This window comes from Enterocloster aldenensis, from assembly GCF_003434055.1.
In the GTDB taxonomy this organism is placed as follows: domain Bacteria; phylum Bacillota; class Clostridia; order Lachnospirales; family Lachnospiraceae; genus Enterocloster; species Enterocloster aldenensis.
In genome coordinates this window covers 1-57,671 of record NZ_QVEX01000018.1, presented here as the reverse complement: position 1 = coordinate 57,671, position 57,671 = coordinate 1, and the positions used below count along the sequence as shown (strand labels likewise).

37 protein-coding genes (1 of these 37 running past the window's edge) are annotated in these 57,671 nt (G+C 49.5%); 30 read left to right on the top strand and 7 right to left on the bottom strand.

Annotation, left to right across the window (positions count from 1 at the left end; translation table 11 throughout):
- The 3 genes in view from DWX59_RS24120 to DWX59_RS24110 are tightly spaced (at most 18 nt apart) and all read left to right on the top strand, a layout consistent with a single transcriptional unit that may run on beyond the window.
- On the top strand, positions 1-1,037 hold the end of the coding sequence (locus DWX59_RS24120) for a PD-(D/E)XK nuclease family protein (protein WP_117562346.1). Its footprint begins 2,554 nt before the window's first position; 1,037 of the gene's 3,591 nt are visible here — the last part of the coding sequence; its start codon lies off the left edge, out of view; the stop codon is at positions 1,035-1,037.
- Positions 1,018-4,869 carry a helicase-exonuclease AddAB subunit AddA gene (addA, locus tag DWX59_RS24115; RefSeq protein ID WP_117562344.1) on the top strand — a complete coding sequence of 1,284 codons (3,852 nt, stop codon included), beginning with the start codon at positions 1,018-1,020 and terminating at the stop codon, positions 4,867-4,869. The genes DWX59_RS24120 and addA overlap by 20 nt, the downstream gene beginning before the upstream one ends.
- An 18-nt stretch (positions 4,870-4,887) precedes the next feature.
- Positions 4,888-5,832 (top strand): ketopantoate reductase family protein, encoded by a 945-nt coding sequence (locus DWX59_RS24110; protein ID WP_117562341.1) that lies wholly within the window; start codon positions 4,888-4,890, stop codon positions 5,830-5,832.
- Positions 5,833-6,008: 176 nt separating this feature from the next.
- On the opposite strand, the gene thyA is transcribed toward DWX59_RS24110, so the two are convergent.
- Positions 6,009-6,839: a thymidylate synthase gene (thyA, locus tag DWX59_RS24105; RefSeq protein WP_117562339.1), complete on the bottom strand. Its 831-nt coding sequence runs from the start codon at positions 6,837-6,839 to the stop codon at positions 6,009-6,011.
- 195 nt (positions 6,840-7,034) lie between these two features.
- Between thyA and DWX59_RS24100 the strand changes: the two genes are divergently transcribed.
- From DWX59_RS24100 to DWX59_RS24050, 12 genes are all read left to right on the top strand, one after another.
- A complete protein-coding gene (locus DWX59_RS24100; protein WP_117562337.1) occupies positions 7,035-7,532 on the top strand; it encodes a dihydrofolate reductase in 498 nt (165 codons plus the stop codon).
- On the top strand, positions 7,529-8,020 hold the full coding sequence (locus DWX59_RS24095) for a dihydrofolate reductase (protein ID WP_117562334.1): 492 nt from the start codon (positions 7,529-7,531) through the stop codon (positions 8,018-8,020). The genes DWX59_RS24100 and DWX59_RS24095 overlap by 4 nt, the downstream gene beginning before the upstream one ends.
- A gap of 139 nt (positions 8,021-8,159) precedes the next feature.
- Positions 8,160-9,074, top strand: a complete 915-nt coding sequence (locus DWX59_RS24090) for an aldose 1-epimerase family protein (protein WP_117562332.1) — start codon at positions 8,160-8,162, stop codon at positions 9,072-9,074.
- Positions 9,075-9,109: 35 nt separating this feature from the next.
- Complete coding sequence (locus DWX59_RS24085) at positions 9,110-10,000, top strand: sulfide/dihydroorotate dehydrogenase-like FAD/NAD-binding protein (protein ID WP_117562330.1); 891 nt, start codon at positions 9,110-9,112, stop codon at positions 9,998-10,000.
- Positions 10,000-11,385, top strand: a complete 1,386-nt coding sequence (gene gltA, locus DWX59_RS24080) for an NADPH-dependent glutamate synthase (RefSeq protein WP_117562327.1) — start codon at positions 10,000-10,002, stop codon at positions 11,383-11,385. Before DWX59_RS24085 ends, gltA begins: the two co-directional genes overlap by 1 nt.
- A gap of 647 nt (positions 11,386-12,032) precedes the next feature.
- Positions 12,033-12,863 carry a CAP domain-containing protein gene (locus tag DWX59_RS24075; RefSeq protein WP_117562325.1) on the top strand — a complete coding sequence of 277 codons (831 nt, stop codon included), beginning with the start codon at positions 12,033-12,035 and terminating at the stop codon, positions 12,861-12,863.
- A gap of 87 nt (positions 12,864-12,950) precedes the next feature.
- Positions 12,951-25,565: a SpaA isopeptide-forming pilin-related protein gene (locus DWX59_RS24070; protein ID WP_117562323.1), complete on the top strand. Its 12,615-nt coding sequence runs from the start codon at positions 12,951-12,953 to the stop codon at positions 25,563-25,565.
- Positions 25,566-25,620: 55 nt separating this feature from the next.
- On the top strand, positions 25,621-25,794 hold the full coding sequence (locus DWX59_RS28910) for a hypothetical protein (protein ID WP_166460294.1): 174 nt from the start codon (positions 25,621-25,623) through the stop codon (positions 25,792-25,794).
- A gap of 152 nt (positions 25,795-25,946) precedes the next feature.
- On the top strand, positions 25,947-27,305 hold the full coding sequence (locus tag DWX59_RS24065; protein WP_117562321.1) for an MATE family efflux transporter: 1,359 nt from the start codon (positions 25,947-25,949) through the stop codon (positions 27,303-27,305).
- A 117-nt stretch (positions 27,306-27,422) separates the two neighbouring features.
- Positions 27,423-28,115 carry an iron-sulfur cluster assembly scaffold protein gene (locus tag DWX59_RS24060; protein ID WP_117562319.1) on the top strand — a complete coding sequence of 231 codons (693 nt, stop codon included), beginning with the start codon at positions 27,423-27,425 and terminating at the stop codon, positions 28,113-28,115.
- A gap of 27 nt (positions 28,116-28,142) precedes the next feature.
- Positions 28,143-29,153, top strand: a complete 1,011-nt coding sequence (locus DWX59_RS24055; protein WP_117562317.1) for a GGGtGRT protein — start codon at positions 28,143-28,145, stop codon at positions 29,151-29,153.
- A 1,665-nt stretch (positions 29,154-30,818) separates the two neighbouring features.
- The gene (locus DWX59_RS24050; protein WP_117562314.1) at positions 30,819-31,544 is read left to right on the top strand and encodes a DUF434 domain-containing protein; all 726 of its coding nucleotides are present in this window, start codon (positions 30,819-30,821) and stop codon (positions 31,542-31,544) included.
- Between the two features lie 120 nt (positions 31,545-31,664).
- On the opposite strand, the gene DWX59_RS24045 is transcribed toward DWX59_RS24050, so the two are convergent.
- Positions 31,665-32,198 carry a PadR family transcriptional regulator gene (locus tag DWX59_RS24045; protein WP_117562312.1) on the bottom strand — a complete coding sequence of 178 codons (534 nt, stop codon included), beginning with the start codon at positions 32,196-32,198 and terminating at the stop codon, positions 31,665-31,667.
- A 125-nt stretch (positions 32,199-32,323) separates the two neighbouring features.
- Between DWX59_RS24045 and DWX59_RS24040 the strand changes: the two genes are divergently transcribed.
- Complete coding sequence (locus tag DWX59_RS24040) at positions 32,324-33,730, top strand: MATE family efflux transporter (RefSeq protein WP_117562310.1); 1,407 nt, start codon at positions 32,324-32,326, stop codon at positions 33,728-33,730.
- Between the two features lie 17 nt (positions 33,731-33,747).
- Here DWX59_RS24040 and DWX59_RS24035 read toward each other — a convergent pair whose 3' ends face one another.
- Positions 33,748-34,308: a TetR/AcrR family transcriptional regulator gene (locus DWX59_RS24035; protein WP_117562308.1), complete on the bottom strand. Its 561-nt coding sequence runs from the start codon at positions 34,306-34,308 to the stop codon at positions 33,748-33,750.
- 258 nt (positions 34,309-34,566) lie between these two features.
- Here DWX59_RS24035 and DWX59_RS24030 point away from each other — a divergent pair, with 258 nt between their 5' ends.
- On the top strand, positions 34,567-35,271 hold the full coding sequence (locus DWX59_RS24030; RefSeq protein WP_117562306.1) for an alpha/beta hydrolase: 705 nt from the start codon (positions 34,567-34,569) through the stop codon (positions 35,269-35,271).
- 81 nt (positions 35,272-35,352) lie between these two features.
- Here DWX59_RS24030 and DWX59_RS24025 read toward each other — a convergent pair whose 3' ends face one another.
- Entirely contained in the window at positions 35,353-36,057 is a 705-nt protein-coding gene (locus DWX59_RS24025) for a GntR family transcriptional regulator (RefSeq protein ID WP_165642986.1), read from the bottom strand.
- An 86-nt stretch (positions 36,058-36,143) separates the two neighbouring features.
- Positions 36,144-37,541, bottom strand: coding sequence for an SLC13 family permease (locus DWX59_RS24020; RefSeq protein WP_117562304.1), 1,398 nt, complete (start codon positions 37,539-37,541; stop codon positions 36,144-36,146).
- A 357-nt stretch (positions 37,542-37,898) separates the two neighbouring features.
- On the opposite strand from DWX59_RS24020, the gene DWX59_RS24015 reads away from it, so the two are divergent.
- From DWX59_RS24015 to DWX59_RS23980, 8 genes are all read left to right on the top strand, one after another.
- Positions 37,899-38,564: a nucleotide-binding protein gene (locus DWX59_RS24015; RefSeq protein ID WP_117562303.1), complete on the top strand. Its 666-nt coding sequence runs from the start codon at positions 37,899-37,901 to the stop codon at positions 38,562-38,564.
- Positions 38,565-38,661: 97 nt separating this feature from the next.
- Complete coding sequence (locus DWX59_RS24010) at positions 38,662-38,865, top strand: 4Fe-4S dicluster domain-containing protein (protein WP_173906238.1); 204 nt, start codon at positions 38,662-38,664, stop codon at positions 38,863-38,865.
- Positions 38,866-38,923: 58 nt separating this feature from the next.
- Entirely contained in the window at positions 38,924-39,985 is a 1,062-nt protein-coding gene (vorB, locus tag DWX59_RS24005) for a 3-methyl-2-oxobutanoate dehydrogenase subunit VorB (RefSeq protein ID WP_117562299.1), read from the top strand.
- Between the two features lie 4 nt (positions 39,986-39,989).
- Complete coding sequence (locus tag DWX59_RS24000; RefSeq protein WP_117562297.1) at positions 39,990-40,739, top strand: thiamine pyrophosphate-dependent enzyme; 750 nt, start codon at positions 39,990-39,992, stop codon at positions 40,737-40,739.
- Positions 40,736-41,299 carry a 2-oxoacid:ferredoxin oxidoreductase subunit gamma family protein gene (locus DWX59_RS23995; protein ID WP_117562295.1) on the top strand — a complete coding sequence of 188 codons (564 nt, stop codon included), beginning with the start codon at positions 40,736-40,738 and terminating at the stop codon, positions 41,297-41,299. Before DWX59_RS24000 ends, DWX59_RS23995 begins: the two co-directional genes overlap by 4 nt.
- Complete coding sequence (locus DWX59_RS23990) at positions 41,296-42,615, top strand: acetyl-CoA hydrolase/transferase family protein (protein ID WP_173906242.1); 1,320 nt, start codon at positions 41,296-41,298, stop codon at positions 42,613-42,615. Before DWX59_RS23995 ends, DWX59_RS23990 begins: the two co-directional genes overlap by 4 nt.
- A 255-nt stretch (positions 42,616-42,870) precedes the next feature.
- On the top strand, positions 42,871-45,129 hold the full coding sequence (locus tag DWX59_RS23985) for a hypothetical protein (RefSeq protein ID WP_117562290.1): 2,259 nt from the start codon (positions 42,871-42,873) through the stop codon (positions 45,127-45,129).
- A 203-nt stretch (positions 45,130-45,332) separates the two neighbouring features.
- The gene (locus tag DWX59_RS23980) at positions 45,333-46,301 is read left to right on the top strand and encodes a tRNA dihydrouridine synthase (RefSeq protein ID WP_117562412.1); all 969 of its coding nucleotides are present in this window, start codon (positions 45,333-45,335) and stop codon (positions 46,299-46,301) included.
- A gap of 80 nt (positions 46,302-46,381) precedes the next feature.
- Here DWX59_RS23980 and DWX59_RS23975 read toward each other — a convergent pair whose 3' ends face one another.
- Complete coding sequence (locus DWX59_RS23975) at positions 46,382-46,888, bottom strand: superoxide dismutase family protein (RefSeq protein WP_117562288.1); 507 nt, start codon at positions 46,886-46,888, stop codon at positions 46,382-46,384.
- Positions 46,889-47,189: 301 nt separating this feature from the next.
- On the opposite strand from DWX59_RS23975, the gene DWX59_RS23970 reads away from it, so the two are divergent.
- From DWX59_RS23970 to DWX59_RS23955, 4 genes are all read left to right on the top strand, one after another.
- Entirely contained in the window at positions 47,190-48,308 is a 1,119-nt protein-coding gene (locus DWX59_RS23970) for a hypothetical protein (RefSeq protein ID WP_117562286.1), read from the top strand.
- Between the two features lie 84 nt (positions 48,309-48,392).
- Positions 48,393-48,896 carry a transcription elongation factor GreA gene (greA, locus tag DWX59_RS23965; RefSeq protein WP_117562284.1) on the top strand — a complete coding sequence of 168 codons (504 nt, stop codon included), beginning with the start codon at positions 48,393-48,395 and terminating at the stop codon, positions 48,894-48,896.
- Between the two features lie 49 nt (positions 48,897-48,945).
- A complete protein-coding gene (locus tag DWX59_RS23960; protein ID WP_117562282.1) occupies positions 48,946-50,277 on the top strand; it encodes an MATE family efflux transporter in 1,332 nt (443 codons plus the stop codon).
- A gap of 96 nt (positions 50,278-50,373) precedes the next feature.
- The gene (locus DWX59_RS23955; protein ID WP_117562280.1) at positions 50,374-51,591 is read left to right on the top strand and encodes an AfsR/SARP family transcriptional regulator; all 1,218 of its coding nucleotides are present in this window, start codon (positions 50,374-50,376) and stop codon (positions 51,589-51,591) included.
- Between the two features lie 13 nt (positions 51,592-51,604).
- Here DWX59_RS23955 and DWX59_RS23950 read toward each other — a convergent pair whose 3' ends face one another.
- A complete protein-coding gene (locus DWX59_RS23950) occupies positions 51,605-52,798 on the bottom strand; it encodes an AAA family ATPase (RefSeq protein ID WP_117562278.1) in 1,194 nt (397 codons plus the stop codon).
- A 419-nt stretch (positions 52,799-53,217) separates the two neighbouring features.
- Between DWX59_RS23950 and DWX59_RS23945 the strand changes: the two genes are divergently transcribed.
- Positions 53,218-57,671, top strand: a 4,454-nt coding sequence (locus DWX59_RS23945; protein WP_207660465.1) for an InlB B-repeat-containing protein, incomplete at its 3' end; no start/stop codon positions are given.

The window sequence follows — 57,671 nt, the reverse complement described above, 5'->3', positions numbered from 1 at the left end:
TGGGCAACCTGTTCCACCAGTCCATTGACAGGTGCTTTGCAGTGATGAAGGAGAGGAAACAGGACTGGCGCGGCCTGACCGAGGAAGGCCGGAAACAGCTGGTAAAGGAATGCGTTGCCCGGGTCACAAAAGAGTACGGCAATACCATCATGGCCAGTTCGGCGCGCAACGCCTACCTGGCTGGCAGGGTGGAACGGATTACGGACAGGACCATATGGGCATTGGCCGAGCAGGTGAAGAAGGGTGATTTTGAGCCCACGGGATTTGAGGTCTCCTTTTCAGCCATTGATAACCTGAAGGCCATGCGCATCCGTCTTTCCGAGGATGAGGAACTTATGCTTCGGGGGCGGATTGACCGGATGGATCTGTGTGAGGACGGGGAACACGTATATGTGAAAATCATTGATTACAAATCAGGCACCACTGCTTTTGACCTGGCCGCCCTGTACTATGGACTGCAGCTGCAGCTGGTGGTCTATATGGATGCTGCCGTGGAGATGGAAGAGAGGAACCATCCGGATAAGGAAGTGGTCCCTGCCGGCATTTTCTATTATCATATCAACGACCCTCTGGCCGACAGGCAGGAGGGGATGACGGTGGAGGAGATTGAGAAGCAGATCCTGCGCCAGCTGAGGATGGACGGGCTGGTGAACAGCGAACTGGATATTATCAGCCATCTGGACAAGGATATCCAGAAAGAGTCGGATGTGATACCCGTGGCTATCAAGGATGGATATGTCCAGGAGAGCCGCTCCAGCGTTGCCAGTACCAGGAGGTTTGAGGACCTGCGCAGGTTTGTCAATCATAAGCTTAGGGAAGCCGGGCAGGATATATTGAAGGGGAATATTGACCTGAAGCCTTATAAGCAGACGGCCAGGACAGCCTGTGACTACTGTCCGTACCACGCTGTATGCGGTTTTGACACCAAGACAGCCGGTTATGGCTACCGCAGGCTGGCCGGGCTTAAGCCTGAGGATATCTGGGCGCAAATATCCCCGGTGGAGGAAGAGGAGAACGATGGCAGTAAAATGGACTGAAAAACAACAGCAGGTAATTGACAGCAGGAACCGGAACCTTCTGGTGTCCGCTGCAGCCGGCAGCGGCAAGACCGCGGTCCTGGTGGAGCGTATCATCCAGATGATAAGCGAGGGTGACCATCCATTGGATATTGACCAGCTGCTGGTAATGACCTTTACCAATGCGGCTGCGGCTGAGATGCGTGAACGGATTGGGGCGGCTGTGGAGAAAAAGCTTAAGGAGCATCCTGAGGATGAGCATCTGTGGCTTCAGGCAGCCCTGATACCCCAGGCCATGATTACCACCATTGACAGCTTCTGCCTGAATATCATCCGAAGCCATTTTAACAGCCTGGACATAGACCCCTCCTTCCGTATCGGGGATGAAGGGGAGTTATCCCTCTTAAGGGGGGATGTGATGGGGGAAATGCTGGAAACCTGTTATGAGGAAGGCGATGAGGCATTTACCGGTTTCGTGGAACACTTTGGCCGCGGGAAGTCCGACAAGGGAATCGAGGATGTGATACTTCAGGCATGGCAGTTCTCCCAGAGCCATCCATGGCCTTTCCTTTGGCTTAAAGAATGCAGGCAGGAGCTGGATGAAGAGAATCTAGAGGAGATGGAGAAAAGCCCCTGGATGAGGTTCCTGTTTCAGGATACGGCCCGGCAGATGGAAGAACTTGGCGGGCAGCTGGATAGGGCCCTTGAGGTGTGCAGGGAGGAAAACGGACCACTGGCATACGAGCCCATGCTTATGGGTGACAGGATGAAAATCCAGGCAATCGGGGCCGCTGCCCGTGAAGGCCGGTATGAACAGCTGTACCAGGGTCTTATTAATATGAGTTTTGACCGTCTGGCTTCCATCCGCAGTAAGGAGATTGACGGGGACAAGAAATCCTTTGTCACGGCCTGCCGCGACCGGGTCAAGAAGGCCCTGGGCAGATGCAGGGAGCTTTACGGTTCCCAGAGCCCCCATGAGGTGGTGGAAAGCATCCGGGGGACCAGGGTGGTGATACACAAGCTGCTGGAGCTGACAGAACGGTTTGATAATGAATACAGGGCGGCAAAAAAGGAACGGAACGTGCTGGATTTTAATGATTTGGAGCATCTGGCCCTGGAAGTGCTTTTAGAGAAGGATCCGGACTGGAAAGAAGGGGAGGACCCGGCTGCTGCCCGGCGTCCGTCCCCGGTGGCGGATGAACTGAGCCGTCAGTATGAAGAAATCCTGGTGGACGAGTACCAGGACAGCAACTATGTCCAGGAAGCCCTGATAACCAGCATTTCCAGGGAACGGTACGGGCATCCCAATGTGTTCATGGTAGGGGATGTGAAGCAGAGCATCTACCGGTTCCGCCTGGCCCGCCCTGAATTATTCATGGAAAAATATGAATCCTATGCATCTGCGGACAGCCAGTACCAGATGATTGAGCTTCAGCAGAATTTCCGCAGCAGGGAGTCGGTGCTCACCAGTATCAATGATGTATTTTACCAGATAATGACAAAGAATCTGGGCGGAATCACATATACAAAGGATACGGCCCTGTATCCGGGGGCCGTATTCAAGGACGCGGGGCCGGATACGGTCATTGGAATGGACTGGGAAAAGGGAGGCAGCGCCCTGTCCGCAGGTACTCCTTCGGAACTGCTGCTGGCGGATACCGGGTCCGGGTCACTGAAACAGCTGGATGAGGACGCCATGGATTACACTGCAAGGGAATTGGAAGCCAGGATGACGGCCAGGCGTATCCGGGAACTGGTCAGCAGTGACAAGGGACTGCTGGTATGGGACAAGGAAAAAGAGGCATACCGCAGGGCCAGGCTGGGGGATATCGTAATCCTCCTGCGCAGCATGACCGGATGGTCGGAAGTCTTTGTCAATGTGCTTATGAACGAGGGAATCCCTGCCAGCGCCCAGACCAGGACCGGGTATTTTAACACCGTGGAGGTGGAGACCATATTGAGCCTGCTGTCAGTGATTGATAATCCCATGCAGGACATTCCACTGGCAGCCGTGATGCGCTCTCCCATAGTGGGCATGAGTGATGAGGAAATGGCCTGGATGGTGGCTGCGTTTAAGAAAAACAGTAAAAAAGGACAGGACAGGGGTGTGTACGGGGCCTGGTCCATGTGGATGGAGCCTGATTCTGAAACGGTTCAAAAGGTGCCCGAAGAAGCAGCTGCATCCATCAGGAAAAAGCTGTCCTGCCTGTCCGGGCTTTTAGAAACGCTGCGCAGGGAAGCCGGATACCTTCCAATTCATGAGCTGCTGTACCGTGTATACAGGGACAGCGGGTATTATGATTATGTTTCTGCCCTGCCTGCAGGCGAGACCAGAAGGGGTAACCTTGATATGCTGGTGGAAAAGGCGGCTGCCTATGAGGCCACCAGCTATAAGGGCCTGTTTCATTTTGTACGCTACATTGAGAGGCTTAAAAAGTTTGATACGGATTTCGGGGAGGCGGCCACGGCAGGCGAACAGGATAATACGGTCCGCATCATGAGTATCCATAAGAGCAAAGGCCTGGAGTTCCCGGTGGTATTCCTGTCCGGTATGGGGAAACGTTTTAATAAGCAGGACGCCTATGGCCGGATACTGTTGGATGCGGACCTGGGGGTGGCGGCTGATTACCTGGACCTGGATCTGAGGGTGAAAGCACCCACACTTAAGAAACAGGCGCTGAAGCGGCGTATGGAGCTTGAGACCATGGGCGAGGAGCTGCGCGTGCTGTATGTTGCCATGACCCGTGCCAAGGAAAAGCTGATCATGACTGCCACGGACCGCTCCCTGGAGGCCAAGCTGGCAAAATGGCAGGACAGCCTGGCAGTGGACGGCCAGATTCCCTATACAATCCTGTCGTCGGCAGGCTCCTGCCTGGACTGGCTTCTGATGGCCAGACCAGCTGTCCCGGACAGCCATTTGCAGCTGCAATGTGTTCAGGTCAGGGATCTGGTAGGGGAGGAAGTGGGACGCCAGATAGTGAGGCAGATGACAAAGGAGGATCTGCTGTCCGTGGACAAAGACCAGGTCTATGACAGGGAATTTGGAAAACGGCTGGAAGCAGCAGTGAATTACAGGTATCCCCATATGGATGATACGGGACTGTATGCCATGGTATCTGTTTCAGAACTTAAGAAACAAAGCCAGATCGGACGGTCTGAGGAGGCAATCGGAACCGGGGATGTGGGGACGGAGGGCGCGGTGCCGGAATTCCTGGAGCAGCCGGACCGTGGAACAGGGTACCTGGGTGCAGGGCCGGAAAAGAGGCCTGGGCCAAAAGGACAGGCAGGTCCGGATTCCGGCCAGGACCAGCCGGGAACACCCAGCCGCGGCGCACTGAGGGGAACTGCCTACCACGCTGCGCTGGAACACATATCCTTCCAGGATATCAAAAGTCCGGAGGAAACAGAGGCGGCCCTTGATGCGCTGGTGGAACAGGGATATCTGAACCAGGAAACCAGAGGGTTCATCCGCGCCGGGGATATATGGGCGTTTCTTGAAAGCCCCCTTGGCAGGCGCATGGCCAGGGCCCAGGCAGAGGGGCGTATCCACAAAGAACAGCAGTTTATCATCGGCATACCGGCCAGGGATATGGGGCGCGGGGATTCCGATGAACTGGTTTTAATCCAGGGAATCATTGACGCCTATCTGGAAGAGCCGGACGGCCTGGTACTCATTGATTATAAGACAGACCATGTGCCAAAGGGAAACAGGGAGCAGGGGGCGGCCATGCTGGCCCGGCGTTACCGGGTCCAGCTGGATTATTATGAGCGGGCCCTGACCCAGCTTACGGGCAAAAAGGTGAAGGAGCGTGTGATTTATTCACTGGCCCTTCAGCAGGGCATTGAAGTGTAATAGAAAGGGGATGGGGTCATGACTGATTATAAACCAATCAAAACAGTTTCCATCATAGGGCTGGGGGCAATCGGAAGCTTTTTTGCCTTCCAGCTTAAGGAGGTTCTGGGAGACAGGCTGCGTATCATTGCAGGAGGGGAAAGAAAGGATAGGCTGGAAAGGGAGGGAGTCACGGTTAATGGTGTGAATCATCATTTCCATATCGTTCCCCCGGACCAGGACTGCGGTGGGGATTATCCGGATCTGGCCATTATCATCACAAAATTCCCGGCCCTTTCCCAGGCAATCAAGGATATGAAGAACCAGATCGGCCCGGATACCCTTATCATGGCTCCGCTAAATGGAGTGGAGGCAGAGGACATGGTGGCGTCCGTCTATGGCTGGGACAACCTTTTATATTCCCTGGCCAAGGTCAGCGTTGTCATGAAGGACGGGCAGGCCTCCTTTAAGCCTGACGCTGCCCGGATTGAATTCGGGGAAAAGAGGAACCGGATAATCACGCCGCGGGTACGGGTTTTGAAGGAACTGTTTGAGTCGGCAGGTATCCGCTGTGTGGTTCCGGAGGACATGGAGCGGGCCATCTGGTTTAAGTATATGTGCAATGTCAGTGAAAACCAGAGCGCGGCCGTGCTGGGCATTTCCTATGGTGCATGGCGCGTCAGCGGGGATGCCAACTTTATCCGGGAAGCCCTGATGCGTGAGGTGATTGCTGTTGCACGGAAAAAAGGAATCAGCCTGACAGAGGAGGACATGGAAAAACAGGTCCGGGTCCTTGGGACGGTGCCGCCGGGGAATAAACCATCCACTCTTCAGGATATCGAGGCCGGACGCATGACGGAAGTGGAGATGTTTGGGGGCACGATGATCCGCATGGGACGGGAACTGGGGGTGCCCACCCCGTATAATGAGATGTTCTATCATGCCATCAAGGTGCTGGAACAAAAGAATGAAGGACTTTTCTGAAAAGAGACAGGATGGGACTGAATCCAATGGCCGGGGACATAAAAGACCAGACATGGCGTGCCCTGTGGGAGGTAAGGAATGTGCTGTTCACTGCAGGGACGGCTGTATGATAAAAAGGCGCTGTGCTCTTTGGGGGGTTACCCTTGCGGCCGCACAGCGCTCTTGGCGTTTAACGATTAGATTGCAACAGGAATCTTATGTTCAAATGCATGATACCGGTAATTCTCCAGGCGGAAGCTGGATGTGGTGAACTGATAGAAGTCTGTTACGGACGTATCCATGGCCAGGGTGGGTCCTGGATAAGGTTCTTTTTTCAGCAGCTCCTCCACCATCGGGATATGCCGGTCATAGATATGGGCATCTGCAATCACATGGACCAGTTCACCTGCCATAAGGCCGCTGACCTGGGCAAACATGTGGAGCAGTATGGCGTACTGGCACACATTCCAGCTGTTGGCTGTGAGCATGTCCTGGGAGCGCTGGTTCAGGATGCCGTTCAGGGTGCGGCCGGAAACATTGAAGGTCATACTGTAGGCGCATGGGTACAGGTTCATCTCATGAAGGTCGTGGTGGTTATAGATATTGGACATGATGCGCCTGCTTAAGGGGTTGTGCTTCAGGTCATGGAGAATCCGGTCCACCTGGTCAAAATCCCCCTCCTTATAGTGGTGCTTGACGCCCAGCTGGTAACCGTAGGCCTTGCCGATGGAGCCGTCCTCATCCGCCCAGGAATCCCAGATGTGGCTGTTCAGGTCATGGATGTTGTTGGACTTCTTCTGCCATATCCACAGCAGCTCGTCAACCGCTGACTTAAAAGCGGTCCGTCTAAGGGTAATGACCGGGAATTCCTTTGATAAGTCATAGCGGTTCACAATGCCGAAGCGCTTGATGGTATGGGCAGGCGTGCCGTCTTCCCAGACCGGGCGCACATCGTAATCCGTATCCCACACGCCGTTATCTAAAATATCCCTGCAATTCTGTATAAATATCTGATCTGAATAACTCATGCACATCTCTCCTTAAGTCAAATAATGAGCCTATTATAGCAGAGGTTGCCCTTGAAGTACAATGATAAAACATAGAAAATCTTTCTTTCCATGGCAATTCGTGCTATAATCTTTTTGTTTGAATCTGGAACATGCCGGATACTTAAGGACGGTCTGAGGCATGTTCCAAACATGACCAAGGACAGGAGGCTATAGATGAATCTGATTGTAGCAGTGGATGAGAAGTGGGGAATCGGCAGGAACGGTGGTCTTCTGACCCATCTTCCGGGGGATATGAAATATTTCCGGGAGACAACCAGAGGAAAAGTGGTTGTCATGGGAAGAAAGACATTGGAAAGCTTTCCGGATGGAAAACCCCTGAAGAACCGGGTCAATATTGTCCTGACCGGGAACCGGGATTACTGTCCCGGGGGAGTGACGGTCTGCCATGATGCGGGCCAGGTGCTTGAGGCCCTGAAACAGTATCCTGAAGAGGATATATTCATTATAGGGGGAGGGATGGTTTACAGGGAATTCCTTCCATATTGTCATAAGGCATATGTAACCTGTATCCATCATGTTTTTGAGGCTGATACGGATTTTGTGGACCTGGACAGGACCGGGGAATGGGAAGTCACAAGCACCAGCCAGATGCAGGAATACAATGGGATTACCTATGAATTTAAAGTCTATACAAGGAGGCAGGGACTATGAACATCCTTGTGGCGGCCGACCGGCACTGGGCCATTGGAAAAGACGGACGCGGTCTGGTGACCATACCGGCTGACCAGCAGATGCTGATGCGGGAAACAGCGGGCAAGGTGGTGGTCATGGGCAGGAAAACCCTGGAAGGCCTGCCGGGAGCCCAGCCGCTGGGAAACCGCGTGAACGTGGTGCTGTCCGGGAACAGGGATTATAAGGTGAAAGGGGCACGGGTGTGCGGCAGCCTGGACCAGGCCTTGGAGGTGCTCTCTGCCTATGATACGGATGATATATATATCATTGGCGGGCTGAGCATATATGAGCAGTTCCTGCCCTATGTGGACACGGTCCATGTGACCCGTATTGACTATACCTATGACGCAGATACATTTTTCAGTAATCTGGAAAAAGATGGGGCGTGGGAAATGACCGGGGAGAGTGATGAACAGACGTATTTTGATCTGTGCTACACGTTCCAGAAGTTCCAAAGGAAGAAATAACCAAAAAAATTGTATATAACGACTAAAATCTAAAAAATTTTTAGAAATATTTGAAAAACCAGTTGTAACATGATGCAGAAAATGATAATATAAAGCTTGGGTAAGAGTAAATTCTCACAAGCAGGATGGGGGAATCCATATGAAGCAGGATGGAACATTATTTACATTGGAAAATGATGACCTTTTAGTTACAGTGGCAAGGCACGGGGCGGAACTGACCAGGATTTATGATAAAAAGGCCGGCAGGGAAATCCTCTGGGGCGCGGACCCGGCTGTCTGGGACCGTCATGCGCCTGTCCTTTTTCCTTTTGTGGGCAAATGCTACGAGGGCAGATATATCCATGAAGAAAAAGAGTATGCCATGCCCACCCAGCATGGATTTGCCAGGGACATGGAGTTTGAACCGGTGCTGTGCGACATGGATGAGTGCTGGTTTAAATTAAAGGACACGCCTGAGACATTTGCCAAATATCCATTCCATTTTGAACTGGAGATTGGACACAGGCTGGAAGGCCGCACCATTACGGTGATGTGGAAGGTGACCAACCAGGATTCCGGGGAAATGCTGTTCATGATTGGAGGGCATCCCGCGTTCCAGGTACCGGAGGGCCGGAGCATTTACGATTTCACCTTTGAATTTAACCGCCAAGGCTGCAGGGAAGGGCAGCACCAGGACAGCCTTCATTATCTTGCGCCCACGCCGGAAGGTTATGAGTCAGGGGAACTGCAGGGCACGCTTAAGCTTCAGGAGGGAAGGACGCCTCTGACAAAAGGGTTCTTTGACACAGCCCTTACCTATATGTTTGATGACGCCCAGGTCAGCAGTGTGAGCCTGCTTCTGGACGGCAGGCCATATGTTACCATGGGATGCAATGATTTCCCATATCTGGGTGTGTGGACCATGGAGGAGACCCACCCGTTTGTCTGCCTGGAGCCCTGGTACGGACTCTGTGCCTCAGATGGCTGCAAGGGTGAATTAAAGGACAGGAAAGGTATCATTTCCCTGCCTGGATGGGATAGCTGGAGCAGGAGCTATACCATTGAGGTAGGTTAACGAATATAACATTTTAACAAATCAGGAGGAGAACCATGTACAAGATTGTTAAGGCAGAATGCCTGGCAGACAAGATTTATCTGATGGACGTGGAAGCACCGCGTGTAGCCAGAGCCTGCCAGCCAGGTGAATTTGTAATCGTTAAGATGGATGAAGCAGGAGAGAGGATTCCGCTGACCATCTGTGATTTCGACAGGGAGAAGGGGCTTGTTACCATTGTATTCCAGACAGTGGGCGCTTCCACCGAGCGTATGGCAGGCTTTAAGGCCGGGGATTATTTCCAGGATTTTGTGGGACCTCTGGGCCAGCCTTCCGAGTTCGTTAAGGAAGACCTGGAAGAAGTGAAGAAGAGACGCTACCTTTTCGTGGCCGGCGGCGTTGGTTCTGCTCCTGTATACCCACAGGTTAAATGGATGAAGGAACATGGCATTGATGTAGATGTGATTGAAGGTTCCAAGACAAAGGACCTGTTAATCCTGGAAGATGAGCTGAAGGCAGTTGCAGGCAATCTTTACATAACAACAGATGATGGTTCTTATGAGCGCAAGGGCATGGTTACCGAGGTCATCAAGGACCTGGTTGAAAATGAAGGTAAGAAGTACGATGTCTGTGTTGCCATCGGTCCCATGATCATGATGAAATTCGTGTGCAGACTCACCAAGGAACTGGGCATCCCCACCATTGTCAGCCTTAACCCGATCATGGTGGACGGAACCGGCATGTGCGGCGCCTGCCGTGTGAGCGTTGGCGGGGAAGTGAAGTTCGCATGCGTGGACGGACCTGAGTTTGACGGACACCTGGTGGATTTTGACCAGGCCATGAAGCGCCAGCTGATGTATAAGACAGAAGAAGGCAGGGCTATTTTAAGGCTGCGCGAGGGCGCAACACACCACGGCGGATGCGGAAATTGCGGAGGTGAGGAATAATGGACGTATTAAAGAAGATACCGGTAAGGGAACAGGACCCGAAGGTAAGGGCAGCTAATTTTGAGGAAGTATGTCTTGGATACAACCAGGAGGAGGCCCAGGCAGAGGCACAGCGCTGCATCAACTGTAAGAATGCAAAGTGCATCCAGGGATGTCCGGTTGCAATCAATATACCCAAGTTCATTGCAGAAGTAAAGGACGGCAAGTTCGAGGATGCGGCCAACACCATCGCAGAGTCCAGCGCGCTGCCGGCTGTCTGCGGCCGTGTATGCCCCCAGGAGAGCCAGTGTGAAGGAAAATGTATCCGCGGCATCAAGGGCGAGCCAATCTCCATCGGAAAGCTGGAGCGTTTTGTGGCAGACTGGTCCAGGGAAAATGGATTCGTGCCTGCAAAGCCTGAGAAGACCAACGGCTTAAAGGTTGCCGTCATCGGTTCCGGCCCCGCGGGACTTACCTGCGCAGGCGACCTGGCTAAGATGGGATACGAGGTGACCATATTTGAGGCGCTCCACGAGCCGGGCGGCGTGCTTACATACGGTATCCCGGAATTCCGTCTTCCCAAGTCCGGGGTTGTTCGCCCTGAGATTGAGAACGTGAAAAAGCTGGGCGTTGAGATTGAGACCAATGTCATCATTGGAAAGTCAGTGACCATTGACGAACTCATGGATGAAGAGGGCTTTAAGGCCGTGTTCATCGGCTCCGGCGCAGGACTTCCCAAGTTCATGGGAATCCCGGGCGAGAATGCCAGCGGCGTATTTTCAGCCAATGAATACCTGACCAGAAGCAACCTGATGAAGGCTTTCAGGGATGACTATGATACCCCGATTTACCTGGGCAAGAAGGTAGCGGTCGTGGGCGGCGGAAACGTGGCCATGGATGCTGCCAGGACAGCCCTCCGTCTTGGCGCAAAAGTGCATGTTGTATACAGAAGAAGTGAGGCAGAGCTTCCCGCCCGTGTGGAAGAAGTGCATCATGCAAAGGAAGAGGGAATCATTTTCAACCTTCTGACCAACCCTGTGGAAATCCTCACCGATGACAATGGATGGGTTAAGGGCATGGTTGTAAGGAAAATGGAACTGGGCGAGCCGGACGCATCCGGGCGCCGCAGACCGGTGGAGATACCAGGCTCCGACTACACCATTGATGTGGATGCAGTCATCATGTCCCTGGGAACATCCCCCAACCCGCTCATAAGCTCCACCACGGAAGGCCTTGAGACCAACCGGTGGAAATGCATCATTGCTGATGAAGCCAATGGAAAGACCACCAAGGAAGGCGTGTATGCGGGCGGTGATGCCGTTACAGGCGCTGCAACCGTAATCCTTGCCATGGAGGCAGGACGCGCAGGAGCAAGGGGTATTGATGAGTTCCTTCAGGGGAAATAGATTGAACGCATGATTATAGGATAGAAGGTTTTAAACCGGTATCCGGGTGCTGTGCAGGCATCTGGGTACCGGTTTTTTGTGGTGGAAAGATTGCGGTGGGAGGCATGGGGGTGGGGCGGTATATCGGAACAGGAAATAGGGCGGGAATAGCTGGGAAAATAGTTTTAGAAAAAAATAAATGTTGGCCTTGACTTGGGGATTGCAGGTGTGCTATTCTATATTCATTCACACAGAGTTCTCTGTGGAAGTTTCTATGGGACAAAGGATTGTTCCGTTTGGCTGGCCGGTTCGGCCCATATTCACATTGTTGATAATGAAGGAATAAGCAGGAGGAAGGGAGGCAATGGTCTTTGGATTTAAGATGTCTGATGATATCGGATTTAAATCTAGGTTTTCTACTTTTTTCAAAATAGTATTTCCATGTATGTAACCAGGGCAGGTATGCAGGGAGCAGCAAAGATAACTGAACCTTGACAATGGATGTTTTCAATTGTATGGATGGAATGGGCGGCAGCGGCTGTTTATTTTTCCTTTATTAGGCGCATTCCATTTTAATGGATTGAAAATGAATAAGAAAAAGCCATAGATGCGGAGTTGGTTTATTCATACATTGATTCATTGTTTGAAACGAAAGGGAGGATGGGATTATGGTAAGACGTCTGGCCATATTAACCGCGGCAGCAGCATTGATAATGACGCCGCCGGTTTATGCGGGGCAGTGGATGGAGGACGGTAATGGCTGCTGGTGGCAGAATGACGACGGGAGTTATCCGTTCTTGACATGGGCCTGGGTTGATGGGAACCATGATGGTATTGCGGAGAATTATTGTTTTGATGGAAACGGCTATCTGTCATTGAACCCGGCTGACCAGGGGGTAAGGGTTAACGGGGATGGGGCAGCGCTGTACAATGGCATGGTATGCATGACCGTATTACCTGAAGGCAGGGATTATTATCCGGGCATGGCAATCCATGGGGAAAGAGCTGACTGGGCATATGATGGGGCTTGGGCAGATGGATTAGAAAGCCAATTGGAGGAAAACAGGACAGCTGTATCCAATCAGGCCAATCCCTTGGAAGATTTGGCCCCTTATGGACTGGCGTATGTGATTTGGGAATTGGTGAATGAAGAAAGGGAATCCAGGGGCAGGAATGCATTGGACATGAATGATGAACTGATGGAAAATGCAATGGTGAGGGCTGAGGAGGTGAACAGGACCTTTTCCCATACCAGGCCCGATGGAAGGTATTATAATACCGTGATAACGGCCACACATTCCTCATCCGGAGAAAACTTAGCCGGACGCGGTTATTTAAATGCACATACGGTCCATGATTTTGCGAAGAAAGTAGTGGATGGCTGGTTAAATTCTTCTGAGCATAAGAAGAATATGCTGGATTCCAAATGGAAAGAAACAGGAGTAGGCGTATATATAACGGAATATGGATATGATGTGTCCCAGCTATACATAAAATAACACATTACTTAATAATGATTAGAAGAACTATGGCGCTGCATTTTTATAAGCAGTCCATGGTTTTTTATTTGGGAGGAAGAGTATAAAATGAAACGGATTAAGAGTATAAAGCGCCCATTATCCTTGTGGCTGGCAGTGGTATTCCTGCTGTCATCCATCATGATTTCATTGTCAGCAAAAGCTGCTGATATGGATGTGGCCAATATCATACCCAGGTATTATGTTTTTCAGGGAAAACCACTGAATGTGTTTGGGAAAACACATAATTCCATGAGTTTTTACCAGGTAGGTTCAGCTTACGGCGGCGCTACATTCTGCCTGGAGCCGGGCAAAAAGTTATGGGATGGAACCGCTTGCGCATATACCCGGTATGAAGTCCGGCCAGGGCAGTCAGTTCCGTATATCGGTTCATTTGACCGGTATTTATCCATGGTGCTGGCATATGAATGGCTATTGTGGGAAGGGCCTTTCCCGGATGCGTCCCGTTATGGTGTGGTGCAGGTTTATTATTGGGGTTGTCTTGCCGGATACGAGGATGACTGGGATGCCCAGGAACAGGCCATGGAAAAGTTTGCCGCTGTCATGGGCAATCCTGGGGTTATGACATATTACCAAAGCATGAAGGATTCCGTCATCCAGGGAATGGATGATTACGACGCGGGCAATGGAACCCTTCCGTCATGGAATGGTTCCAGGCAGAGAATGTCCCTGAAAGATGGACATTATGAGCTGACCTTGGATATAAGCACATGCCGTCAGCTGGGAAATACCACATGGTCCTTTCCTGATACCGATTGGACGTACCAATTGTCGGAAGATGGAAACAGTATCACATTCCAATACAACGGTTCCCAAGAACCCAAAGGAACAATCACCTCAGCTGATATACCAGGCGTGGAAAACAAATATTTTGCCTATATCTTTAACCCGCCGTCAGGACTGCAGGTACAGATGGGACGATTGGACCTTGGCCATAGTCCGTCCGGCGCATCCTTTGAGGTGGAACCGGATGCACCGGGAAGCGCCGATGGCGGAGCGCAGCTTGAATTATACCGTCATTCCGAAACATTTGAGAGCAATTATAACATTGATCTTGAAAAATATTGTGCTGAGACAAACCAACCATTGGAAGGGACCGCCTTTTATGTCTGGGAAGATTTTGATTTTTCCCAGATAAACACAGACGGATATACGGAGGGTGAGCCTGACGGTTCTACAGGAGAAGTATATTTAAACCGCATGCTGCCGGAGCCGGAAACCGGCTATATATGTGATACCATCAATACAGATATAGGCGGTCAGGCCAGCCATAGTGATGTCAGGCAATACGATTACAGTAAGACTTATTGTATGGGCCATCCTGCCCCGGAGTGGATTGAGTGCACCCATGAGGGCGGGGATGGAGAAGAGGAAGGTGAAGACTGCAGCTGCGATGAAGAAAATGAACGCCTGCGCGGGCAGTGGATGGCAGAGCAGGAATTGTGCGCAGCCACCTGTGATTTCCATGTGCAGAATGATAATGAGGATGACCACGGCCAGAACCCGGAAGCCATGCAGGCCATGCTGGAGGACCGGGACCAGACCTATGAGAATTATATCAATCTGGAATACAGCTATCATATGCAGGAGAAGACTGCCAGGACAGGTTATATATTACATGGGTTACATCATGATGACAAAGAGATAGAAACCGTGATTCTTACCTCTGCCCAGGCTGGCGGAAATGTGGTAACCGGATATTACAAAGCCGGTATGGTTAACCATATACTGGATCCTGTCTATCATGCCATGGACAAGATGGGCGGCTTACGGTTTTATACGTACCCGGTGCCGGAGGCGCAGGAGCAGGATCTGGATGGACAGAGAAGCATTGTGGATGTAATAAAAGAAAAAGGTGAGGGAAAACCGGTTGGGACCGAACCGTCTGCAGATGATGTCATTGAAGGGAGCAGCGTTGCTGGGAGTAATGGACAGGATGGCGCAGAAAACGGACAGGAAAATGGAGGAGGAAGCCAGGGAACCGGTGAAAGCGGAGGTGGGAATCAGGGAACCGAGGAAAATGGAGGTGAAAGCCAGGGAACTGGGGAAAGCGGAAGTGGGAATCAGGGAACCGAGGAAAGTGGAGGTGGAAGCCAGGGAACTGGGGAGAGCGGAAGTGGGAATCAGGGAACCGAGGAAAATGGAGGAGGAAGCCAGGGAACTGGGGAGAGCGGAAGTGGGAATCAGGGAACTGAGGAAAATGGAAGTGGAACCCAGGTAACCGAGGGAAGCGGAAGTAGAAACCAGGGAACCAAGGAAAACGGAATCCCTGATATTGAAGAAAACGGAAACTCAAAAACGGATAGAACCAACAGCCATGTGAAAAGCACGGTACAAAAATCAGGAGGTTCCAACAATGAAAATCAGGATATCCAGGGTTCCGGGCGTAAAGGTCAGGATGCCCGGAATCCTCAATCTAAAAGTGAGGATACCAGAGTTTCGAAAAGTGAAAATCGTGACAATGCACATTCCAAAAATCAAAATCATCTTTCCGGTACTGCCGCAAGCAAAGGTCGTGGTACCCTGAATCTCAATGATAGTAAACAGAATCCCATCAGATTTACATGCAAAAGTCAGGAAATCCCTGCTGTTTCAAAAACAGCCAGGGACAAGACGATTCTGTCGTCCTCCATTGCAACGGATAATAACGCATCATCAGAACCAAAAGATGATGTGATGATAACGGATGAAGAAGACAATCCGGATGAAGAAGACGATTCGGATAAAGAAGAGGATTCGGATAAGGATGAGGACACGGATGAAGAGGATGAAAACCAGGGGGAATCCTATGAAACGTATGAATATACAAGAAACCCCATCCGGCCATCAATTGAAACAGACATAAGCCTTGGGGAACAAAATCCGGATCCACAGGACAAAGGGAATGCGCTGACACGTTTCCTGACATCACTATTCTCCCGTGAGGACAGTGATGCCATATCAGGTTTCCTTCCCGGTTTCATGGATGACAGCCTGGATTCCATCGACGTTTCGGCCTATGGGAATCCGGGTCTTATCCTTTACACATTCAAGGTGTGGGATCACCGTACCGAAGGACGCATCCACATCAATAAACGTGACCTGGAGTTGTATAAGGCGGATATGGACAGCAGTTTTGGGCAGACCCAGGGGGATGCATCCCTGGAAGGAGCCGTATATGGCCTGTTTGCAGCCCAGGACATCATACATCCGGATGGAAAGTCGGGAATCATTTATAATCAAAACGATATAGTGTCAATTGCCGCAACGGATAAGAACGGGGACGCCTCCTTCCTGGCCTGCACGGAGCAACCCGCAACCCGGCTGGACGGGGACGGCAACATAAAACCGGCGGAGGGCGGCACGGGAGCCGGGAACCTGTATGACGGTTCATCCATCACATCCTCCAGCGAAGGTTTTGGCACCGTCACATATCCGGATAATATGGCAGCCAACGGCAATCAATGGATAGGACGGCCATTGTTACTGGGAAATTATTATATAAAAGAACTGAGCCGTTCCGAAGGGTATGAGCTGTCTGTTAACGGCATTTCCCTTGCAGAAAGCAACCGTACCCAGACCGGAATGACCACGGTAAGGGAAGCAGGACAGGCATGGATAACCGGCGGGCTATCGGATTATAACAACATGAATGCGGACGGTTCCTGGAACGAGTTCATGGTGGAAAACTTCAAGACTGAAAACGGTTATGACATCATTATCAGCGGTTATCCTGCCGGCACTGATTTTTACCGTGTGGACACGGAAAGCAGGAATGAAAGGGAGCAGATTATTACCGGTAGTTCCCTTCAGCCAAAGCTGGATGAATATGGGAATCCGGTCTATCAGACTGCCAAGGGAGGGGAATACAAAACAGGGCCGGATGGAAATCCGTTCATGAAGCCGGATACGGCCACGGACAGCGGTCCTGATAAACAGGTTCCCTATGGGGAAACCCTTTACTACCGGTTCAGGACAGCTTCCTATCCAAGCGGCACGGCAGCGCCGGATGACATGAGTCAATGGGGGCAGCCCCTAAACGGGGATTACCTGGCCGTGCAGGTCAATGGAATGTTAGCCCAGCTAAAGTATAAGCCTGTCAAGGATGATTCCCCCTGGATTGACCTGAATCTGTCCGGGGATACCAATGCCAAGGCAGCCGCGGAAATCCTGGACTGGTTTACCGCCCATAACTTTTATGACTGCGGAACCGTGGAATCCATTTATCAAAAAGATGGGGAATACTGCGCCCGTCTTCAATATGATTATTCTGCATCCAGTGAGGATTATCCTGCCATATATGATTTTGCAAACCAGCGTCTTTATGTCCAAAAGACAGCTGCCATGGACGGAGGCCCGGCTGACCAGGTAAGGTACTGGATAGAATATCAGAAAGGTGAATTCAATCTGTCCGGCAAAACCGTGTCCGTCAAAGAAAAAAAGGCAATCACCCACACAATCGCATATGGCGGTGAGATTGAAAAACAGATTAAAGTCATATACCAACCCGTATATGAGACGTACGTTAAAGGGGAAATCCTGACAGACGGTTCCGGAAACCCTATCCCTGTCATGGAGCGTGTATTTCATTATACGGAAGAGGAAGTATCACACGAGTATGAACGGCTGATGCCCCTGGAGGCAAGCCATGATGCGGACAATGGCAGTTATACAATCCATGTGGAAAATACAACGGACTGGGATAGGGAAACACGGTCCGTGAGGACTGTGTACCGGGCAGTAACATCCAGGAAGACCATTGACCATAATGGGATGGAAATGCCCTATAACCAGTATCTTACGGATGTGGCAGGAGCAGGTGTCAGTGTTCATGCATCCCTTCCGGCCATGGATGCAGGCAGTTACATCGTACTCCAGGCATTGGTTTATCCAGGTCAGACCCAGCCCATACAGGATGGCGGTACGCTGACTAAGCCGGTCCAGGTCCTGCAGCGGGTCATCAAACAATCCATTAAAGTCACAAAAGACATTTCCCAGACATCTTATGATGGGGTCAACACATATGGTTCCCTGCACAATGACCCGCTGACCGTGCTTCTGGGTCTGTTTCGCGGGGGCAGCAGTTCTCAGGGCACAAAGATATTAAACCAGTTTAAATTTAAGGCATATTTAAAAAGTAACCTGGAAAATATTTACGTGGATGAGTCCGGAACCATTATTTCCGAATACATAGGCAGGGAAGGCTTTCGGGGTGACGTACAGAAACTATATCTTCCGCCAGCGGCGGCCGGCGGCCGCCGTCTGCTGGAACCAATGGACGGGGCAGCGGATGGAACATATAATTATACAAAATTCTTTGATGCCATGTATGCAGCAGACCAAAAGACACGGGGAACTTATCCGGCCGGAGTGCTCAGGCAGTTTGCAATTGATTACTATGACATAGATGGGTATAAGAAGGAAATACTTGCAGCAGAACCAGGGTTAAATAGTGATGCGGCCTATGAACGGGCACTTTTAAAGGCAGAGGGCGAGGCTGCCGCTTATCTGGATATTTTTGCAGGTCTGGACCAGCGTCTGGCAATTGCCTGGGATAAGGACCCGGGCGGAGGTGCGGACGGTGACAGGACCACGCTGCAGTGTAATACAAAGAATGGCAAGGATGATTATTACAACCATTCCATCATGCTCCCCTACGGCACCTATGTCATAGCGGAACAGACGCCTGCGGATGTGGATAAAGAGCTGGCAAACCGTCATTTTAATAAGGATTACCCAAAGGAAATCACCCTTCCCTTTATCCCGGATATAAGCCAGGACGCCAATACCGGTGAAACAGATGTAAATGACCAGACAGGAAGTCCTTATTACAGGTATGACAGCACAGACACCCCAGAGGAACTGATAAGAAAGTACAAGATACGTTTTAATGAGGAAACCCATATCATCCAGGCACACGGACAGGACGGGGATTTTGAGGTATATAAGTATGGACTGGACAGGGATGCCAGACCCGGCCACAGCCTTACGTCCAAAGAACCTTACAATCCGGAATACATGGATGGAAACAATGACACGGTAAAAGCCTATTATCGTGGATACACTTCCCAAAGCGAGGATGCCGGGATGATGGACAAGGTAGTCTATGACGGATATGAGACAGACAGCGGTCAGATGGAGGTAAGGGACAACGTACCCGTAATGTCCGGAATGCAGACAGCCATTGACGGGAAATATGCGCCTATGCTGGTGCCCTGGACCGTGCTGGCCCCGGCAGTGGACAGGGTGAACCCGGATGATGGGAGCGTGGAGACACTTGTTCCGTCAGGAAGCGGGGAAGATTTTAACTTTGTTGCATTTGCCCAGGAAGATTTTGAGGATGCATATTACAGTTCCAGGCTGAGGATTGAAAAGCTGGACGCGGAGACCGGTGATAACATCATCCATGACGGCGCCCTGTTCCGGATTTACGCTGCCAAACGTGATGTGGACAAAAGCGGCATGAACGCGGCTGCCGGAACAGGGGACGTGCTGTTTGGGGAGGCGGTGGACTGGGAAGGAAACACCGTGGCGGATGCGGACGGCAATCCAATCATGTATCCAAGGGTTGGACAGGACAACGGGGCGGAGGATGACCTGCCCATCCGGCTGGACAAGGAGGGAATCCCCCAATATGATGAAAGCCAGTTAATCAGGCAGTATGATAAGGATGGAAATGAGACCGGCATTTTCAGGGCGTATTCCACCATCCGGGAGATAACCAAGGACGGTCAGGTGCAGAAAGTCCCGGTTGGATATATTGAAATGTACCAGCCCCTGGGCGCGGGCGCCTATGTACTGGTAGAAGTCCAGGCCCCAAAGGGTTACACCCGGAGCCGTCCCGCGGCCTTTGAAATATACTCAGATGATGTGACCTATTACAGGGAGCAGAGAAATGCGGATGGGACAACCAGCGGCTGGGAACCGCGGAGAGCAGCAAAATACCAGTATGCAATCCCGGTATCCGGTGAGACCGACAGATTCCGGACGGAGACAGTAAGCCAGGTAATGGTGGAAGATTACCCTTCCAGACTGGAGATACATAAGGTAGAGGACGGGGACTCCATGGTTGGGAACCAGAACGTCCTCCAAAGGACAGACGCCCAGGGGCAGACAGAGCTTAGCGGTGGTTTCGACCGTGATATCACGGTCAATGATGAAGGCGACCTGCTGATTTATCAGGTTCACGGGCGCAGGGAGAAACTGGAGGCCAGAGGTGATGTGAGGGATATTTCCTTTCATCCTGAAAGCGGGGAGTGGCATGGCTATGTAACCAAGGCATTGGATGGATTTTCAGAACATATTGTAGAGGGAAGTGAGAAGCTGTTAAAGTCCATGGCAGGCGTGAAGCCGCTCTATCAGCTGGATGGAACCTTTTCCGGAAAGGGCATCCGGTTTGACATACCCGTGTCAGGAGCCAGGCTGTCCCTTTACAGGGCCGTGGAGATAGAAACGCTTGACGGAAACACATATAAAGGGATAACAGTTCAAAGGGAAGATGGCAGGGTAACGGCCATAGAGGATACAAATACAGGCACCCACAGGGAAATCCGTATCATTGGCCAGGACAGCGGGCCTGCTGCCGCGGATGTATGGGACACGGTCATTGTGCCCAATGAACCGGTCAACCTTTATTATTATGACCTTGACCAGACCTCCACACGGCCAGATCCGGTTACAGGCCGGCTGTCCGTGTTGGATGAGCGGGGGAATCATCTGTGTTATGCGGATCCTAATACCGGCATGGCCTATGTTTATGATGATTATGGCCGCATGCTGGCATACACCACGGATGAGGAGGGGAACAAAGAACTGGTAAAGTCCATCCAGGTGGTGGATGACGGAACCGGAAGCGGACAGACCATTTATGAGAACAAGAGCACGGAAGATGATGAAAATGGACTGCCGGTATACTATACGGGCGGAAACGTGGTCACAAAGGAAGAATCCTGGATAACAGACAACAGCACGGATCCCCATGGAAAGGAAGAAGTTGCCGGGGCTGTCCACTCCATTGCCCGTCTTCCTTTTGGGGCATATATCCTTCAGGAGGAACGGGTGCCGTATGAACAGGGATATATCCAGTCAAAGTATATGGGCCTGGTGCTCCATGACACGGACGAGGTACAGAAATATTTCATGCAGAATGAATATACCAAGACAGCATTTGCAAAAATAGATGTGCGCACCCAGAAGGAAATCCAGGGCGCGGTCATGACGTTATACCGTGCCAGGCTAAGTGATGACAAAAGCCCGGTCCAGGACGAATACGGACATTATGAAAAGGGGGAGGTGTACGCCAGCTGGATAAGCGGATGCCTGTATGATGATAATGGGAATCTCAAACTGGATGGGAACGGCCAGCCAATCCCAACCCCCCAGCCTCACTGGATTGACCATATACCTGTTGGGTATTATGTTCTGGAAGAGACCGCCTGTCCCTATGAACAGGGTTATGTGCAGTCGGCAGATGTCAATATTCATATAGAAGAAACCGGAAATGTCCAGAGCTTTGAGATGGAAGATGATTTTACCGCCATTGATATCTGGAAATATGACACGCAGAACAAAGATACCATTTACAAAGACAGCGAGGCGTACCTGACCCTGTACCGCGCCCGTCTGGATGACAAGGGCCATCCGCTGATAAAGGACGGCATACCTCAATTCGATGCCGGGGCAGGCATATTTACGTTCCGTGCAGCCACGTATCAGGATGCACAGGAGGTAGCTGCGACCGGCAGGGTAACACCGGACGCAGCAGGGAACCATGCAATCATGAAATACGACTATGATTTCCAACCGATTCCCAATACCTACCAGGGACGCTATTATTATACGGAAAATGGGACCACACGTCTTGAATATCTTCCTGTGGGATATTACGTCCTGGCAGAGTCCCGTAATCCGGAAGGTTATGCCACATCAGATCCAATTCTGATAACCATTGAAGACATAGGCCACCTGGAACGGATACAGTACGCGCAGATGGGCGATGAACCTTTGAGAATGGAGGTTTCAAAGGTAAATATCACTGGCGGGAAGGAAGTCCATGGGGCAAAACTCACGGTCTATCCGGTGGATGAAAAGGGGGACATCTCAGATACGCCGCTGATTCTCCATCAGCCCGCCATAGAAGGTGGATACCAGGATATAGAAGCATCGTGGATCAGCGGCCTGGACGGGAGATATACCCAGGAGGACCAGGCAGGAGGCAGGATTCCTGAGGGATTTAAACCAGGGGACTTAAGACCCCATATCATAGCGTATATACCGGAAGGCGACTATATCTTAAGGGAAGAAACAACGCCATACGGCTTCCTTCAGTCGGTGGACATACCCTTTACAGTTGCTGATACAGGGATAATCCAGAAAACAGGGATGACAGATGAAATCCCGGACGGAATCCTTAAGATAGTCAAAAGCGATACGGACCGGCCGGAAGAAAAGCTGCAGGGAGTTGAATTCCAGTTAACCAACCAGACCACGGGACGGCTGTGTGAAACCGTGGTAACCGACACCCGGGGACAGGCCCTGTTCCAGCCCAAGCCCATTGGTTATATGGACAGGGAAGGGGATTTCCAGCCATACACCTATGTGTGCAGGGAGACCAAGGCAGCGGCCGGTCATATGCTGAACCTGAAACCATATGAATTCCAGTTCGGGTACAGGGATGAGGAAACCCCGTTAATTGAACTGGAGTATCAGCCAACCAATGATTCCAACCGCGTGGTTACGGACAAGCTGCTGGGGGACACAGAGGAAATGCTGGAAGGCGCAGTACTGCGGATTGAGCGGAGGAAAGATGGAACCCCGGGGGACTGGGAGATAATAGACCAGTGGATAACCGGACGGCAGGGACATTCCACCAGGGATTTGCAGGCCGGCCATTACCGTCTCATAGAGATAGAAGGACCGGAAGGCTTCAAAATCCTGGCTGAACCCATGGAATTCACCATAACAGATGGCATGGAAGAAGTACTTCACCTGAAGATGCGCAACTATTCAACAATGGCGGATATCTGTAAAATAAAAGACGGGACCAATACACTGCTTGCCGGCGCCAGGCTCCGTCTGATTCGAAAGGATAGCGGTGAAATCATACAGGAATGGACATCGGAGGAATCAGGAGGCCGCAGGTTCCATGGCCTTGAGCCGGGAACCTATATCATTCATGAAATCCAGGCCCCGCCAGGATACAGGATGGCAGAAGACATGGAAATCACGGTGACGGACAGCACCCATACCACCCAGGTATTCTATTTTGCCAACCGGGCAGCTTCCTCATCCGGCGGTGGGGATGACACACCAAAGCCAAGGCCGGAATACATTTCCTTTAAAAAGACAGATACATCAGGAAAGGCGGTGGAAGGGGCGCAGTTCACCTTCTATGACCAGGAGGGAAATGCAATGGGCACAGCCATAAGTGATTTCAATGGAAGCTTCCGTATAAAAAAGCCTGCGGACGGCACCTATACATTCAAAGAAACCAAAGCGCCTCCGGGATACGCGCTGAATCCGGCAATCCACAGCTTTACGGTAAAGGGAGCTGACATCATCCGCGGCGGATATCAGATTGTCAACCAGGAAAAACGTATAGAAATCACGAAACTGGATGGCGATACCAAGCAGCCCCTTGAGGGAGCTGGTTTACGTATCCGGAGTGTGCAGGAACCGGACCAGGCGGTATTTGACGGAGTGACGGATGCAGACGGTATAATCACGTATCATCCACCTGGACCCGAAACCTATTCCATAAGTGAGGTGATACCGCCGCAAGGATATACGGCAGCGGATACCAGCTATGTGTTTACCGTGGACAGTGACGGTCAGGTGCGGGGTAATACCACACTTTATAACTGGAAAGAAAAGAAACCGGTAAAGCGGATTGGGCGGATTACGGCTGTATATAAGGTGAAAAGCCGGTTTGGAAATGGTACCTTCCATTTTGGGACAGGGCCAAAGCATAAAGTCCGGACCGGAGACAATATGCCCGTTTTAGCAGTGGCTGTCCTTGGGCTTTTCTGCCTGGCCGGTCTTGCTGTCAGCCTGCATGTGAAAAAGGGTTTTAAATGGCCGCGTGGAAAAAAGGCAGCGGCAGTCATCCTGATATTAGTCCTGGCAGGACTTATATTACCAAATAACACCATGGCGGCGCAGCAAGGGGAAGAAGCCGGAATAGCGGCTTCTGAGACCATCTATGTTTCAGATGAAATCATATATCCCGGGATGGAGGCAGTGGAGCCAATCCCCCAAGCCGCCTGGATATGGGCACAGGATCCAATAACGGGGCAGGAAAGGAAGGTCCTGCTTCCCCTGTCAGACTATCATTTTACAAATAGGCGATGGGAAAACGGATTCCGGCTGGATGTGACAGTCCTGGACTATGGGTCTGACGGGTATCTGCTGGAAGATGACCTGGTTGAACTTCAAGGAGAAGAATTCCCGGGACATTTGAAGGAAAATCTATTAGCCCAGGCCGGACTGGACAGTCAGGCATACAGGATAGAGCGTCTTCAGTGGGAGGGGGAGCCTTATGAGAAAGACGGCGTATGGTACAGGGATGTGAATGCAGAGGGCAGCCGTATGGTTGCAGACTGTACGGCTGTATACAGCGGTGAAGTGAACAGGAGCGTGTTTGGGGGCAGCGGTGTGCATGAGGGCGGGGAAAGGGACCCAGGAATTACTGGTGCCAGCGTGGCGCACAGGGAAATGGTGATGCCGGGACATGCGGCTGTAATCCTGGCCGCGGTGATAACGGCGGTATGTGTTTTCTTCGTTTGGATACGGCGCAGATACAGGAATGGCAGGTTAAGGATTGAACTTAAGCGGGCCAGTGGATTGCTGTCCATCCTGTTTTTTGCCGGATTCATGATATGTTTTGCGGTTTTTGTTAAAATGGGGACTGCTTATATAAATGGAAAGAATACATACCGCACAGTGAGGGAAATCGCGTATAAGAATACGCAGGCACAGGCGGAGCCGGAGGGGGTGGAGCTTCCTGAAGTGGAGCCAGAACTGTCAGGGCTGCCCAAAGCGGAGCAGAGTCCGCCGGAGACGCAAAAAGTGGATTCAGAGGAGCAGGAGACACCACAAGCGGAGCAGCTAAAAACGCAGATACAGCCCCCATCATCCTCCATTAATGAGCCGGAGCTGATAGTGCAGAATCCCGGGTATAAATTCTGGCTGTCCATCCCGGGAACCGCAATTGATTATCCTGTGGTACAGCATGAAGACAATCAATATTACCTGACCCATGATTTTTTCATGAAGGAGCAGATAAACGGCAGCATCTTTGCCGACTGCAGCAGCATACCTCTGGCAGCAGACAACACAGTCCTGTACGGGCATAACATGAAGGACGGTTCCATGTTTGCAGGGCTTAAGAAATACAGGGAAAAGTCATTTTACCTTGAAAATCCGGCAGTTTGGATATTCTATCAGGGAAAATGGAAAGAGTGCCCCATCTTTTCCTGCCAGATTAGAAGTGAAAATGATGCAGGCGCCTATAAAACCAACCTTCTTATGGAAGAATGGGCGGGTTATCTGCAAGAGATGAAGGAATCATCCATCTATGATACCGGAATCACTCCGGAGGGAAATGAAAAGCTGGTCACCCTATCCACCTGTATTAATAGGAAGGAACGTTTGATTATCCAGGCACTATTAAGTGGAGGAAGTTAAGAGGAGGGAAGCCATATGATAAGCGGAAGAAGGCCATATATAGGGAGGAAGCCATATGTTAAGCGTAGGAAGGCGATATATAGGGAGGAAGCCATATGTTAAGAGTAGGAAGGCCATACATGAAGAGAGGAAAGGTCATATATTAAGAAGGAGAGGGGCCGTATTAGGGAGAAGAACCCCATACAGTAGGGGAGTGCCATATATTAAGGGGGAGAACATCATAAATTAAGAGAAGCCAACACCCAAGGACAAACTTAATCCGGGCGCTATATAAATATAATCCGGCTGTCCGCTATATTAAGACATATACTTTCCATATTGCATATAAAGACGAAAGATAGTATAGTAGTGGTTGAAATTATGAAAATACAATAGCGATAGGTGAAGTTTGTGAAGAAGAATATAGATTTATTAAATGGCAATATCCTGAAATCCCTGACGGAACTGGCTGTTCCTATTATGGCCACATCCCTGGTCCAGACAGCATATAACCTGACAGACATGGCATGGATCGGTATGGTGGGAAGCGATGCGGTGGCGGCAGTGGGAGCTGCCGCCATGTATACCTGGCTGTCTTCCGGTGTGGTGACCCTGGCAAGGATGGGAGGACAGGTAAAGTCTGCCCATGCCTATGGGGAAGGGAACCGCAGGGAAGTCATACAATATGGAAAGGGAGCGCTTCAGCTGGCCCTTGTGCTGGCAGCTGCATATGGGCTGCTGACGAATCTGCTGGCAGATCCGCTGATTGGCTTTTTCCATCTTAATTCCCCGCAGGTGGTTGCGGATGCCATTACATATCTGAGGATTGCCTGTGGGTTCATCGTATTTGCATTTATCGGACAGACCCTGACCGGCCTATATACGGCTTCGGGCAATAGCAGGACCCCTTTGATGGCAAACTGTATTGGAATGGGGGCCAATATTATCCTGGATCCCATTCTGATTTTTGGTCTGGGACCAATCCCGGGACTTGGGGTTGCAGGGGCAGCGGCTGCCACGGTTTCAGCCCAGTTCATTGTGAGCCTGGTGCTTGTGTTATCCATGAAAAAGGACCCGGTGCTGGCAGCCCAGATGCGCATATGGAACCCCACGCCACTGTCCAATATAAAGACCATGATACGGATTGGCTTTCCGTCCGCTGTGCAGAGTATGCTTTATTGCAGCATTTCCATGATACTGACACGGTTTGTCACATCGTGGGGAGACACGGCCGTGGCGGTCCAAAGGGTGGGTGGACAGATTGAGTCCATCTCATGGATGACGGCAGAGGGCTTTGGTTCGGCAATCAATGCATTTGTGGGACAGAATTACGGGGCCGGCAATTTAAAACGTGTGAAAAAAGGTTATATGAAGGCGGCGGGAATCATGTTTATCTGGGGAATGTTTACGACCCTGCTACTGATTTTCGGGGCAGTCCCCATATTCAGCCTGTTCATCCATGAACCGGAGGTCATACCGGCTGGAGCGGATTACCTGCGCATCATTGGTTTTTCGGAAATGTTCATGTGTGTGGAACTGATGACAGTGGGCGCCATGTCAGGTATGGGAAAGACCATGGAGGCTTCTGTAATCACCATCATCCTTACAGCTGCCCGTATCCCGTTGGCCATTCTCCTGGGCGGGACAGCCCTGGGGCTTAACGGTATCTGGTGGGCCCTTACCATATCGAGCATTGTGAAGGGGATTATTTTCTTTATTGTATTCCAGCGTATGATGCGTGGGTGGGGGACCCAAAAATAAAAAATATGCTTGTAAAATGTCGTATTTTGTGAGAGAATAGAACCAAGTATGATGTGATAAATTTAACGAATGGGCACTGTACTTGATCAAATTCATTTTTGAAAGGAGTTTTAACACATGATTTATTCACATGAAGTAGAAGAGATGTGCACAGTTGCACAGGGCGTTCATCATGGCGCTGCTCCAATTCCGGAAGAAGCAAAATGGGTAAAATCAAAAGAAATAAAAGACATTTCCGGCCTTACCCACGGTGTGGGCTGGTGTGCTCCTCAGCAGGGTGCCTGCAAACTGACACTGAACGTAAAAGAAGGTATCATTCAGGAAGCGCTGGTTGAGACCATCGGATGTTCCGGTATGACCCACTCCGCAGCCATGGCGGCAGAAATCCTGCCAGGACGTACTGTTTTAGAGGCTTTAAATACAGATTTAGTATGTGACGCAATCAATACTGCTATGAGGGAACTGTTCCTTCAGATTGTTTACGGAAGAACACAGAGTGCTTTCTCTGAGGATGGACTTCCTGTAGGCGCTGGTCTGGAAGACTTAGGCAAGGGCCTCCGTTCCCAGGTTGGAACCATGTACGGAACACTGAAAAAAGGTCCCCGCTATTTGGAAATGGCTGAAGGTTATGTGACCGGTATTGCACTGGATGCAGAAGATCAGATCATTGGTTATCAGTTCGTAAGCCTTGGCAAGATGACTGATTTCATCAAGAAGGGCGACGATCCTAACACAGCATGGGAAAAAGCAAAAGGCCAGTACGGCCGCGTTGCTGACGCTGTTAAGATTATCGACCCACGTAAAGAATGATGAAGACCGAATAGGAGGAATAAGAAGATGGCATTATTTGAATCATATGAGAGAAGAATTGACAAAATCAATTCTGTATTAAACAGCTATGGCATTGCTTCTATTGAAGAAGCTGAGAAGATTACCAAAGATGCAGGCCTGGACGTTTATGATCAGGTTAAGAAGATCCAGCCAATCTGCTTTGAGAACGCTTGCTGGGCATACATAGTAGGTGCTGCAATTGCTATTAAGAAGGACTGCAGGAAAGCTGCTGACGCTGCTGCTGCAATCGGAGAAGGCCTTCAGTCATTCTGTATCCCAGGCTCCGTTGCGGATCAGCGTAAGGTTGGTCTGGGCCATGGTAACTTAGGAAAGATGCTTCTGGAAGAGAACACAGACTGCTTCTGTTTCCTGGCAGGCCATGAGTCCTTTGCAGCTGCAGAGGGCGCTATCGGTATTGCTGAGAAGGCTAACAAGGTCCGTCAGAAACCACTGCGCGTCATCCTGAACGGTTTAGGCAAGGACGCTGCACAGGTTATCTCCAGAATCAATGGCTTTACATATGTAGAGACAGAGATGGATTACTACACAGGCGAAGTAAAGGAACTGTGGAGAAAGTCCTACTCCGAGGGCTTAAGGGCAAAGGTTAACTGCTACGGCGCTAACGATGTAACAGAGGGCGTTGCCATCATGTGGAAGGAAGGTGTTGACGTATCCATCACCGGCAACTCCACCAACCCAACCAGATTCCAGCATCCGGTAGCCGGTACCTACAAGAAGGAATGCGTTGAGAAGGGTAAGAAATACTTCTCCGTTGCATCCGGCGGCGGCACAGGCCGTACCCTGCATCCTGACAATATGGCAGCTGGTCCTGCATCCTACGGCATGACCGATACCATGGGCCGTATGCACTCCGATGCACAGTTTGCCGGTTCTTCTTCCGTACCTGCACACGTTGAGATGATGGGCCTTATCGGCGCAGGCAACAACCCAATGGTTGGTATGACGGTTGCGATTGCGGTTAGCATTGAGGAGAGCGCTAAAGCTGGAAAATTCTAAAGAATCCTTATAATATAAGGCTTTGAGAGGTCAAACCATTTTTGGATGGTTGGAACGAAAAAGCATTTTGTATGTGTTTCTTGACATTTTAGTTATTTTGGTTTAATATAGTAGTAGCAGAGAAATGAATTTATGTGCATTGTGTCACAAATGCAAATCTCCAGGAAGTTGCAGCTTCCTGGGGATTCTTTTTCCTTTATAGGGTGGGATAACCCAGGCTAGCTGCTGTTATTTTTTTCTGTCTAACCATTTACTGATATAGTAGCAGACTATACCAGCCATGACAGAAATGAGAAATGAATCTATGTAGTGCATTATGTCACCTCCTTCCTGCTGGAAAGAGTCAACAGCAATTTTATTATATCGCCTTGATGGAAGGCTGTCCATTGTTTTATATACTAAAATCAGCAAAGAGTTCTGAGTAGCAATCAGCACGGCACAGTAGCACACTTATAGCGCACAAACACCCCTAAAACCCTTATAAATCCAGCCTCCACAGTTTCCATTGAGGAGAGCGCTAAAGCTGGGAAATTCTAGGAATACACCGATAAAATAAGGCTTTTCGGTGATGATGAAATTATTTGATGGTTGGAACAAAAAGAAATTGATACGTGTTTCTTGACATTTTAGTTATTTTGGTTTAATATAATGTTAGCAAAGAAAAGTAGTTATGTCCGTTTGGCATAGCAAAAACCCAGAGAGTGGCAGCTCTCTGGGTTTTCTTTTCCTCCTTTTTAAGTAGAGTAACTTAGGCTGGCTGTCGATTATTTATCTCTGTCCAACCATTTGCAGATAAAGTAGCAGACAATACCTGCCGTAACAGAGATAAGAAAAGTAATTATGTATTCCGTGATGGCACCTCCTTCCTGCTGGAAAGAGTCAACAGCAATTTAATTATAGCTGTTAAGTAGTGGAATGTCCATGCCAATCTATAAAATAAAGAGTGGGAATGAGTTGTCGTCAATAGTGCCAAGTAGCACACTCATAGCTCACAACCACCCCTGAAACCCATGAAAATCCAGCCCTCACCGTTTCCCTTGTGAGAGCGCAAAAGCGGGAAAATTCTAAGGGAAACTACATAAAATAAGGCTTTTCGAGGTTATAAAAAATTTCTGTGGTAGGAATAAGGTTCAATTGCCACGGCACGCTATTGACATTTTCTTCTTTTTGCCTTAATATAGTATTAGCAAAGAAAAGCGATTGTGTTCCAATGGTACACAGACGAACCCCCAGAGAGTTGCAGCTCTCTGGGGGTTCTATTTTCCTTTTAAAGAGGAATAACTTAGGCTGGCCGTTGATTACTTATCTCTATCCAGCCATTTGCAAATATAGTAGCAGACTATACCTGCCGCAATAGAGATAAGAAAAGCGATTATGTATTCCAAAAGTACACCTCCTTCCTGCTGGAAAGAGTCAACAGCATATTAAGTATAGCTATAAAGAAACAAAATGTCTATTGGTTTAAAAATTTTGATGTGGTAGTGAGCAGCCCTCAGTGTGGCAGAGTAGCACACCAATAGCGCGCAAATACCCCTCAAACCCTTGAAAAACCGCCCTTCACCGTTTCAAGGAGTAAGCCGCTAAAGCGGGAGCTTTCTAAATAAAACACCTATGACATAAATGAAATTCAAGAGCATGAAAACATCTGATCAGGAGGATTGAAGGATGGGGAAGATGGTTCAAAGAGGATACGTACCCAGCGACAAAAGGGAATTTTCCGAAGACGGGATGGAGAAGCTGCTTGCTGCTGGGAGTAATCTGTACTATTTGCTGAACCGGGGATATCCTATCAAGAGCGCCTCCGTATTTGTGGGAAACCATTATTTATTGTCTGAAAGGCAGCGGCTGGCCCTGGTAAGGGCCATCTCACCAAAAGAAAAAATCCGGTTAAGGATGGATAAGGAATTAAAAGGCAGCCTGGAAGGCTGCACGGTAAATATTGACGGTTTCAACCTCATCATAACCATGGAAGTGGCGTTCTCAGGCTCCCCGCTGTTAAAATGCATGGATGGGACCATAAGGGACCTGGCTGGACTTAGGGGAACCTACCGCTTAATTGATAAAACGGACATGGCAATCACACGGATTGGAAAGGTATTGGAATCCAACCAGATCCGCAAAGCTGTTTTTTACCTGGATTCACCGGTTTCTAATTCAGGCAGGCTGAAAGATAGGATTATGGAATTATTGGAAAACTTTGATTATGAGGTCCAGGCAGTTACCATACACAACGTGGATTCCGTGTTAAAACAGCAGGATCATGTGATTACCAGCGATGCCATCATATTGGATAACTGTATAAGCTGGTTCAACCTGGCCAGTGAAGCAATTGAGCAGGAATTTGGCGGTTATCCGTATATTGATATGGGAATCAGCCGGATTACGGAGTAAGCATGGATGAAGGAATCCCCAGACCCTATCCAACCATGAGACTGCTGCTTTTATCCCCCTGTCCCATCCCGGAGAACCGCAATTCCCCGGAGTTACATTCCTGCAAAAAGTAAGTCCATATCATGTATGCGGATTGTTATCCTTTAGCGAAGCAATCCATGTTTCAATTGACTGCGCCAATGCATATTGCTGCTGTAAAACAGCCATGCCTGTTTGCGGAATATTTGGCGCTGTTTCTTTTTCACGGATGTTTTCTTCCAGATAGGCCTTTAGGGTTTTTACATTTTCCTCAATACTGTCCAGACAGGACCTCTGGCTTTCTGGCGAAAGACTGGACAGATTCACAATCACGGCATTGAAATCCAGAAAAAAGTGAATGGGCTGGGAAGCAATCTCATGCATAAGACATTCAAATTTTTCTTCCCCGGCGTCTGTCAATGAATAGACCGCCTTCTCCGGCATTTTTCCTTCTTTTACGGAACTGCTTCTGATATACCCCTTTTCCTCCAATTGAATTACCTTTTTGTAAATGGATGGTGTGCTGATTTTTACCCATTTGGAAATGTTGCGGTACTCGACTAATTTCTGAATGTCATAGGCGCTTAAGGGCTGTTTTTTTATCATGCCCAATACAACTAAATCTATGGCTGCCATGATTCCCTCCTGTTTTTATGATTGACAAATAGTATAAAGTATAGTAGTATAATCCACAACGACAAGATACTATAATTTATACTACTATATTTTTAATCACGTGTCAAGTGAAAGGAGAGTTAAACATGAATGGATGTAACACAAAAATGGAATTGCTGGGGAGTGCGCCAATCCCAAAAGCACTTGTGGCGCTGGGCCTTCCAACCATGGTTGGTATGCTGATTAACGCACTCTATAATCTGGTGGACACCTATTTTGTGGGGGGCCTGGGCACCAACCAGATGGGAGCAATCACGGTGGCCTTTCCTCTTGGACAGATTGTGGTGGGGCTTGGCCTGTTGTTTGGAAATGGCGCTGCTGCCTGTCTTTCAAGGCTTCTTGGATGCGGGGACAGGGATAGTGCCGACAAAGTGGCCAGCACCGCTGTATACAGCAGCATTTCCATCGGGGCAATTGTTATTTGCTGCTCCATGATTTTCCTAAAGCCAATCCTGAAACAGATTGGGGCAGTGGAGGATGTCATGCCCTATGCGATGACGTATTCCGGCATTTATATCACATTTTCAATCTTCAATGTATTTAATGTTACCATGAATAATATTGTGTCAAGCGAGGGCGCAGCCAAAACAGCTATGTGCGCATTGATGGCAGGCGCAGCCCTGAATGTGGTATTAGACCCTGTATTCATCTATGTGCTGGATCTTGGGGTTGCCGGGGCGGCCATTGCTACAGCCATATCACAAATGGTTTCCACATTGGTCTATGTGCGTTATATCTTCCGAAGGAAGAGCGTGTTTAGTTTTAGTGTGAAAGCGTGTGATTTTTCTAAAGAAATCATGTCCGGGATTTTGAAGATAGGGATTCCCACACTGGTTTTTCAGCTGCTGACCAGTCTTTCAATCAGTATGATGAACGATGCGGCCAAGGATTACGGAAGCTCCGCCCTTGCCGCCATGGGACCGCTCACTAAGATCATGTCCATGGGCAGTCTGATTGTATTCGGATTTTTAAAAGGCTTCCAGCCCATTGCCGGATTCAGCTACGGGGCTAAAAAGTTTGACCGTCTGCATGCGGCAATCAGGACCTCCATACTCTGGTCCACCGCGTTCTGCGTGATATTCGGATCCTTGGCAGCCATATTTTCCACCCACATCATGTCACTGTTTACAAAAGACGATATGGAAATGGTACGTGTGGGGGCCATGGCATTGAGGGCAAACGGTCTTTCTTTCATGCTTTTTGGCTTATATACGGTATATTCCTTCTTGTTACTTGTGTTGGGAAAAGCAAAGGAAGGCTGCATCCTTGGCGCATGCAGACAGGGCATCTGCTTTGTGCCTGTCATCCTGGTCCTCCCTATGTTTTGGGGGCTTGACGGGGTTCTGTACGCCCAGCCCGCTGCGGATGTGCTTTCCGGGATTGTTACCGTGTGCATGGCGGCCCATTTACATAAAGAACAGGCAGCAGCAAAAAACAGGCAGCAGCAAAAAACAGGTTTCCCTGGCCGGCAGCCTGAAACCAACCTGTCATAATCCAAATGCCTGGGCATCTATCGGTCATATTTCTGATGGATGCCCAGAAGAAGCGTATCCATGGCATCGCAAAGACCATTTCTTGTTTCCTCCGGCCTTATAAAGGCAGAACGGAGCTGCAGGGTGGCATAACCATGTAACATACCTGTGAGAAGATTTAATATGTCCTCCACTTTTGGCGCCTTTAGGTGAATGGAAAGGATAAGGGTGGTCAGAAGATTGGTATAATCTTCATAAATTTTTGCAGTTTCTTCATTACCGTGCCATGTGGCCCATTGGATGGTCTCATAAACCCCCGGATGTTCTATCATGAAGTTAAGATACTCGATACCAACGTATCGGATGGCCGTGTCCCCGGATTTGCCTATGGCGGTACGGTACATCCGTTCATTCATGGTCCTCATTCCATTGTGGGCTACTTCCCGCAGCAGGTCATCTAAACCCTCTATGTGGTTATAGAGTGATGGGGTACGGATATCCAATGCCTCAGCAACGGTTTTTAAGGAAAGGCTGCTGAGTCCTTTTTTGTCGGCTATATCTGAAGCGGTCTGCACTACGGCAGTTTTCGTAACACGCATGACGGTTCCTCACTTATCTGAAATGACTCTCCTTAGTAGTTTAACTAATAATATTAGCGGCGTCAATGGGTATTAGCCGAGTCAATAAATATTAGCCAACCGGCATAACATTTAGCTGAATGTTGTACCTGCAATATTGACAGTTGGTATATATTTTTGTATAATACTAATGATATTAGTTTTATAACTACTATAGTTAGTTTTTGCATCAATAAGATAGCATTGCAGCTACCTTAAGAAAACAGACAGGAGAACAGAATGAAAACCCAAAAAATATCTATCATGCAGATTCCTGCAATTATCTGGGGCGACCCGTCCACGAAAGTATACCTGTACGTACACGGTCAGGGCGGATATAAGGAGGAAGCCGAAGCATTTGCAGGCATAGCCAGCCGTCATTCATGCCAGGTCCTAAGCATTGACCTGCCCGGACACGGGGAAAGGAAAGCGGAAGCAGATTCCTTTGTCCCATGGTGCGCGGTTCCTGAATTGTTGTCCGTCATGAAGTACATACGGTCCCATTGGACGCATGTTTCGCTGTGCGCCAACAGCATCGGGGCATGGTTCAGCCTGCTGGGCTTTGAAAGCGGGTGGCTGGAAGAATGCTTGCTGGTATCACCTGTACTTGACATGGAACGCCTGATCCTGAACATGATGAAGCAGGCTGATGTGTCAGAAGGGCGCTTAAGGCGTGAACAGGTGATTCAGACTTCCTTTGGACAGACGCTTTCATGGGAGTATCTGGCGTATACCAGGAGCCGCCCGGCTGCCGGATGGGAGGCGCCCACGCACATATTATATGGCAGCAGCGATCATCTGATTGAACGCAGTGTTGTAGAGAAGTTTGCCCAGGAATTTAATTGCAGCCTGACTGTCTTTCAACATGGTGAGCATTGGTTCCATACGCAGGAGCAATTGGACTTTTTATATCATTGGATGGAAAACTGCCTGCAGACAGGCTGACATGGAAAAGCCGTAAATCCTGAATTGGATTTACGGCTTTCCATTTACACAGTCAGGCGTGTTTGATAATGATACCATGCCTTACTGCTTTTTGTATAACTTTTCCCGATAAGTCTGCGCCGGCGCTGCCTGGGGGATTGTATAAAAATAGTTCAGCGCCGCCATCCGGCAGTGCTCTATATGGACCTTCATCTTTTCCGTGGCAGTGTCCACATTGTCCTCCAGCAGCAGTTTTAAGATTTCCAGGTTCTCTCCGGCTTCAACATGGACCGTGGCGTGGTTCTGATGGACAAAATAAACAATCCTGCTGCTGATATCATAAACACGGTGCATGACATCCACCATGTAGCGGTTTCCGCAGTGTTCTATGATGAACAGATGCATGGCGGTATCCAGCTGGATGCGGTCCATGATTGTCTCATCCGGCTCCCCGTGTTCAAATCTCTGGCAGAAGTATTGGATTTCCTCCTTGGGAAGCCGTGAAGCAGCCAGGCGGAGGATGGTGGGTTCAAATTCCATGCGTATCTGGTAAATCTGCAGCACATCGCTTAAAAGGATATCAGTGACGTAGATTCCCTTTTTAGGAATAACCTTCACAAAGCCTTCGCTTTCCAGACGGCTGACTGCCTCCCGCACCGGGGTGCGGCTGAGTTTCAGGCCCGCGGTGAGATGTGCTTCATTCAAAATGCTTCCAGGCGCATAGGTACAATTTATCAGGTGTTCTTTCATTATGTTATAAGCGTAATTTTTCAAATCGTTCCCCATAGCAGTAATTGTATCTGTCATAGCGTCAAACCCCCAGCTCGGTCAAAGACCGGTAATATCCTAATTATATAGGGATGGATATGAAAATACAATCATTAATCAATGAATCAGCACATTCCCAGGTATCTCCACAGCGGCACGCTTGCAATCAGGCCTAATACATGGATGACCATATAGGCGTAGGACATGGATACCACGTTCCTATGGGTCACCAGCCCATCCACAACAGCCTCGGCCTGCAGATAATATGGATTATGGAAAGACAGGTTCCACACCAGCATTGCCAGGTAATCTGCAAACAGGGTGATGAAGGGATGGATTCCCAAAGGAACCCCGATTGGCAGGAAGATGGCTGCAATGATGGCAAGTGTGGCAAGTCCGGTACATTCCAGGTAACGCAGCAGGTATGTAGTCACGCACAGAAGAATGATGAACACATATACATTGGGCACGAACCGGATAATGACAGGTGCGGCCACACTTGCCAGCCAGTGATTGACCCCAACCACGCCAAGGAGGGCTGAGATGGACAGCAGGGAGGCAACCAGGGTTATCAGCCCGCCCCAGGGCACCATGTCCTGAAAATCCTTCATGGTAAAGATCCCTTTGAGGAACATGGCGCAGAAGGCAAGGGCTGCCACCGTATATGGTTTCAGACCCGTATAGGAGCCGGTAATCCAAAGCAGTATGGACAGGATAAGGATGACGGATGCGGCTTTCTCATCGCTGTTCATGGGCTTTAATTCAGCAATCTTACGGTTAATCAGGTCCTTGGATATGTTAAGCTTTTCCTTTGGCCTGTAATATACCAGGATAAACAGGAAGGTCAGTACCAGGTTAACGGCAAACCACACGGAACAGCACATGAACCAGCCAAACCAGCTAAAAGAATAACCTTCCCCCATCATGCCGATTAATACAAAGGTCATGGCGCTTCCGGTGAGGAATGCCATGGTGTGGATGGCAGCAGGCACAAAAAAGGCACAGAACAGTCCGGCAGCAGCTTTGCTGCCTTTTTCAATGTTATTAGCCTTGGCCACGGAAGCGGCAAATGGGCCCAGCACCGCGCATTTTGAATAGGAATTGGGCACGATGGGCGACAGGATGGTGGAGGTGGCCATGATTGCAACCACCATACCGGTATATGTAGCCGGGAAAAACTTTAGTGTATTAAATGCAATACGGTCAATCAGCCCTGTCTTTGCTATACCTGTGGCAAAAATCATCATCAGGATAACGGTCCACATGGTATCCCCGCTCCAGGCCGAGAATGCCTCCGGGAAAGTACACACATGGAAGGTAACAAAAGCAATACAGGCAAACAGCGCAACAAGGGGAGCCGGATAAAGCTGAAGGATCAGCAGAAGGACAGCTGTCATGAAGATGCCAAGATAGCGCATGCTTTCAACGGTCAGTTCCCCTGGGGGACGGCTCAGTCCGATGGCCAGCCCAATCAATATACATAGAATGCTCAAAACATATTTCTTAATATTTGCAGATTTCATGAAAAACCTCTCCCTGATATTTTATATTGGTAGGACGCGCAAACGTAAAAACTCCATGCACCCATAGTAATCCCTGTATTGAAATAAGTCAATAGGGTTTTGTGCAATAAGCTTATAAAACACGTATATATCACGTATATTATGGTTATATTTTAAGCATAAATGATAGGTATTTCCGTTTTATTTTTAATTTATTAGATAATATGCATAAAAATATGATGTAAAATTAGTAAAAATTATCAAAAATTACTTGCATTCCGAAAAACAGTGTGCTACAATCAGTCTCGCAAACGTAAAGCACGGCATCATCCAAACAAGCCGCGGCTCTGAATTAAAAAAGAAAATGGAGAAAGGGGTATGGATATACACAATATTGTACTGCTTGGGGAAGCAGGAAGCGGAAAAACAGAAATAGCCGCCAACATAGCGATCCTTCTGGCAGAAAAAGATGAAAAACCAGTGTATCTGATAGACATGGACCAGACAAAGTGTTTGTTCCGGGCCAGGGATTTTTCATCCTTACTAGAGAAAAGACAGGTACATATGGCAGAAAACCAGGAGTTGTGGGATTCCCCCCTGGTGCCTATGGGGGTCAGCGCCCTTTTAAAGGACGAAGGGGTCCGGTGTGTATTTGATGCAGGCGGGAACGCGGCAGGCGCAGCCATGATGGGACAGTTTGCCGGACTGCTGGCAGGAAAGACCGCCCGTTATTACTATGTAATCAATCCCTGCCGCGCATTTTCAGGCACAGTGGGGGAGATTAGGGAAAGCCTGGACGCCATCATGGTTTCAGCCCGTGTCCCGGCAGGACGGCTGGAAGTAATCGCCAATCCTTACATGGGCGGATACACAACAGCGGAACTGATTGCCGGATATTACAGGAGACTGGAACAGGAGCTTGCCAAATTGGATTTAAGCATTAAGTGTCTGGCTGTTTCCAAAACATTTTCCAGCCGGGTCAGAAAACAGATAAACGTCCCGATGCTGGAACTGGATACCTTTGTAGACAAACTATATGTATGAAGACATGGTTCAAACATGGAAACATGATTTAAACATGAAAACATGAACGCATGATCCAAACAAAGAAACTTTATAAAAAAGGAGAGGAAGTGTGATTATGGCAAAACTTGAAATCAGCAGGGAGAGCTGCAAAAGCTGCGGACTATGCGTAGACGTATGCCCCAGACAGGTCCTGGAAATAGGGGAAGGAATCAATAAAAAGGGATACCGCTATGTGGTGGACGCCCGCCCGGAATCCTGCATTGCCTGCTGCATGTGCGCCCAGGTATGTCCGGATTGTGTCATTGAAGTATTTAAGTAAAAAGAAAGAAGAGGATGGATTTATCATTGTATAAATGCACAGGAAAGGAAGAACAGTGATGGAAAGAAAATTTATGAAAGGCAATGAAGCCATTGCAGAAGCAGCTGTCAGGGCTGGCTGCCGGTTTTATGCCGGTTACCCCATTACACCCCAGAGCGAGGTGCCGGAGTATCTGTCACGGGCCCTGCCAAAGGCAGGCGGGATATTTGTCCAGGGTGAAAGCGAGGTTGCATCCATTAACATGGTTTACGGGGCAGGGGCAGGAGGCACCCTGGCCATGACATCCACCTCGGGTCCGGGAATCAGCCTGATGGCAGAAGGGATTTCATCCCTGGCAGCTGCCCGGGTGCCATCGGTAATCGTGGATATCATGAGGGCCGGCCCCGGCACCGGCGTCATGAAGCCGGCCCAGTCCGACTATTTTCAGATTAACCGGGCTTCGGGCCATGGCGGATATCAGACCATCAACTATGCACCGGCAACCATCCAGGAGGCAGTGGACCTTGTGACCAAGGCATTCCAGGTGACCCAGAAGTACCGCATGCCTGTTTTCGTATTTGCTGACAGCCTTGTGGGCGGATTGATGGAGGCAGTGACCCTGCCAGAGCCGCAGGAGCCGCCAAAGACACCTGAGTGGGCGGTAATCGGAAAGGGATACCATGGCGGAAAACCTAATATCGTGCTCAATGCATCCTTTGTGGAGGAACAGCAGATGAAGAAGGCCCAGGAGTGGGCTGGGATTTACGAGGGATGGAAAAGGGATGAGGTCATGGCGGAGGAATATATGACAGAGGACGCGGACTTTGTGCTGACAGCATATGGCTCCTGCGGCCGTATCTGCCATACCTGTGTGGATGAACTGCGTGAAGCCGGTTACAAGGCGGGACTGGTACGCCCCATTACCACCAATCCGTTCCCCGCAGAGGCATTCAGGAAGCTGATAGGGAAAGTCAGGTTCATTCTGGATGTGGAGATGGCAATCCCGGCTCTGATGGCAGAAGACGTCCGCCTGGCCGTGGGGGACCACCTGCCAATCCATACCTGCCTGACCACAGGAGGTGTGATTGTGGATTCGGATGAAGTGGTCAGATGTGCAATCAGACTTGCAAAAGGAGAGTGAAACAATGGAAAAAGTATACAGCAGGCCGGAAAGCCTTGATATTTCAAACAATAAATTCTGCCCGGGCTGCATGCACAGCACCTTTATTAAAATCTGCATGCAGGTAATTGATGAACTGGGAATCGGGGACCGGGCAGTGGTCATCCAGCCCATAGGGTGTGCCAACAATAGTTCCCCGTGTATTGCCATTGACCAGGGCTGCGCCCTCCATGGCCGTGCCCCGGCCTATGCCACCGGATTAAAACGCTGTCATCCGGAATCAATCGTATTTACATACCAGGGGGATGGGGACCTTAGTTCCATTGGCTTTGCAGAGGTGATGCACGCTGCAAACCGTGGCGAGAACATATGTGTTTTCTATATTAACAACTGTAACTATGGCATGACCGGGGGCCAGATGTCCCCGACCACACTCATTGGCCAGAAGACCACCACCTGTGTGGAAGGCAGGAACCCGGATTTGACCGGTTATCCCATGCACATGGCGGAACTGGTGGCAACACTGAAAGGGGTGGCGTATTCCGGGCGGTTTGCCCTTGATACCCCGGCCCATATCAAAAAGGCCAAGGATGCCCTTCGAAAGGCATTTGAGAACCAGATTGACAACAAGGGGTTTTCCTTTGTGGAAATGCTCAGCAGCTGCCCGACCAACTGGGGCCTGTCGCCCCTTGAGAGCGTGAAGATGCTTCAGGATCAGGTGATGAAGGAATTCCCGCTGGGTATCTGCAAGGACAACGGGGAGGTGGAGAAATGATTAACCGTTTAATGATTGCCGGATTTGGCGGGCAGGGTGTCATGATGATTGGGAAGTTAATCGGCCAATGTGCCATGGAGCAGGACCTGAATGCCACATTTTTCCCGTCCTACGGCGCTGAACAGCGGGGAGGAACTGCCAACTGTACGGTCATCCAGTCCGACCGTATGATAGGCTCCCCCACCTCAGGCAGGCTGGATGTGCTGTGCGCCCTGAACCAGCCGTCCATGGTGGACTTCCTGCCAAGGCTGCGTCCGGGCGGGACCCTTCTTGTCAACAGTTCCATTGTGGATGTTTCCGCTGTGGATCGGGACGACATCCAGATTGTACAGGTGGACATTGACAACATGGCCTACGACCTGGGGAACCGGAAGGTGGCCAATGTAATCATGTTCGGAGCCTATATGGCCCTTGTAAACACCATTCCCCTTGACCGGGCGGAGGAAATCGCCATGCACAAATTGGGCAGGAAGCCGGAGCTGATTGAATTAAACCGCAGGGCCTTCAAGGCCGGAGCTGATGTGGTGAGGAAAATAAAGGAGGCGGGTGAGTGCCGATGAACCGGTATCTGGAAGCGTATAAGGCCAGACAATGCACGGTGGACGATGTCCTGGCAGCAATCCGGGACCGCGATTTCGTGGCCACCAGCGGCGGTGTGAACGCGCCTTTGTTATTTTATAAAAATATCCATAAAATTGCCCCAAGGCTGAAACAGGGAATCGACTTTTTTTACGGCACAACCTATAAAAAGGGTGACTTTGAGTTCCTGGAAAGCCAGGCGTGCAAAGGAAAAATCAGGACGCTGTCAGGCTTCGTGCTCTGCAAGGACGAGCGCGGATACATTCAGGAAGGCCGGGTGGACTATGTGCCCACCCATTATCACAGCCAGGGCATGAAAATGATTCAGGCCAGGGGAGGCCTTGACGTATATGTGGCGGCTGTCTGTCCCATGGATGAGCGGACCGGATACTTTAGGACTTCCCTTTCCAATGTCAATGAAACGGATTTCCGCAATTCGGCAAAAAAGATATTTCTGGAGGTTGTGCCAAGCCTTCCGGTGATTTACGGCAACAATGAGATACATGTCAGCGAGGCTGACGGCATTTACGAGTATGACCACCCACTTGAAACCATGGATCCGCTTCCTTTCGGGGAAGTGGAAAAACAGATTGGCAGTTACGTGGCCGAATTGGTGGAGGACGGTTCCACCATCCAGCTTGGAATCGGCGCAATCCCGGATGCGGTAGCCCATGCATTCTTGGACAAAAAGGACCTGGGCGTGCACACGGAAATGATAACCAACAGCATACTGGAACTGGTGGAGGCCGGTGTGGTGACCGGACAGAGGAAAAACATAAACAGGGGGATTATCATCGGCGCCTTCAGCCGCGGTTCCCGGAAACTGTACGATTTCATGGACCGCAACCCCTGTGTTGCCATGAATCCCTGCAGCTACGTCAACAATCCCAATGTCATTGCCCGGAACTACAAAATGGTATCCGTGAACACTGCCATGGGAATCGACCTGCTGGGCCAGGTGTCCTCAGAAAGCATCGGATACATGCAGTACAGCGGAAGCGGCGGTCAGGTTGACACGGTAACCGGCGCAATCCATGCCACGGGCGGCAAATCCATCATTGCCCTGGCCTCCACCGCCAAAAACGGCACGCTGTCAAAAATCTGTTTATCCCATGGACCCGGTACGGCAGTCACATTGTCCAGGAATGACGTGGACTATGTGGCAACAGAGTACGGTATTGTCCGCCTAAGCGGCAGGACCGTAAAGGAACGGGCAAAACTCCTTATCAGCATCGCCCATCCCAGGTTCCGGGATGAATTAACGGCTCAGGCCGGTAAAGCGGGACTGCTGTTATAACAAATATACACCACAATGCCCCCGGCGTATTTACACCGGGGGCATTAAAATCATCCTCCTGCAGCTGCCCATGGAAAATCCTGTTGATTATTGTTATAATATACTCAGGCGCCATGGCTGACGGACAGGGGCGGTATGGTTTTTTAATCCCGGTTCCCGGCAGGGAGGCAAGGACGGTCTGCCACAGACCGGGATTTCCTCCTCATGGCAGATAAGGAAGACCAGGATTTCCGTCACGGAAACAGGAGGAGATGTATGAAAGGATATAGTAAAGAGCAAGTGGGAAGGAATCATGGCAGGATAAGGCGGCTATTACTGCTGGCAGCCTGCGCCGCATTGGCGGCAGGCGGCTGCGCTGCGCAGGACGGGACAGATTCCGTCCAAAATCCAGCCTATGTCTATTACATAAAAGATGCGGACCTCATGCGTGCGGATGTAAACCGGCCCATGGAGGCCGGAAAGAACCCGTCCCTTGTCATGGAAGGAGTGGGGGAGAAGGCCAATCTCAAGGATTACCATGATGTAAGCCTGGCTGAAGACGGCAGTTTCCTTGTCTTTCAGTTTGAGACAGAGGGGGACCGGTCCGGTGATGATGCAATGCTGGCAGCTGTCAACAGTGAGGCCGGCACATCCCAACTGATTTATGAGGGCTATGCCAACACCGTCATGTGCGGCAATAAACTGCTGTTTCAAGTAGAAAGTAAATCAGGGGAACCTTCCAGCCCACAGTATGACCTGTATTCCTACACGCCGGAGCAGGGGAAGAAGCTGGAGGCTTCGGGCCTGTACAATTTCTTTCCTTCCAAAGACGGTTCCGTCATCTGTTTTACAAAAATGGATGATGAATGGATTCAGGATCTGTACATGGCTGAGGACGGGAAGGAAGTCTTCCTGGCTGATGAGATGAATTATGCAGATGCCAATGAGGATTGCAGCATTATCTATGGGGAGCGCACGGTTGAGGACGGAGATGGGTTTTACTATGAACTCCTTAAAATAGGAAAAGATGGAACCAGGGAGCCGGTCCTCACAAAAGAGGACCAGGCAGGAAGTTATTATCTGGACCCGGATACCGGCAGCCTATACACCTTTGTCTATGGAAAGGAGGGAAGGAATTCCCTGTACTATTCCTCTGAAGGGGAGAAGGAGCTGCTGTCAGACCAGGTATCCATGGTATGGGAATACATACGCGAACCGGACTGGCTGGACGGGAAGTCCATGATTATCTACCAGTCCGGCCCGGTTGGAAAAGAAACGCTGTATGCGGCCGTGGACGGGATTTCTTCCGTATTTGCGGTTCCGGACATGCCGGAGGACTGGCTGGACGGGTATTATAAGAGTATCACGGGCACGGATGACGGTATCTATCTGACCGTGTCAAAACTCAACGGTTCCTGCCAGGCCGAGGAAAGCTGGCTGTACAGATATAAACTGTCCTCCGGACAGCTGAGCCAATCGCCGGAATGCGTTGCACATGGAACAGACCTTTACCTGATTGATGAAAAGGACGGCAAAGCCTTTTACACAGACAGCATCTCAGGGAAACATACATTATATTATGAAGGAACCAGGATCCTTGATGATGTTGATCCGGAGACACTGCGCCAGGTGGGAGGCAGCGGCGGAGAGTATTTTATATTTCAGGAAAAGGGCGGCGCGGCGCCTGACCTTATGAGGATTACCACAGCCGGTTCATCCAAGGTTTTCTGTGGAAATGCTGTCCAGTGCGAGCCGTATGCAGGAGGGATGCTTCTGCTTTCTGACTGCAGGGACGGTTATCCGTATCTGGGTACGCTTTCATTTTATAATGCTGCCGGGATACAGGTGGTGGATGAAGACGTGGCTGTATTTTTCCAGCACGACGGCAGCCAATTTGCAGATGCGGTGCCCCGGGACTGGGATTGGAGCGGACAGGATGACAAAGGGAATCCTGGGGACGATGCCAACAGTGGCTTTGACCCCGGATGGGATTACCTGGACAGGGCCTATATTGACGGTTCTGTGTTTCATAATGCAGAGTATGGATTCCATATTGACCTGAAGGAAAATGAGGACCAGGGATACTATTATGAGATACACGGTTTTGGCGATGCGGTATTGCTGGGATGCTTTGATAAAGACGGCTATGAACCATACAGTATCTATATGGGGGAAACAGATACGCAAGGGTACACGGCCTTTAAGGACCATGACAAAGCTGCCGCCTTTGGGCAGTGGATGAAGGATGTGTACGATTCCACCATGAAAGAATACGGTTATGACATAGGGGAAGATGAGTTCACGGTGGAAACCGCAGAGGACATCCTGCTGGATGGCAGGAAGGCAATTAAGCTTGTAATCCATACAGGCAACGGCCTGATGACGGTCCGGTCCACATTCATCCGGTACTTTATCCCGGATGAGGAAAATGACCGTATGATAGAACTGTCCAGACAGTTCCTGGCAGGAGTGGAGGATGAGAAGGACCTGGAGGCATATCAGATGTTCGTGGAGTCTTTGCAGTGGGATGATTGAAGTGTACCAAAGCGCACCAAAGTGCACCGGCATGTGGATGCCACACATGTCCGGGGCACTTTTTGCTTGACAGGAACCGTACGATTCAGGTTCCTGAAATGGATGGAATATGCTATACTGAATCTGTTACGCCCTGCCATATAGGATGGATGGAAGCGGCAGGTTCAATAACGAATATAGAAGAAACGGATGGAACAGTTTATATGGAATTTTACATGGCCCCCATGGAGGGGCTTACAGGATATATCTATAGAAATGCATACAACACCTGCTTTACCCCCATGGATTTATATTATACCCCCTTCATCTCACCCAAGGCCAGAGGCTGTTTAAGCTCCAGGGAGATGAACGATATCCTGCCGGAACACAACCAGGGGCTTCGTGTGGTGCCGCAGATACTGACCAACCAGGCGGAAGATTTCCTTACCGTGGCCAGGATACTCAAAGACTATGGTTATAAAGAAGTGAACCTGAATCTGGGATGTCCCTCAGGAACCGTGGTGTCCAAGCACAAAGGCGCCGGGTTCCTGGCATTGACCTGCAGGCTGGATTCATTTCTGGGCACTGTAACGGAGCAGCTTGAGGTTATGGGCATGGAGCTTTCGGTAAAGACAAGGCTGGGCATGGTGACGCCGGATGAATTTTACGGTCTGTTGGATATCTACAATCAGTATCATCTGAAACGGCTGATCATACATCCCAGGCTCCGCACGGATTACTACAGGAATACCCCGGATTGGGAAATGTTCCGGCATGGACTTAAGAACAGCACAAACCGTGTCTGTTACAATGGGGATATATTCACTGCGGATGATTTCAGACGGCTGTCCCAGTCATATCCGGAACTGGATGAGGTGATGCTGGGCCGTGGAATCATAGCCAATCCCGGGCTGGCAGGCGAGATAAAGACAGGCCGGCCCGTGGATAAGAAACAGCTCCGGGAGTTTCATCAGCTCCTGTACCAGGGATACCGGGGAATTATGTCAGGCGACAGGAATGTTTTATTCAAGATGAAGGAGATATGGGCTTCCATGATCCAGATATTCGCTGACTCTGAGACATATGGAAAGAAAATAAAAAAAGCCCAGCATCTGACCGAATACGAAGCCGTGGTGGGACGCATTTTCTCAGAACTGGACATTGCAGAAGGCGCAGGGTTCAAATTGTATTAAAAAGGAAAGTGTGCTATACTTTTAGGAAACCGGACCAAACCGCGGCCCGGTTCATAATGGAATGGGTTGCAAAACATACCCTAGCCTGTATAATCCGCTTTTATAATGGTACCGCAGGCTATTTTGCTTCCGGAATCACCAGAAGGCTGACTGCGGAAATCATCGGCCTGGCTGTGGATGATGACAGACCTGCCGATAATTTCATCAATGCCGAAACGTTTGTCATAAAAGGCCGTCCAGGCGTACCCCTCATTGCCTAACACAGGAGGCAGGTCGCCTGCATGATTGGGGTGTGCTGCATTGGTTGGGTTATAATGTTCTCCGGTTTTGGCGAAATTATCTGAACAGTCGCCGTTCTGATGGATGTGCATGGCATAGAAATTCGAAGAGCCAGCCACATTCTTATTAGGAAGGTTAAAAATCTCAGCTTCCACCAGCACGCCCTGGTAGGGAGTCTGATAGAACTTAACAAGTCCGCTGATTGCGGGGGCGGATGCTCCGCCTTTTACCCAGGCAACAGCGGCAGGCGCGCCAAAGCGCAGTAAATCTGCAAAGACGTCGGCAGGAGTGACAGACTGGTTATCCATGATGGTCTCCTGAAAGGGTTTATTCCCTATAGAATATGCCGGCAAAAAAAGAATGTGACCAAACATGCACTGCCATTGCATGTCCAGGCCACATCCGTCATATAAAATGGAGGGGGCCGGCAGAAGGGGTGCTGCCGGCCATAGGTATGAAAAAGTGTCTTCCTGTATAGTAAAAGGTCTATCACCTTACAAGTAATACTATACAGGGAAAATGTGACTAAAATTTGAGCATACGCTAAAGAATCACTAAAGAAACTTAAGTAAACATAAACAATTTATAAAAGGCAGGAGTGATACCCATATGAAGGGACGTTTTTGGAAAATATTAGCGTTTTCAGCCGCTCTAAGCATCAGTTTATCAACCGCATCCTATGCAGGCACCTGGATATCAGAAAGCGGACAGTGGAAATACAGGAATGACGACGGTTCCTTTGCAAAAGGATGGTTTCAGGACCTGGACAGCAGATGGTATTATTTTGATGCCAATGGCCACATGCTGTCAGATACCCTTACGCCGGACGGATACCGGCTGGGGGAGGACGGGGCGTGGGTAAACGATGACCCCTATGCCTCATATGATGCCAATTATCCGCTAAAGGACTATGTAGATAAAGCCGGGCTGCAGTACGCAGATGCGGTCATGGGCCATAACAAGAAGGGCGGGCCCATTATGGAACGCCGCCTGAGACAGGATGGGAAATACAGCCTTTATAATTATTTCGGCTTGTCGGACGACCTGTGCAAAGCGCTGTACGGCAAGGATACGGACCAGATTGGGACAGGGGAAAATGCAGCGGACGGAGACAGCCTGCTGGTGCTTGCCCAGACAGCCCTGTACCAGGAAGCAGTGGGAAGCGACACATATAAGCAGCAGCGCAATGCCCTGGCTATTGTGATACGGGATTATCTGGGCAGTTTCCAATGGCGCACGGTCAGCGAACTGGAGCGCGCCCAGAACGCGGCTTTCTATATTGCCTCCAACTGTACGTATGATAAAACCCTGTATAACCGGTTTGTTGCCGGTGAGGACACAAGCGGGGACCCGTCATTTACAGCGTATGGCTGTCTTGTGAACCACAAGGCGGTATGCGAAGGCATGTCAGTGGCTTATCAGCTTTTGGCCAGGGCAACCGGCCTTAACAGCTTCTGTGCCCCGGATGATAATGACAAGGACCATATGTTCGTCTATGTGCAGGCGGATGGGAACTGGTACAAGGTGGACCTGGCAGTGACCGGCCTCATGCCTCAGGCATTGGTGAGACGGTGCTTCAAGGATACGGCCAATCAGGAAGTGGAACGTATCATGAAAACATATTTTGATGAGGGAAATCCTCACAGGGAACATATGGACCTTGACGGCCTGGCACCAGGCGCTGTGTATGAACTAAAAAGCAGCAACCAGATGCGTGGATATCAATAGGTGCGCCAAAGGGCTGGAATATGGAATATAATAAAAAGCAGCTGATCGGGAAGGGCAGGTCAGCCGGAAAGGGAAGTAATCAGGATGTATGATAATCTGACAAAAAGTGATATAGAGAAAATGCAGGAGGAGATAGAGTACCGCAAGCTGGTGGTCCGAAAGGAAGCGCTGGAAGCGGTTAAGGAGGCCAGGGCCCATGGGGATTTGAGCGAGAACTTTGAATACAAGGCCGCAAAGCAGGACAAGAACCGCAATGAAAGCCGTATCCGTTATCTGGAGAAGATGATAAAGACAGCCAGGATTATTTCCGATGAGTCCAAGGACAATGAGGTAGGCTTGGGAGACACCGTGGAGCTATACATACCGGATGACGACGAGACAGAACAATACAAGCTGGTAACAACGGTAAGGGGAAATTCCCTTCGGGGGCTGATCAGCATTGACTCGCCCTTGGGAAAGGCAATCCGCAGGCACAAGGTGGGGGACAGGGTACATGTGAAAGTGGATGACCGCTTTGGTTATGATGTGGAAATCCGCGCCATTGACAAAAGCACTGGCGGAGAGGACGATAAACTGCGCAGTTTTTAACTGCGCAGTTTCATGATAAGAGATAAGGTTATCTTAAGGAGAGACAATCATGGCTGCTGTAAACATGACAGAAGGAAATATAACAAAACATCTGGTCCGTTATTCAGTTCCGCTTATACTGGGCAATCTGTTCCAGCTCACGTACAATGCAGTGGACTCCATCATAGCGGGCCGTTTCATTGGGAAGCAGGCCCTGGCCGCGGAAGGCACGGCCAGTCCGGTCATGAACATTGTCATCCTGGGCATTTCCGGTATCTGTATGGGTGCTTCCGTGCTGATGAGTGAATTCTACGGGGCAGGGCAGCATGATAAGCTAAAACGGGAGATGTCCACCACGGTTATATTCGGCTGCTATTTCTCAGTCATTGTTGCCATTCTTGGAGCTTTTTTCTCACGTCCGCTTCTTTCTGCCCTGAATGTGCCGGATGAAATCCTTGGAATGGCCTCCACATACCTGTCCATCATATTTTTAGGCGCGCCCTTTACTTATTTTTATAACGCTGTGTCGGCCGCGTTAAAAAGTGTGGGCGATTCCAAGACCCCTCTTAAATTTCTTGCATTTTCCTCTATATTAAATGCGGTCCTGGATTTGATATTCATTGGCGGCCTTGGATTTGGGATTGTGTGCTCCGCCATCACCACCGTGATTGCAGAAGCAGCTTCCGCAATCCTTTGCATCATCTATGTATATAGGAAGATTCCCATGCTGCAGCTTGGTAAAGGGGAATTCACCATGGACCGCCTACTTCTCAGGCAGACCTTGAGATACGGAAGCGTGACCGCTTTGCAGCAGTCCTGCCAGCCCGTTGGGAAGCTGCTGATCCAGGGCGCCATTAATCCCCTGGGTGTGGATTTGATTGCTGCATTTAATGCGGTAAACAGGATAGACGATTATGCATTTACCCCGGAGCAGAGCATTTCCCATGGGATAACCACCTTTGTGGCACAGAACAGGGGAGCCGGGAAAAGGGAGCGTATCAGGAAAGGGTTCTGCCACGGCCTGCGGCTGGAATTCCTTTATTGGGTATGCATCGGACTTATCATCACGCTGTTCAAAAAGCCGCTGATGGGATTGTTCGTCACCGCGGGCAATGAGGGGATTGTGAAGCTGGGCAGCAGTTATCTGGCACTTATGGCAGTATTTTACATATTTCCTGCATTTACCAATGGAATCCAGGGATTTTTCCGCGGCATGGGGAATATGAGCATAACGCTTTTGGGGACGTTTGTCCAGACCGGCCTGCGGGTGGTGTTTGTATACCTTCTGGCGCCTGGGATTGGAATGCAGGGCGTGGCATATGCCTGTGCCATCGGATGGAGCGTCATGCTTTTGGTAGAAATTCCCTATTATTTTTGGTTTATGAGGGGAAAGCAGTGGTAGATGGAGGAAAATTGGAAAGATTTGTAGATAAATGGCGTAAAATAATGTACAATGGTGTTATATGCAATATAACGCTATTGTGCAGGGGGATACGATATGAATACAGAGCAGGACGCCTATGTACCTGGGATGGAGCATGAAGGCATAACTGTATTTATGATGGGAACAGTCATGGTGGAGTACAACAGGAAGCCCATGCCGCTGATGGGGAATCCCCAGGGGAAGATGCTCCAGCTGTTCCTGATTCTTTTATACGCAGGGGATAAGGGCGTACTCAGGGAAGAGCTTCTGGACATGCTTTATGGCAATGGGGAGAATACCAATCCATCCGGCAGCCTGAGGGCGGCAGTGTTTAGGCTGCGGAAGACCCTGGAGGGCTGTGGCCTGCCGGAGCATGAATACATACGCACGGACAGCGGCATATACCGGTGGGACGGAGGAGGGGTGCCTGTGTATATTGATGCAAAGGACTTTGAGATAACGGCCCATAAAGCGCTGAAACAAAGAGATGAATCCCTTTTAAAAAAGGCGTGCGGGTTATACCAGGGGGAGTTCATGGCCCAGCTGGCAGGAGAAAAGTGGGTATCCATCATTGGGGTCCGGTATCAGGAACTGTACTTTGACTGTCTCAGGATGGCATATTATATCATGAAGGATAACCGGGAATACACGGACCTGCTGGAGTTGGCCTCTGATGCCTGTGACCTGTATCCTTATGAAGAATGCCAGATTATGAAGATTGACTGTCTTATTGCCATGAAACGCTTCAAGGATGCAATGCAGGTATATGACCAGGCCGTGACCCAGTACTTTGAGGAACAGGGACTGCCGCCATCTGAGAAAATGCTGGAACGGTTCAGGACCATGAGCGGCCAGATCCGCTATACCTCGGATACGCTTAAGGATATAAGGGACAGTCTCCATGAGAGGGACAGGGTGAACGGCCCATATTATTGTTCCTATCCCGCATTCATCGATTGTTACCGGCTGCTGGTCCGCATGTCTGAGAGGATTGATTTCACCAATGTGCTTCTGTGCTGCACCCTGCTGGATTCCAAAGGGAAGCCGCTGGATACCGGCGGGGAACTTTTAAAGGCAGCATCCTCCAAGCTCCATGAAGCCATCGGCAATTCAATCAGGAAAGGGGATGTGTTTACCTGCTACAATCCCAGCCAGTACCTGGTGATGCTTAACGGCACCTCCCAGGAATACTGTCTCAGGATTTTCGAACGTATTGACAGGAACCTCCATCTGTGGGATGGGGGAAGACGGGTGAAACTGAACTATCAGGTAATGCCTGAAAGCCTGCTGTAACAGAAACTGAATATTATCTGGATATCTTAGGGCTGGCGCCATAACGCCCTTCCAGATATTGCTTGCCATAGGCCTCATCGTTTCGCGGGATGAGGCCGTTTTCTTTTTTATACCATGAAAGTGGATAGAGCTGTGCATCTTCTCCGGTGGGGCGGGAACAGAGCCATATTTCATCCCGCCTGAGTACGGTGGGCATCAGGATGGCCGTATTATGGCTGGTAAATATAAGCTGGGAACCGTGAGGATTTTTCTCGTGTCTCGTATAAAGGCTGGTTATGTACCGGAGCAGGTGGGGATGCAGCAGGGAATCCAGGTCATCCGCCACAACCAGATGCCCCTCCTTCAGGCTGATGAGTATGTCCGGCAGGATGGACAAAAGCTTTCTGGTTCCCCTTGATTCCTCGCTAAAGGGTAATTCATAGCTGGTAGAGGCTGCAGGAGTATGTGTAATCAATAATTGCGTTTCATCCGTTCCTTCCTTTTTAATGGTCCTGTAACCGGTAATATCCAAATCCATGGCCTGCAGCGCAGAACATATCGCAGCCTGCATGTCCGGCTCATGGGAGAGCTGCGGGAAGGCTGGGCTGTCCGGGCAATCCGGGGACAGGAAATGGATATCCCGGAACCAGGAAAATGCAGCCTGCACGGATTCGCAGGGTATTGAAGCGCGGTTCAGGGAATGGAACAAAAGCAGAAGGAGAGGACGGTCTGAAGGGAGCTGTCCAATCTGGACCGGCGGCACGGTTTTCCCTAAATGAAATTCGGATTCCTTCCTATTAAAAAGGATGCCGGCATCATCCTTGCCAAGCCGGCCGTAGAAAAGATTCTCTTCCCTGATGATTCCCTTGCAGAGATGAAGCTGATAGCGGAACAGGAATCCGCTATGGCGGAACAGGACATCAAACTCAGTGGGAATGCCGCTGCAGGCTGGGTCCATGCAGTATGAAAGCTGCTGGGGGGCAGCCGGCATGGATGATGGTGATGCCGGGGACGTGATAAGGGCGGACAGGTATGTGAGTCCCTGCAGGACCGTAGACTTACCGCTGCTGTTTGGTCCGTAGATGGAGATGACAGGGAGGAACTGTTCGCCATCCAGCGGATCCTTTATCAGGGATGCCTTATGCTCATTAATTGGGCCGGGAATACAGTCCAACAGGGTTTCCTCCTTGAATATCTTAAAATTCTTCAATGTAAGCTGAACCAGCATGGGATACCTCGCTTTCTGAGAGAAAAAAACTCATCAAGATCAATGGTTCTATTGTACCATAGGAAGAGGGGAAAATGCAATAATGAACGAGAAAAAATCTCATTATAGAAATTCGGGATATTATTCGACAATTTATGATTGATGTGCGTCCCAAAATACAAAATTGGTTATAAACTAAAAACTAATATTGAGAAGGAGAATGGAAATAGTAACAAAAAAGCTGCATGAAGTAACGCCCCTTGTAACGCCGTGTTTGCTATTATTATTACAGAGGTTAGGAATGGGCAGGAATAATTTAAGAAAAATTTTAACTTTTCTTAAATTGTAACCCGTTTGTAACTGTCGTTTGATATACTTGTTCCAGATAGTTGAAATTTATCCTATGTTTGGAAAAGAAATATCAAGAGAGGAGAATAAGTATGGAAGGAAGAAAAAGGTCTAGGGCATTGTCGCGGACAGTGTACAGTGCTCAAAAAAGACTTCTGGCGTTCGTGCTTGCAGCAGCCATGATCCTAACCAATGTCGGTGCGGATATGAATACGGCCCTTGCAGCCACATCGTCAGAATCCGTCACCTTCTCGATGAGCGGTTCACAGCTTGTCAAAGCCATTGATGAAGCAATAGCCGATGGCAATGAAGTGACGGCAGGGGATCTCGATTTCACCAATGGAAAGATTGCTGAATTTGAGAAACTCTTCTTTGGGGAGGGGAAAATCTATGAAGCATTCCCTGATCCGGATGGCGGAAGTATGGACGCAGAATTAAGGGTGTTCGTACGGCTGCCGGAAGATGCTGACGACATGTATATGGTAACCGGCGATGAAGAGATTATCTTCTTATATATCAATAATGGAGAAGATACCATCAGCTGTACCACTGAAATCACAAGGATGGATGACGGCACAGAAAAGGTCAAGAAGACCAAGCGGGTTACTGTAAAGAGTTATGAGGCTGCTTATGGCGATGAGGAAGTGAATCTCATTTCCAAGCCAGTAGAAAAACCTGCACCGTTGCCGGAAGACACTAATGGGCCTGGCGCAGATGAGACCACAGCACCGTCAGAGACCGGGAGCCAGGCTGAGACCACGGCGCCGGCTGTAGACGAAACCACGGCAGCACCGGACGGCTCAACAGATGCGGCAGATGAGACCACAGCAGCTCCGGAGGAATCCGCCACGGTTCCGGATGAAACAACGGAGGCTGCGGATGAGACTCAGGCAACCTTGCCGGATGAGACAACAACTGCTCCGGAAGAAAGCCAGACAGAGGCTCAGACAGAAGAACCGGCAACAACGGAAGCTGCTGAGGAAAAAACTCAGGAAGCAGCCGAGCCGGAGAAGACAGAAGCACCTGAAACGGAAGCACCTGAAGCCGAAGTAAATGAGCCTGTGGCATCCATCATCCGTCACAATGCACCAATGGTTGCGGATAATGAGAATGGGGACGCGGCAGACAAGACGGAAGCTAAGGAAGAAACCGAAGCCAAGGAAGAGACCGAAGCCCCGGAACCTGAGAAAGAGGAAGAGCCAAAGGAGACAGAGGCTCCCACCAAGGAAGAGGCGGCAACGTCCGAAGAAACTGAGGCACCAAGTAAGGAGGAGTCAACAGAAGCAGCAGATCCTACTGATTCCACTGAGCCTACTCAGGATTCAACTGATGAAACCACTACAGCGGCTGACGGCGAGACAACTATACCTGGTACGGATGAGACAACGGCAGCGCCCGCTGAGAGTGAGAGCGGTTCTGCGGACGAAGGCGCGACTGAGACACCGGCACAGACGGTTCCGGATGTGGCTTCACCGTCGGAGGCTAAGCCAACCGAGGCACCTGCAAAAGATGATAATGTTTCTGCGGCAGGAACAAACGATTTGGTTGGAATCGGTTATTGTTCCACTGCTAAGGTTTATGTGACTACCATCAACCAGCTGAAAGCTTTGGATGACTTTGAGGGCTATAAGATTTCTTATGCCATCTACCCGGAAGCCAGCGCCCGTATCGTTGAAGGACCAAGAGGCGTTGAGGAAGGCCAGGCGTTAAGCTTTGGTGTTAAGAACCAGATTGGGTATGCAGTTGAGAGTGTGACTGCGAATGGGGAAATCCTTTCAGTAGATTCCGTTACGGACAATGAGGATGGTTCACAAACCGCATGGTATTCTGTTCCTGAGATTTATGAGGAGCAGGAGATTGAAGTCTATATGACGGAGACTGGGGAGCATCCGGCGGTCGTGTTTGATCCTATTGTTATGGAAGACGGTACTGTAATCCATATACAGGCTGATGAAGGCGTTCTTCCGGCAGGGGTTCAGGCGGTTGCCAGCGTAGTGTATGGTATTGAGGATGCGGTAAAAGAAAATATTGAGGGAGAAGAGCAAGAAGTATTAGCTGCCCTTTCTTACAATATAGATTTGCTGGATGCAGATGGAAATAAACTGGATGATCAGATTTGGAGTGGTTCTGTTCAAGTTACTTTTACAGGTACTCCGATTGAAGAAAACAGTAAAGATGCAGATGTGGTTGAGGTCATGTATGTAGAGACTACTAAAGAAGAAGTGGCCCAGGCAGATATAACCAGTGGGGATGTTGTTTCTGTTGAATCTGTATCCGAAGCAGTTGATGTTGCAGACGGAGCAAGTATAAAGTCTATATCCTTCGAAGCGGATCATTTTTCTGTATATACGATTACATTTAAGAGATATTTTACATCAGCTGAATTGAATGTGTATGTTATGAACTCAGCTACTGGGGCTGAATTGGGAAGTGTTAATGACGGATTTGATTTGTGGACTTCAAATGGAGAGGCACATAAGATTTCTGATTTAGCGTCTGATATAATCGGGAAAATGGGGCTTACTTCAACTTATAGATTTGATAAAGCAACAATAGGAGCGTCATACAATTCTACAAGTATAGGCACGGTTTATTATAAGGACGGTACTTTATACCAAACCAAGAGTGGAAATAGATATTCAAATCCAATTACGCAACTACATTTTTGGTATAGGGCGCCGTTGATAACATTTCATGCAAATGGGGGAAGTGGTGGTCCTACGTCGCTTTCTTTGAGCGATGGAAAGATAACCTTGCCAGAACCGGAAGATGTTGGTATCTCAAATAACGGTAAAACATTTGTTGGATGGTCTACCGATCCATCTGGAAAGGGATCAGTATATATCCCTAAAATAGAACCGTCTGATAGTTCAATAAAGGAAGGGGCAGTTCTATACGCAATCTGGATAGATGAAGATGGGACCGACAGTAGGAATACTGCATATTTTTATATAAGGATAGATGGAGAAATCCAATATGAACCAGCTGGGTATGGAGCCAGTCTGTATTACCCATTATCCTCTGCAAAAACTCTACAGGGATCATTAAAAACACCTGTTTCGGTTAACAATAATCTTGACAATGTTGCTGCTAATCTGCAGTCTAAGCCGACTGATGCACAGATTAAGGCTGTTTTAAACGGTAAACTGAATTATAACCCGGCAACTCAGCGCATTGAGTGGTATGTAATTAAGTTCAGAGAAGAGGCAAATGGAAGAACATATTGGAATGTTGACGGTGTCATCCGGGACAATGAAAAGTTCGAATTAAGATATAATCCGAACGGTGGGGATATTAATGTTCCTGGAAGTAATGAATATGCGGCAGGAAGCGTTGTAAATGTTCGTTTTGATACGATACCCAGCAGAGCCGGATATGATTTCCTTGGTTGGGATGAAAATAAAGATGCAAGTTATCCGACATATACCAGGGAAGGAACTAATAAAACAATATCAATAAATGATAATACTGAATTATTTGCTATTTGGCGGCAGAAGGGTAATGTCACGATTAATTATGCAGCATCGGTGGGAGGACATGTAAGTAGAAACTATGAGAATCTCGCACCGGTGACAGGCGTTGCTCAAGGGTCGACTGCAATAGAGAATGCAGGATATCATTTTGTGAGATGGACGAATGCTTCAGGGAAAGAAGTAAGTACCGAAGTGACCTATGTACCACCTAAAGTAGGGGGATTGAATGTAGCTGCTACGTATACAGCACATTTTGAAGAAGATAGTAATGTTACTATTAATTATGTAGCAAAAGATGGTGGGCATGTAAGCAAATTAAATGAAACTTTAGCACCTGCAACGGGAAAGGCACAAGGCTCGAGGGCAGTGGCTGATGAAGGATATAAATTTGATGGTTGGTATTATGATTTTTCCTGTACACAAAAAATAGTAAGCGGTGAGATGTTTATACCGACAAAGGAATCGGATAATGTATGGGTAGATGGAACCACCTATTATGCCAAGTTTGTAGTGGATGTGGATAAGACCAAAAACCTTACGGCGACGGTGGATTATAGGCTTGGTGAAGAGGTCCAGACCGGTGACCATATTGACCTGAAGGCAACGGTCCAGGTATTACAGCCGGATACGCTGAGCACCGATGGCGTGACCGCAAAGACGTACAAAGGCTGGAAGCTGAGTAGCATAACAATCAACGGTGAGGTAGTGGAAAGCCTGCCGGCAACCGTGAACAACGGTGATGCGGTCATCTACAACTACAGCGTGGATGAGGGGCAGACGAAGGACCTTGCGGCGACGGGGGATTATAGGCTTGGGGGAGAAATCCAGACCGGGGACCACATCGACCTGCATGCAACGGTCCAGGTATTACAGCCGGATACGCTGAGCACCGATGGCGTGACCGCAAAGACGTACAAAGGCTGGAAGCTGGTTAAAATTACAATTAATGGTAAGAAAGTAGAAAGCCTTCCGGGTCTGGTAAATAACGGAGATAAAGTGGTTTACTGGTATCTTGTGGATGAGGGGCAGACCAAGGACCTTGCAGCGACAGTGGATTATAGGCTTGGGGAAGA

Coding starts and splice junctions, on each gene's coding strand:
- vorB (WP_117562299.1), top strand. CDS start 38,924: ATGGAAAGAAAATTTATGAAAGGCAATGAAGCCATTGCAGAAGCAGCT.
- gltA (WP_117562327.1), top strand. CDS start 10,000: ATGGACGTATTAAAGAAGATACCGGTAAGGGAACAGGACCCGAAGGTA.
- DWX59_RS23970 (WP_117562286.1), top strand. CDS start 47,190: ATGAAGGGACGTTTTTGGAAAATATTAGCGTTTTCAGCCGCTCTAAGC.
- DWX59_RS23975 (WP_117562288.1), bottom strand. CDS start 46,888: ATGGATAACCAGTCTGTCACTCCTGCCGACGTCTTTGCAGATTTACTG.
- DWX59_RS23960 (WP_117562282.1), top strand. CDS start 48,946: ATGGCTGCTGTAAACATGACAGAAGGAAATATAACAAAACATCTGGTC.
- DWX59_RS23985 (WP_117562290.1), top strand. CDS start 42,871: ATGAAAGGATATAGTAAAGAGCAAGTGGGAAGGAATCATGGCAGGATA.
- DWX59_RS24060 (WP_117562319.1), top strand. CDS start 27,423: ATGATTTATTCACATGAAGTAGAAGAGATGTGCACAGTTGCACAGGGC.
- DWX59_RS24020 (WP_117562304.1), bottom strand. CDS start 37,541: ATGAAATCTGCAAATATTAAGAAATATGTTTTGAGCATTCTATGTATA.
- DWX59_RS24090 (WP_117562332.1), top strand. CDS start 8,160: ATGAAGCAGGATGGAACATTATTTACATTGGAAAATGATGACCTTTTA.
- DWX59_RS24035 (WP_117562308.1), bottom strand. CDS start 34,308: ATGCGTGTTACGAAAACTGCCGTAGTGCAGACCGCTTCAGATATAGCC.
- DWX59_RS23980 (WP_117562412.1), top strand. CDS start 45,333: ATGGAATTTTACATGGCCCCCATGGAGGGGCTTACAGGATATATCTAT.
- DWX59_RS24040 (WP_117562310.1), top strand. CDS start 32,324: ATGAATGGATGTAACACAAAAATGGAATTGCTGGGGAGTGCGCCAATC.
- DWX59_RS24030 (WP_117562306.1), top strand. CDS start 34,567: ATGAAAACCCAAAAAATATCTATCATGCAGATTCCTGCAATTATCTGG.
- DWX59_RS24025 (WP_165642986.1), bottom strand. CDS start 36,057: ATGACAGATACAATTACTGCTATGGGGAACGATTTGAAAAATTACGCT.
- thyA (WP_117562339.1), bottom strand. CDS start 6,839: ATGAGTTATTCAGATCAGATATTTATACAGAATTGCAGGGATATTTTA.
- DWX59_RS23990 (WP_173906242.1), top strand. CDS start 41,296: ATGAACCGGTATCTGGAAGCGTATAAGGCCAGACAATGCACGGTGGAC.
- DWX59_RS24075 (WP_117562325.1), top strand. CDS start 12,033: ATGGTAAGACGTCTGGCCATATTAACCGCGGCAGCAGCATTGATAATG.
- DWX59_RS24100 (WP_117562337.1), top strand. CDS start 7,035: ATGAATCTGATTGTAGCAGTGGATGAGAAGTGGGGAATCGGCAGGAAC.
- DWX59_RS24085 (WP_117562330.1), top strand. CDS start 9,110: ATGTACAAGATTGTTAAGGCAGAATGCCTGGCAGACAAGATTTATCTG.
- DWX59_RS24010 (WP_173906238.1), top strand. CDS start 38,662: ATGGCAAAACTTGAAATCAGCAGGGAGAGCTGCAAAAGCTGCGGACTA.
- addA (WP_117562344.1), top strand. CDS start 1,018: ATGGCAGTAAAATGGACTGAAAAACAACAGCAGGTAATTGACAGCAGG.
- DWX59_RS24110 (WP_117562341.1), top strand. CDS start 4,888: ATGACTGATTATAAACCAATCAAAACAGTTTCCATCATAGGGCTGGGG.
- DWX59_RS24045 (WP_117562312.1), bottom strand. CDS start 32,198: ATGGCAGCCATAGATTTAGTTGTATTGGGCATGATAAAAAAACAGCCC.
- DWX59_RS23955 (WP_117562280.1), top strand. CDS start 50,374: ATGAATACAGAGCAGGACGCCTATGTACCTGGGATGGAGCATGAAGGC.
- DWX59_RS24050 (WP_117562314.1), top strand. CDS start 30,819: ATGGGGAAGATGGTTCAAAGAGGATACGTACCCAGCGACAAAAGGGAA.
- DWX59_RS23995 (WP_117562295.1), top strand. CDS start 40,736: ATGATTAACCGTTTAATGATTGCCGGATTTGGCGGGCAGGGTGTCATG.
- DWX59_RS24070 (WP_117562323.1), top strand. CDS start 12,951: ATGAAACGGATTAAGAGTATAAAGCGCCCATTATCCTTGTGGCTGGCA.
- DWX59_RS28910 (WP_166460294.1), top strand. CDS start 25,621: ATGTTAAGCGTAGGAAGGCGATATATAGGGAGGAAGCCATATGTTAAG.
- DWX59_RS24095 (WP_117562334.1), top strand. CDS start 7,529: ATGAACATCCTTGTGGCGGCCGACCGGCACTGGGCCATTGGAAAAGAC.
- DWX59_RS24015 (WP_117562303.1), top strand. CDS start 37,899: ATGGATATACACAATATTGTACTGCTTGGGGAAGCAGGAAGCGGAAAA.
- DWX59_RS24000 (WP_117562297.1), top strand. CDS start 39,990: ATGGAAAAAGTATACAGCAGGCCGGAAAGCCTTGATATTTCAAACAAT.
- greA (WP_117562284.1), top strand. CDS start 48,393: ATGTATGATAATCTGACAAAAAGTGATATAGAGAAAATGCAGGAGGAG.
- DWX59_RS24055 (WP_117562317.1), top strand. CDS start 28,143: ATGGCATTATTTGAATCATATGAGAGAAGAATTGACAAAATCAATTCT.
- DWX59_RS23950 (WP_117562278.1), bottom strand. CDS start 52,798: ATGCTGGTTCAGCTTACATTGAAGAATTTTAAGATATTCAAGGAGGAA.